Source organism: Mesorhizobium waitakense, from assembly GCF_056431085.1.
The window spans coordinates 1-42,370 of the sequence record NZ_JBWKME010000170.1 but is presented as its reverse complement, the minus strand read 5'-3'; the positions used below and the strand labels follow the sequence as shown (position 1 = coordinate 42,370).

Annotated in this window: 35 protein-coding genes; 23 read left to right on the top strand and 12 right to left on the bottom strand. The window is 63.9% G+C overall.

What is annotated here, in order from left to right:
• Window positions 1-545 precede the first annotated feature (545 nt).
• The 4 genes from AC07FD_RS31655 to secA form a co-directional block, all read right to left on the bottom strand.
• Window positions 546-824, bottom strand: coding sequence for a hypothetical protein (locus tag AC07FD_RS31655; RefSeq protein WP_478353037.1), 279 nt, complete (start codon window positions 822-824; stop codon window positions 546-548).
• A 787-nt stretch (window positions 825-1,611) separates the two neighbouring features.
• Window positions 1,612-2,892: a GNAT family N-acetyltransferase gene (locus tag AC07FD_RS31650; protein ID WP_478353036.1), complete on the bottom strand. Its 1,281-nt coding sequence runs from the start codon at window positions 2,890-2,892 to the stop codon at window positions 1,612-1,614.
• Window positions 2,892-4,292, bottom strand: a complete 1,401-nt coding sequence (locus AC07FD_RS31645) for an oligosaccharide flippase family protein (protein ID WP_478353035.1) — start codon at window positions 4,290-4,292, stop codon at window positions 2,892-2,894. Before AC07FD_RS31645 ends, AC07FD_RS31650 begins: the two co-directional genes overlap by 1 nt.
• Window positions 4,293-4,658: 366 nt before the next feature.
• Entirely contained in the window at window positions 4,659-7,391 is a 2,733-nt protein-coding gene (gene secA / locus AC07FD_RS31640; protein ID WP_457150494.1) for a preprotein translocase subunit SecA, read from the bottom strand.
• Window positions 7,392-7,652: 261 nt separating this feature from the next.
• Between secA and AC07FD_RS31635 the strand changes: the two genes are divergently transcribed.
• Complete coding sequence (locus tag AC07FD_RS31635) at window positions 7,653-8,591, top strand: peptidylprolyl isomerase (protein ID WP_095084836.1); 939 nt, start codon at window positions 7,653-7,655, stop codon at window positions 8,589-8,591.
• 74 nt (window positions 8,592-8,665) lie between these two features.
• On the opposite strand, the gene AC07FD_RS31630 is transcribed toward AC07FD_RS31635, so the two are convergent.
• Both AC07FD_RS31630 and AC07FD_RS31625 read right to left on the bottom strand, forming a co-directional pair.
• A complete protein-coding gene (locus AC07FD_RS31630) occupies window positions 8,666-9,265 on the bottom strand; it encodes a TetR/AcrR family transcriptional regulator (RefSeq protein ID WP_478353034.1) in 600 nt (199 codons plus the stop codon).
• Between the two features lie 332 nt (window positions 9,266-9,597).
• Window positions 9,598-10,827, bottom strand: a complete 1,230-nt coding sequence (locus AC07FD_RS31625; RefSeq protein WP_478353033.1) for a caspase family protein — start codon at window positions 10,825-10,827, stop codon at window positions 9,598-9,600.
• 166 nt (window positions 10,828-10,993) lie between these two features.
• On the opposite strand from AC07FD_RS31625, the gene argJ reads away from it, so the two are divergent.
• From argJ to AC07FD_RS31600, 5 genes are all read left to right on the top strand, one after another.
• A complete protein-coding gene (argJ, locus tag AC07FD_RS31620) occupies window positions 10,994-12,235 on the top strand; it encodes a bifunctional glutamate N-acetyltransferase/amino-acid acetyltransferase ArgJ (RefSeq protein ID WP_478353032.1) in 1,242 nt (413 codons plus the stop codon).
• 29 nt (window positions 12,236-12,264) lie between these two features.
• Window positions 12,265-13,017: a GNAT family N-acetyltransferase gene (locus tag AC07FD_RS31615; RefSeq protein ID WP_477228434.1), complete on the top strand. Its 753-nt coding sequence runs from the start codon at window positions 12,265-12,267 to the stop codon at window positions 13,015-13,017.
• Between the two features lie 8 nt (window positions 13,018-13,025).
• Window positions 13,026-13,448, top strand: a complete 423-nt coding sequence (mutT, locus tag AC07FD_RS31610) for an 8-oxo-dGTP diphosphatase MutT (protein ID WP_095084832.1) — start codon at window positions 13,026-13,028, stop codon at window positions 13,446-13,448.
• 128 nt (window positions 13,449-13,576) lie between these two features.
• A complete protein-coding gene (locus AC07FD_RS31605; RefSeq protein WP_477299743.1) occupies window positions 13,577-13,894 on the top strand; it encodes a hypothetical protein in 318 nt (105 codons plus the stop codon).
• A 109-nt stretch (window positions 13,895-14,003) separates the two neighbouring features.
• Window positions 14,004-14,183, top strand: a complete 180-nt coding sequence (locus AC07FD_RS31600) for a Flp family type IVb pilin (RefSeq protein WP_478353031.1) — start codon at window positions 14,004-14,006, stop codon at window positions 14,181-14,183.
• Window positions 14,184-14,210: 27 nt separating this feature from the next.
• Here AC07FD_RS31600 and AC07FD_RS31595 read toward each other — a convergent pair whose 3' ends face one another.
• Window positions 14,211-15,083 (bottom strand): methyltransferase domain-containing protein, encoded by an 873-nt coding sequence (locus tag AC07FD_RS31595; RefSeq protein ID WP_478353030.1) that lies wholly within the window; start codon window positions 15,081-15,083, stop codon window positions 14,211-14,213.
• 64 nt (window positions 15,084-15,147) lie between these two features.
• On the opposite strand from AC07FD_RS31595, the gene AC07FD_RS31590 reads away from it, so the two are divergent.
• Genes AC07FD_RS31590 through AC07FD_RS31575 form a run of 4 tightly spaced genes read left to right on the top strand, consistent with a single transcriptional unit; the run spans window position 15,148 to window position 17,546 of the window.
• On the top strand, window positions 15,148-15,948 hold the full coding sequence (locus AC07FD_RS31590) for a ComF family protein (protein ID WP_478353029.1): 801 nt from the start codon (window positions 15,148-15,150) through the stop codon (window positions 15,946-15,948).
• Window positions 15,949-15,975: 27 nt separating this feature from the next.
• A complete protein-coding gene (gene grxC, locus AC07FD_RS31585; protein WP_457150483.1) occupies window positions 15,976-16,245 on the top strand; it encodes a glutaredoxin 3 in 270 nt (89 codons plus the stop codon).
• A 12-nt stretch (window positions 16,246-16,257) separates the two neighbouring features.
• A complete protein-coding gene (locus tag AC07FD_RS31580; RefSeq protein ID WP_478353028.1) occupies window positions 16,258-17,124 on the top strand; it encodes a carbon-nitrogen hydrolase family protein in 867 nt (288 codons plus the stop codon).
• A complete protein-coding gene (locus AC07FD_RS31575; RefSeq protein WP_478353027.1) occupies window positions 17,121-17,546 on the top strand; it encodes a DUF1178 family protein in 426 nt (141 codons plus the stop codon). Before AC07FD_RS31580 ends, AC07FD_RS31575 begins: the two co-directional genes overlap by 4 nt.
• Before the next feature lie 4 nt (window positions 17,547-17,550).
• Here the strand turns inward: AC07FD_RS31575 and AC07FD_RS31570 are convergent, their stop codons facing one another.
• Entirely contained in the window at window positions 17,551-18,036 is a 486-nt protein-coding gene (locus tag AC07FD_RS31570) for a MarR family winged helix-turn-helix transcriptional regulator (RefSeq protein WP_478353026.1), read from the bottom strand.
• A gap of 98 nt (window positions 18,037-18,134) precedes the next feature.
• On the opposite strand from AC07FD_RS31570, the gene AC07FD_RS31565 reads away from it, so the two are divergent.
• Together AC07FD_RS31565 and AC07FD_RS31560 are read left to right on the top strand one after the other, a co-directional pair.
• Window positions 18,135-19,034 (top strand): DMT family transporter, encoded by a 900-nt coding sequence (locus tag AC07FD_RS31565; RefSeq protein ID WP_478353040.1) that lies wholly within the window; start codon window positions 18,135-18,137, stop codon window positions 19,032-19,034.
• A 139-nt stretch (window positions 19,035-19,173) separates the two neighbouring features.
• On the top strand, window positions 19,174-19,644 hold the full coding sequence (locus tag AC07FD_RS31560; protein WP_478353025.1) for a flavin reductase family protein: 471 nt from the start codon (window positions 19,174-19,176) through the stop codon (window positions 19,642-19,644).
• Window positions 19,645-19,842: 198 nt separating this feature from the next.
• Here the strand turns inward: AC07FD_RS31560 and ubiG are convergent, their stop codons facing one another.
• On the bottom strand, window positions 19,843-20,592 hold the full coding sequence (gene ubiG, locus AC07FD_RS31555; RefSeq protein ID WP_184876309.1) for a bifunctional 2-polyprenyl-6-hydroxyphenol methylase/3-demethylubiquinol 3-O-methyltransferase UbiG: 750 nt from the start codon (window positions 20,590-20,592) through the stop codon (window positions 19,843-19,845).
• A 193-nt stretch (window positions 20,593-20,785) separates the two neighbouring features.
• Between ubiG and AC07FD_RS31550 the strand changes: the two genes are divergently transcribed.
• On the top strand, window positions 20,786-21,346 hold the full coding sequence (locus tag AC07FD_RS31550; RefSeq protein ID WP_478353024.1) for a putative glycolipid-binding domain-containing protein: 561 nt from the start codon (window positions 20,786-20,788) through the stop codon (window positions 21,344-21,346).
• A 143-nt stretch (window positions 21,347-21,489) separates the two neighbouring features.
• A complete protein-coding gene (locus AC07FD_RS31545; protein WP_478353023.1) occupies window positions 21,490-23,721 on the top strand; it encodes a sensor domain-containing diguanylate cyclase in 2,232 nt (743 codons plus the stop codon).
• A 78-nt stretch (window positions 23,722-23,799) separates the two neighbouring features.
• On the opposite strand, the gene AC07FD_RS31540 is transcribed toward AC07FD_RS31545, so the two are convergent.
• The gene (locus tag AC07FD_RS31540) at window positions 23,800-25,680 is read right to left on the bottom strand and encodes a CHASE3 domain-containing protein (RefSeq protein ID WP_478353022.1); all 1,881 of its coding nucleotides are present in this window, start codon (window positions 25,678-25,680) and stop codon (window positions 23,800-23,802) included.
• Between the two features lie 235 nt (window positions 25,681-25,915).
• Between AC07FD_RS31540 and AC07FD_RS31535 the strand changes: the two genes are divergently transcribed.
• The 8 genes from AC07FD_RS31535 to AC07FD_RS31500 all read left to right on the top strand — a co-directional run bounded on the left by AC07FD_RS31535 (window position 25,916) and on the right by AC07FD_RS31500 (window position 37,626).
• Window positions 25,916-27,169, top strand: a complete 1,254-nt coding sequence (locus AC07FD_RS31535; protein WP_478353021.1) for an aspartate kinase — start codon at window positions 25,916-25,918, stop codon at window positions 27,167-27,169.
• A gap of 83 nt (window positions 27,170-27,252) precedes the next feature.
• Window positions 27,253-29,523, top strand: a complete 2,271-nt coding sequence (gene ptsP / locus AC07FD_RS31530; protein WP_478353039.1) for a phosphoenolpyruvate--protein phosphotransferase — start codon at window positions 27,253-27,255, stop codon at window positions 29,521-29,523.
• A gap of 10 nt (window positions 29,524-29,533) precedes the next feature.
• A complete protein-coding gene (prfA, locus tag AC07FD_RS31525) occupies window positions 29,534-30,613 on the top strand; it encodes a peptide chain release factor 1 (RefSeq protein WP_478353020.1) in 1,080 nt (359 codons plus the stop codon).
• Entirely contained in the window at window positions 30,606-31,484 is an 879-nt protein-coding gene (prmC, locus tag AC07FD_RS31520; RefSeq protein WP_478353019.1) for a peptide chain release factor N(5)-glutamine methyltransferase, read from the top strand. The genes prfA and prmC overlap by 8 nt, the downstream gene beginning before the upstream one ends.
• A gap of 303 nt (window positions 31,485-31,787) precedes the next feature.
• A complete protein-coding gene (locus tag AC07FD_RS31515; RefSeq protein ID WP_478353018.1) occupies window positions 31,788-32,747 on the top strand; it encodes a DUF4167 domain-containing protein in 960 nt (319 codons plus the stop codon).
• Window positions 32,748-32,968: 221 nt separating this feature from the next.
• Entirely contained in the window at window positions 32,969-35,575 is a 2,607-nt protein-coding gene (gene clpB / locus AC07FD_RS31510) for an ATP-dependent chaperone ClpB (RefSeq protein ID WP_478353017.1), read from the top strand.
• A gap of 58 nt (window positions 35,576-35,633) precedes the next feature.
• Window positions 35,634-35,999, top strand: a complete 366-nt coding sequence (locus tag AC07FD_RS31505; RefSeq protein WP_478353016.1) for an MmcQ/YjbR family DNA-binding protein — start codon at window positions 35,634-35,636, stop codon at window positions 35,997-35,999.
• A 151-nt stretch (window positions 36,000-36,150) separates the two neighbouring features.
• The gene (locus AC07FD_RS31500; protein ID WP_478353038.1) at window positions 36,151-37,626 is read left to right on the top strand and encodes a L,D-transpeptidase family protein; all 1,476 of its coding nucleotides are present in this window, start codon (window positions 36,151-36,153) and stop codon (window positions 37,624-37,626) included.
• 25 nt (window positions 37,627-37,651) lie between these two features.
• Here AC07FD_RS31500 and AC07FD_RS31495 read toward each other — a convergent pair whose 3' ends face one another.
• Entirely contained in the window at window positions 37,652-38,284 is a 633-nt protein-coding gene (locus AC07FD_RS31495) for a TMEM175 family protein (RefSeq protein WP_478353015.1), read from the bottom strand.
• 163 nt (window positions 38,285-38,447) lie between these two features.
• Here AC07FD_RS31495 and AC07FD_RS31490 point away from each other — a divergent pair, with 163 nt between their 5' ends.
• Window positions 38,448-40,007, top strand: a complete 1,560-nt coding sequence (locus tag AC07FD_RS31490; RefSeq protein ID WP_478353014.1) for an MFS transporter — start codon at window positions 38,448-38,450, stop codon at window positions 40,005-40,007.
• Window positions 40,008-40,019: 12 nt separating this feature from the next.
• Here the strand turns inward: AC07FD_RS31490 and AC07FD_RS31485 are convergent, their stop codons facing one another.
• A complete protein-coding gene (locus tag AC07FD_RS31485) occupies window positions 40,020-41,990 on the bottom strand; it encodes a M23 family metallopeptidase (protein WP_478353013.1) in 1,971 nt (656 codons plus the stop codon).
• Between the last annotated feature and the right edge of the window lie 380 nt (window positions 41,991-42,370).

The following is a 42,370-nucleotide window of genomic DNA, read 5'->3' as shown; positions in this document are numbered from 1 at the left end:
CCACCCCGCAGATGTCCTCACTGTCAGAAGCTGCTCGCACACGCCCTCAAACCTAAACTGCCAAAGTAGTGCTAGCCATGAGGATCAAAGTTGCACCAGAGCTCTGTAACCTTGCGGCTGCGGCCGACGAAATTGTGAGCGTGGCGAAGGGGAAGGTTCCCCTTTCTGTCACACTGGCGGTTTCCCGACTCCGACAGAAAACCGGATCGATGCGATCGGATGCCGATCTAGAGGCTCTTGTCGCAAAGATAGCTGCGGCTCGCGGTGTAGCCCTGGTGATGGACAGGAAGGCTGATCAATTCGCACCTGGGTGAACAGCAGTGGCAGGGTTGGCGTTTGAGACGGTCTATCTTTTCGGCCTGACAGGGGACGACCTGTTAGGCGGGCTAGTATCGCTGGTGGCGTGCACGTTGCTTTTCAACGCTTTGGCGAAGGATCGCTCAAACCCATAACCTTGCGTACGAGATCGAAGCAGGATCGGGTCCATCGTGCATCACGATGCTGGCGTTGCGGATCGATTGAGGAATTCGTAGAAAGAAAGGGCCTCAGAGTGGCGTCCTGCGCTGCTTTGGCCGGTATCTCTCGATGAGCCTGACCATATCGATTTCGACCGTCACCAGCGGCCCCAGGTCGATTGTCACCGTCTCGTCATCGATCCGGGTGACCTCGCCAACAAGCTCGACCCGATCGCCCCGCTGCACCTCGGTGCGGATCGAATGCGCAAAATCATAGCTTCGGATCGATTGCGGGCAATCATAGTTCGGGACCGACACGCTGACGCGCTCATCGTCAATCCGCCTGCGCACAGTGGCCGTGACCCCCACCAGATCTCCAATGCCAATTGCCAAAGTCATGCAGCGTACCGGCCACTCCGGTGGGTTTGTTACTGCCGCACTGATTAATTTATGGGTATATTAGCAACTGCGCAATTACGCCTATTGGCGGTAGAAAGCCGTTGGCGACCACACGTTGCCTTACCTCCGAAGCGGGACGTGGCGCGGAATATGCGACGGCATCATCATATCGGGGAGAGGAGTGAAAGATGATGCGTCAAGATGGAACAACAGCGCGAAAAGCAGGAAAACGGCGTGTGCCAGAATGGCGCCTCAACAAGCGAACGTTTGAGGTTCCGTACCTCATGAAGCTTGGCAACATTGGCCGCCAGGAAGCGCTGGCTTTGATCGCCAGGCATAATGGGGACAGAGACGAAATCACTGCCGAGCTGTTTTCGAGGAGAGGTCGATCACATTAGCTTTCAAAACAGGGTTGGCCTCCTGGGCACTTGACGCTCAGACTAGGCGGCACGGCACCCCTGCAAATGCGGCGACGCTTTAAGAGCCACAGACCGGCCTGAAACGCGCGCTGGCAGGGCTCTGTCTACTTGTATGCTTTTAGCGCAATCAGACCACAAAGAACGGTTATCGCCGTCAGAATCAGCGCCCACGACACGACGTCACGCGAAAGGCGCCTACGCCGACCGCGTAGGGCTTGGTCTCGCCAGCGTTTTGCCTGGTCGGCCCCTATGTTTAGCTTATCCATTGCCCGGTCTCTCCGCTGAGAGAATGCGACTCCTGCGGGTTGGTGTCCAGATGCACTTGGCGGCGCTGGGCCCTACCGCCGTCCCAGCAGGCTCTTCATGCGGATACGCAGCAGGCGGGCCATGTTGCGGGTCTCGCGGTAGAGGTGCAGCTGCGAGGCGGCCTGGCGGGTGAGGCGGTCGGCGTCCGGCGTCAGGCCGATCACCAGCGTGCCCATCGGCTTGCGCTCGGTCCATAGCCGGCTCATCACCGGATGGTCGGGCATGGCGCAGGAATCGGTCATCATGATGTTGGGATCGTCGAGATGCTGCCTGGTCACCTCGATCATCAGCAATGTGCCCGGCGAATAGGCGGCCAGCGTCTCGTCATAAGCCGTCTTCCAGGTGTAGGCGACGCCGGCTTCGACATACACGATCAGGCAGGCAATGGTGCGGCCGTCCAGCGTCAGCGAATGGATGCGGCACATGTCCTGTTCGGCCAGCCGGTGCACGGCCTCGCGGGCGAAGGCGGCGCGGTAGCGGTCGATCGCCATGGCGGTGCGTTCGCGGCCTTTCCAGCCGGCCGCTTCCAGCGTCAGGAAGCTTTCGATGGCGTGGCGGATCTCTTCAGGGCCGCGCGCCACGACATGCTCCAGTTTGCCGAGGTCGCCGAGGCGCCGCTTCAGCCGGCGGAACTCGCGAAAATGATGCGCGCGCAGCGAGGCCTTCAGATACTCGTCTCCGTCGGCTTGGCTCTCCAGCGCGGGGCGCTGGGTCTGGCCGGTGGTGACCAGCATCAGGCCGCGCGTCTCGGCCACGGTGGCAAACAGGCTCGCCACCGGGCCGTCGAGCCGGATATCGGGCAGGACGAAGACTTTAGGCAGCTTCAAGTGCGGGCGCGACAGCATCGAGAAAAAATCCTCGACGACGCCGACCGGGTCGTCACGGTCGACCAGCGGCGTGCCGAGCGGACCGAACGGGCTCGACCATGTGCGCATGACCGGAACGCCGAGCGGCAGCCCCGGCCGTTCCACCGAGAACGGCACCAGAAGGCGCAGCCGGTTGCGGTATTCGTCGCCGTCGCGGATCACCGCCAGCCGCACCTCGCGATCCTCCAGCCGCGGCATGGCCGGCGCCAGGAAGCGTGGGTTGAAGAAGACGTTCGGCTCGACCGTGCGGGTGCAGAGGTAATCCAGTTCCTCGACTAGGTCGAAGCCGGCCGATGCCGGGTAGATGGCGAGCTTGCGCTCCGGCCGGTTGTTGGCGAGGATCTCGATATGGGCGGGGTCGGGGTCGCGGGTCAGCCCGGCAAGGCCGGACACCATGGCGCCGGCCGTGCCGCCGCTGGTTTCCTCAAGCAACGGGATGGCGGCCATCACGCGGCTCCTTTCGCAGGCACGAAGATAAGCATGACGATGCCGAGCTTGCGCCATACGGTGAAGGACAGCGCACAGGCTTCGAAGATCATGGCAAAGGCGGTGGCCATCGCCGCGCCCCACAGGCCGAAATGCGGGATCAGCATCACGTTGAGGCCGATGTTGAAGGCCAGCGTCATGGCATAGACGGCGGCGCAGATGGTCTGGTTGCCGCTCATCGTCAGCAGGCTTTCGCACGGACCGACGGCGGCCCGCGCCACGACGCCGAAAACGAGCAGGAACAGCAGCGGATAGCCACTGCTGAATTCAGGGCCGAACAGCACCAGCATCGGCTCACCCAGCGCCAGCACCAGCATCGCCATCAGCAGCGAGGGCCAGAACGTCCACGATACGGTCTCGCGGGCGAAGGCGGCGAGCTTTTGCGGCTCGCCATGGGTGAATTGCGCGTAGCGCTGGGCAACGCCGGCCTTGACGGCGAAATAGACGAAATGCACCAGCGCCAGTGTCTTGACGGTGGCGAAATAGACGGCGACGTCGTTGGGATCCATATAGGCGCCGACCATCAGCACGTCGGCGTTGGTGATCAGGAAAAAGAAGCTCTCGACCAGGAAGATCGGCAGCGACACGAGGAACCATTGCGCGAAATGGACCTTCATCGGTCCGGCCGGGATCCGCCTTTCCATGCGTTGGGTAACGCCGATGAGTTGACCGAGCGTGGTGACGTAGGTGGCGGCGATCGAAGCGAAGATGGCGGTCCTGGCGTCGGGCGCATAGCCGGCGACCAGCATCAGCGCCATGAACAGCAGGATCAGCACCGGGCGCACCAGATAGGTCGGCGACAGCGCGAACAGCGCCCATGAATTGGCGCGCGCCAGCCCTTGCAGCAAATCGGACATGGCGATCATCGGCAGGCAGATGACGCCGAGGATGAACGGCACCACGTAGTAGTTCTCGATCCATGGCGCGGCCAGCCAGACTCCGAGCGCGCCGAGCCCGGCGATGAGCGTGGAGGCGATCAGCACGAACAGCCGGCTGGCCAGCACGATGCCGCGCAGTTCGGCCAGCATGCCGCGCTCGCGGTATTCGGGAATGAAGCGGATGACCGAGGTGTGGAAGCCGAGGCAGGCGAGGTTGCCGACGATGACCATCGTCACCCAGACGAGGACGAAGATGCCGTATTCGAACGAGCCCATCCAGCGTGCCATCAGCACCTGGCTGACAAAGGCGATGACGGCGCTGATGATGCGGATGGAGAAAGCGATGACCGACATGCGGCCGGCCTCGCCGCGCTCGTCGGCGGTGAACAGCACGGCATCGATGCGGCCAAGCAACGGCCCGATGCGCAGCGCCAAACGCTGCGGCAAGAACCGCCCGGCTGTCGTGGCCGCGGAAAAGCGCACCCCGATTACTCTCCGTTTTCCGCCTCTTTTTCAGGCTGTGGTGTAGCAAAGACACCTTAAGAAACGGTTGGGTGAGGAGCGGTCCGCGCAGCGGACGAAAAGCCAACGATTTGGCTTTTCGAGCGACGAACGCCCGAAGCCATAGCGAAGGGCCGGGAGGCGCAGGCGGATGAGGGGCGGCACAGGCTTTGGGGGATTCGCGCGGATTGGCGGATGTCGAAGAAACTATCCGCGGACGGAGCGACGTCCGGCGTGCCATCTCTCGCAGCGAGTGACATGTGACAATCGCGAAGATCCGCGCTGCCTCTCATTCGGCCCTGCGGGCCACCTTCTCCCCGTGAACGGGGAGAAGGGAAGAAGCGCCGCTTACGCGAACGCGCCGTGGCAGTGCTTGTACTTCTTGCCGGAGCCGCACGGGCAGGCTTCGTTGCGACCGACCTTGCCCCAGGTCGCCTGGTTGTTCGGGTCGCGGTTCTCGGGAGCGACAATGGCGGTCGTCTCAGGACGGACCAGGAGGGCGGTCTCGCCGCCGTCGAAATCATTCTCCCCGGTGGTACCGTCGATATGCATGCCGAACATGTCGGGCGCCTCGGGCGGCGGTGCTTCGGCGGCCTGGCGCACCAGTTCGACGCGCATCAGTTGCGCGGTGACGGCCTGGCGCAGATTGCCCAGCATCGCCTGGAACAGCTCGAATGCCTCGCCCTTGTACTCCTGCAGCGGATCGCGCTGGGCGTAGCCGCGGAAGCCGACGACCGAACGCAGATGGTCGAGATTGACGATGTGCTCGCGCCACAGATGGTCGAGCGTCTGCAGCACCACCGAGCGCTCGACATAGTTCATCACCTCGGGGCCGAAGCGCTCGGAGCGCTCCTTGGCGGCGGCGTCGGCGGCCTGCGTGATGCGCTCACGGATGTCGTCCTCGGCGATGCCCTCTTCCTTGGCCCAGTCCTCGACCGGCAGGTCGAGATTGAGGAATTCGGCGACCTCGGCCTTCAGCCCGGCAACATCCCACTGCTCGGCATAGGCGTTTTCGGGAATGGCCTTGGCGACGATCTCGTCGATGACGCCCTCGCGCATCTCGCCGATCGTTTCCGAGAGGCCTTCGCCGTCCATCAGTTCGATGCGCTGCTCGAACACCACCTTGCGCTGGTCGTTGGAGACGTCGTCGTATTTCAGCAGGTTCTTGCGGATGTCGAAGTTGCGCGCCTCGACCTTCTTCTGCGCCTTTTCCAGCGCCTTGTTGATCCACGGATGGATGATCGCCTCGTCTTCCTTGAGGCCGAGCTTCTGCAGCATGCCGTCCATGCGCTCGGAACCGAAGATGCGCATCAGATCATCCTGCAGCGACAGGAAGAATTTCGAGCGGCCGGGGTCGCCCTGGCGGCCGGAGCGGCCTCTGAGCTGGTTGTCGATGCGGCGCGATTCGTGGCGTTCGGTGGCGAGCACATAGAGGCCGCCGGCGGCCAGCGCCTTTTCCTTCAGGCGCTCGACGTCGTCATTGATTTCCTTTTCCCGTGCCTCGCGCTCGGGTCCGGCCGGCATGTCGCCCAGCTCGTCGGCGATGCGCATCTCGGCATTGCCGCCGAGCTTGATGTCGGTGCCGCGGCCGGCCATGTTGGTGGCGATGGTGATGGCGCCCGGCTTGCCGGCCTGGGCGACGATCGCCGCCTCGCGCTCGTGGTGGCGGGCGTTCAGCACCTCGAAATCCTTGAAGCCTTCCTTGCGCAGGCGCTCGGCCAGCTGCTCGGATTTTTCAATGGAGGTGGTGCCGACCAGCGTCGGCTGGCCCTTGGCGCTGGCTTCGCGGATCTCCTTGACGATCGCCTTGTACTTCTCCTCGACCGTCCGGTAGACCTCGTCGTCCTCGTCCTTGCGGACGACCGGCAGGTTGGTCGGGATCTCGGTGACGTCGAGATTGTAGATGTTGCCGAACTCCTCGGCCTCGGTCAGCGCCGTGCCGGTCATGCCGGAAAGCTTCTTGTAGAGGCGGAAGTAGTTCTGGAAGGTGACGGAGGCCAGCGTCTGGTTCTCCGGCTGGATCGTCACATGCTCCTTGGCTTCGAGCGCCTGGTGCAGGCCTTCCGAATAGCGCCGGCCCGGCATCATGCGGCCGGTGAACTCGTCGATGATGACAATCTCGTCGTTGCGGACGATATAGTCCTTGTCCTTCTGGAACAGCCGGTGCGCCTTCAGCGCATTGTTGACATGGTGGACGATGGCGACGTTTTCGACGTCGTAGAGCGACTCGCCCTTGAGCAGGCCGGCATCGCGCAGCAGGTTTTCCAGCTTCTCGGTGCCTTCCTCGGTGAAGATCGAGGTCTTCTGCTTCTCGTCGATCTCATAATCCTGCGGCTGCAGCTGGATGATGAAGGTGTCGATGGTGTTGTACATTTCCGAGCGGTCCTCGAGCGGACCGGAAATGATCAGCGGCGTGCGCGCCTCGTCGACCAGGATCGAGTCGACTTCGTCGACGATCGCGTAATTGTGACCGCGCTGCACCATCTGGGCGCGCTCGTATTTCATGTTGTCGCGCAGATAGTCGAAGCCGAGTTCGTTGTTGGTGGCGTAGGTGACGTCGGCGGCATAGGCGACGCGGCGCTCCTCGTCGGACAGGCCATGGACGATGACGCCGACCGAAAGGCCGAGGAACTTGTAGACGCGACCCATCCATTCGGAGTCGCGGCTGGCGAGATAGTCGTTGACGGTGACGACGTGGACGCCGTTGCCGGCGAGCGCGTTGAGGTAGACCGGCAGCGTCGCGACCAGGGTCTTGCCCTCGCCGGTGCGCATCTCGGCAATGCCGCCATTGTGCAGCACCATGCCGCCGATCAGCTGGACGTCGAAGGGGCGCATGCCAAGCACGCGGCGCGCCGCCTCGCGGGCGGTGGCAAAGGCGGGAACCAAAAGGTCATCGAGCGTGGCGCCGTTGGCGATGTCCTGGCGGAATTTCGCGGTGCGGCCAACCAACTCCTCGTCGGAGAGTGCCCGCATCTCGTTTTCCATGGCGTTGATCGCCTCGACACGGGGCCGGGTCGATTTGACCCGACGGTCGTTGGAGGAACCGAAAACCTTACGGGCGAGACCGCCGAGACTGACCATCCAATGGTCCTTTCGATAGAATTCTCAATCTTGAGACGGACGCCGGCTGGCCCCATCAAATCCACGTGAACGCACCGCTTGAATACGGGCAAACACAAAAAGCGCCCGGAAAACGGTTCTGGACGCAAAGTCGTTGGACAGATAAGAGGGGGCTCAACTGATGTCAACGCCGCGCTGGCCCTGCCGGTCGCGCCAAATTCCGCCACAATCCGGCTGATCTGGAAACCTTCCGCCCTCATAATCCCTTACCGGAGTCATCTTATGTCCTTGTTGTTCCGCCGCGCGTCGCTTGCCAGTCTTGGCCTGGCCTTCGGCTTGTCGGCCCTTTCGTTGTCGCCGCTGATGGCGCAGACCGCTCCCGCTCCGGCGGATGCAGCAGCACCTGCCCCGGCGGATGCGGCAGCACCTGCCGCGGCACCGGTCGATCCGAACACCGTGATCGCCACGATCAACGGCCAGCCCTTGACCGAAGCCGACCTGGTGCTTGCCGAAGGCGAGCTGTCGCAGCAGTTCGCCCAGCTGCCGCCCGAGCAGCGCCGCGCCGCGGCCCTCTCGGCGGCCATCGAAATCCGCGTCATGGCCGCCCAGGCGGTCACCACCGGCCTCGACAAGGATCCCGACTTCCAGCGCCGCATGGCCTTCCTGCAGCAGCGCGCGCTGCATGGCGAGATGGTCGAGAAGGGCGTCGTCGACAAGGTCACCGACGCCGAGGTTCGCGCCCGCTACGACCAGGAGATCGCCAACACACCGCCCACAAACGAGGTGCATGCCCGTCACATCCTCGTGAAGACGAAGGAAGAGGCCGAGGCCATCATCAAGCAGCTCGACGGCGGCGCCGACTTCCAGAAGCTCGCCAACGAGCACACCAGCGATCCGTCGGGCAAGACCAGTGGTGGCGATCTCGGCTGGTTCGGACCTGGCCAGATGGTGCCGGAGTTCGACAAGGCGGCTTTCGCGCTCCAGGTCGGCAAATACACCGAACAGCCGGTGCAGTCGCAGTTCGGCTGGCATGTCATCAAGCTCGAGGACAAGCGCACCAAGCAGCCGCCGGCATTCGACGACGTCAAGGACCAGGCCAGGCAGGCGGTCATCCGCGACAAGTATTTTGCGCTGGTCAAGTCGCTGCGCGGCGGCGCCAAGGTCGAGATCCCCGACGAGAAGCTGAAGAAGGCGGTCGATACGCTGGAAAGCGCCAAGTAAGCCTGAATTTTTGAAAGGGCCGCGGCAGCCAAGGGTTGCCGCGGCCCTCTTTTGTCGACTGCGCCGGCCGATTTTCACTTTCCAGGCGCTGCTATGCCTCGCATCACGTAGCTGACCGTCTTGCGTATCGTGGCTTCGTCCTCGTCGAGCCGGTTGGTCAACAGGTGCTTCCAGGCGTAAGAGGCGATCAGGTCGGCGACCAACGCTGAATCGATGTCGACGCCGATTTCGCCCCTCGTCTTGGCGCGTTCGATTATCTGGCCGGTATGCGACGTTCGGCCCAGTGCGTAGCCGGCAAGTGCCGCGGACGCCGCGTCATCCGACTGCGCCTCGGCGATCAGCGACCGGAACACGCTGCCAGACGATGTCTCGCGCCAGTGGGCGAACAGGTTTTTCAGGAAACCGACGAGATCCTCCTCCAACCGCCCGGTATCGGGAACATCGACGCGTTTCTGGCGCTGGTAGACTTCGAGCAGCAATGCGGCCTTGCTCGGCCACCAGCGGTAGATGGTGGGCTTACCGGCGCGGGCCCGCCGCGCCACCGCCTCGATCGAGAAACCGGCATAACCGGCCTCGACCAGCACGGCCTCGGCGGCTTCGAGAATGGCATCGGCGCTGTCTGGGTTGCGCCGCGCGCCGATCGATTTGCGCGCCGGATCGACGTCTACGCCCATTTCTGTCGTCCTCGCCAACAATTTCGCCGGCAATATACGCGACCCGGTGATCAAACGAAACGCCCCGTTTTCAAGCTGCCAGAGGCAGTGGCGGCGGCAGCGGCAACGATCCCGAGTTAACGGGTTCCATAGAAGCCTTCGCCGGCGTGTTGGTTGACGGAGCATCAAAAAGCAAAAAACCCGCCTGGGCGGCGGGTCGCTGGCGCAAATCAGCACCATCGACAAATACGTAGCATAGTTGCCCTCACCGGGTCAAGAAAAAATTCCTATCGATATGAAACGCGAGCGCCACAAGAGCTGCCGACACCGCTGGATTGGCCGCAAGCAGATGCCTACTGCATCGCTTGCGATGTCTCGGACTCGATGCGCCAGCCGCCGTCTGCCTTCACAAGGCCAAGCGTGACACGCGCCTTGCCGGTCAGCCGCGCCGCCGACTTGTCCTTCGACAGATAGTCGTAGCGCATCGCAAAGACGGCCTCGGCGCGATCCTCGCCATGCGGAGTGGCCTCCAGGCTGCCGGGCTCCAGGCCGAGCGACCAGGAGGCCCACTGCGCGAACCAGTCGGCCTTGACCCTGGCGATGGCGTCGGCGTCGTAGCGCGTGCCGAAAATGGTCGCGGAGGGGCCGTAGAGCCGCTTGACGGTCTCGTTCATCGCCTTGGTGTCGGGCGCCAGATAATCGCGGCGCAGGAATTTCTCGATCGAGCCCTTGTCGTCACCGACGGATCGTTCAAGTGCTGCAACTTCCGTCGAGGGGGCCGGAGCCGCGGCCGGCTTCTGCGGTTGGGAGGGTTGTCCGTCCGGGACGAATTCGAAGCGCTCGAGCAGCGATCCCTGTTCCCAGGGGCGCTGTGCCTCGCGCGTCTGCGAAACCACGTCGCGGCGCACCGCGATCATCATGTCGTTGATGCTCTGGCCGGGCTCGGCGATGTGCCGCAGCAAGGCTTCGGCGAAGGGCGAGTTGCGGCCGCTTCCGTCCATGGCGACCGCACCAGGTGCTGTCGAGAAGGCGATGAACGAGCCGCGCGTCGAATCGAACTGCGCCAGTCCGGCCAGCGCCGTCGCCGAGCGCGTTGTGGCGGTGCGGCTCAGGCTGCGGGCAAACGGGTTGTTGCGGCAGGCATCGAGAAACACCAGGCTGACCTTGGTCTGCTGTTCCATGATGTCGAGGACTTCGTCGATCGGCACGGCCTCCAACTGCAGCCTGACCGGCATGTCGAGCCTGGCGTCGACCGGCACGATGTAATTGCGCCCCTCAACCTGCAAGCCGTGGCCGGCATAGTAGAAAAGCCCGGCGCCGGCGCCTTCGAGCGCATCGGAGAACGCGCCGATGCTGCGTTCCAGTTCGCGCTTGCCGAGATCATTGCCTTCGATGACCTCGAAGCCGATGGAGCGCAGCTTGTCGGCGATGTCGAGCGCGTCGTTGACCGGATTGGCCAGCGTGCCGGCTTCGGCATATGTGCCGTTGCCTATGACCAGCGCCACGCGCCGCTGCGGCTGTGCATCGGCGCTCAGCAGCAAAAGTCCCAGAAACGCCCATGCGAGGATCGCAAGCCTGCCCATGGGAAAGATCATAACGTCATCGGCCCCGGCGATGCCAACGGATTTGAAATGCAGGCTTAATCCCGATTGGGTTTCCGCCCCTGGCGACAAGCGAAAACGCCCTTGCGCCAACGCGTCGTATCGGGCAAACCGGCCTTCCCTTGCGATTTTCCCGCCCGAGGTCCCCATGTCCACGACGATTTCGCCGCTTGCGCCGAAGAGATACCCCAAGATGCCGGCCATCGAGGGGGTGCGCATCGCCACCGCCGAGGCCGGGATAAAATACAAGAACCGCACCGACCTGCTGACCATGGTCTTCGATGAAGGCACCGCGGTCGCCGGCGTGTTCACGAAATCGAAGTGCCCCTCGGCGCCGGTCGATTTCTGCCGGCAGAATCTCGGTGCCGGCAAGGCGCGGGTGCTGGTCGTCAATTCCGGCAACGCCAACGCCTTCACCGGCAAGAAGGGCCGCGAGTCCACCGCGCTGACGGGCGAAGCCGCGGCCAAGGCGGCCGGCTGCAAGGCGAGCGAGGTTTTCCTGGCTTCGACCGGCGTCATCGGCGAGCCGCTCGACACCGGCAAGTTCAGCCATCTGCTGGCCGGGCTGGTCAGCAACGGCAAACCTGATTTGTGGACCGAAGCGGCAAAGGCGATCATGACCACGGATACCTATCCGAAAGTCGCGACCGCAACCGTCAAGCTCGGCGACACCGACGTCACCATCAACGGCATCTCCAAGGGCGCCGGCATGATCGCGCCCGACATGGCAACGATGCTGTCCTTCATCGCCACCGACGCGCCGATCGCCGCACCCGTCCTGCAGGACCTGTTGTCGCGCGGCACGGCCAAGACCTTCAACGCGGTCACCGTCGACAGCGACACCTCGACCAGCGACACGCTGCTGATCTTCGCCACCGGCAAGGCCGCAAAGCGCGGCGCGCCAGAGATAACCGACGCCAAGGATGCGCGCCTTGGCGCGTTTCGTCGGGCGCTCGGCAAGGTGCTGAAATCGCTGGCGCTGCAAGTCGTGCGCGACGGCGAGGGCGCCCGCAAGCAGGTCGAAGTCACGGTCACCGGCGCAAAATCGGCACGGTCGGCCAAGCGCATCGCGCTGTCGATCGCCAATTCGCCGCTGGTCAAGACGGCGGTCGCCGGCGAGGACGCCAATTGGGGCCGTGTCGTCATGGCGGTCGGCAAGGCCGGCGAGCCCGCCGACCGCGACCGGCTGTCGATCTGGTTCGGTGACAACCGGCTGGCGCATGAGGGCGAGCGCGACCCCGGCTATTCGGAGGAAGCGACGTCGGCCTATATGAGGCGCGACGACATCCGCATCCGCGCCGACATCGGCATCGGCCGCGGCAAGGCGACGGTGTGGACCTGCGATCTCACCAAGGAATATGTCGCCATCAATGGCGACTATCGGAGCTGATGGCTTTGGCTTCCAGGCATCCGGCAAGCATGCTCGCGATCGTCCGCCGCTACGAGGCGGCCGGCTTTCGCGCCTGGCCAGCAGCGGCCGTCCACTATGACGGCACCTGGGTGGTGCGGCTGACCGCCGGCCATCCGGCCAAGCGGCTGAATTCCGTCAATCCTCTCGATCCCGGTGACACCCAGCATATCGCCGACCGCATCGGCCGTGCCAGCCGCCGTTTCGATGCCTATGGCAGGCCGCTGACATTCCGCATGTCGCCGCTGTCGGGTCCCAGTCTCGCCAGTCATCTCGACCGCGAGGGCTGGAGCCGATTCGACGAGTCGCTGGTGATGCGGCTGCCGCTGGCCGACGCGCAACTCGATGCCGCCATGGACCAGATCCCGCTGAAGGACATCAGCCGCTTCATCGGCGCGTCGCTCAAGGTCAGCGGTTCGGACGTATCGCTGCGACCCGGCCTGTCGGAGATCATCGGCGCCATCCAGCCCGAGGCCGGGCTGTTCGCGCTCGAAGACGGAGCCGAGCCGCTGGCGACGCTGATCTGCGTGCACGATGGCGATCTTGCCGGCCTGTTCGAGATCGCCACCGACAAGTCGGCGCGCAACAAGGGCCACGGCCGCAACCTGATCCTGTCGGCGCTGAAATGGGCGCGGCTGCGTGGCGCTCGCGAAGCCTGGCTGCAGGTCGAGGCCGGCAATGTGCCCGCGCTGGCACTCTATCGATCGCTCGGCTTCGACGAGGTCTATCGCTACCACTATCGCCGGCCGCCTGTTCAGGAGTGAAATTGGGCATGAGTGATGTGACGATCGCCGGCAAGCGCCTGCTGCTGGTCGCCGCCTGTGCGCTGGTCGATGCCGATGGCCGGGTGCTGCTGGCACGGCGCCCCGAGGGCAAGCAACTTGCCGGCCTGTGGGAATTTCCCGGTGGCAAGGTCGAGCCCGGCGAGACGCCGGAACAATGCATCATCCGCGAACTGCATGAGGAAATCGGCATCGAGACCGACATTCCCTGCCTGGCGCCGCTCACCTTCGCCAGTCATTCCTACGATGATTTCCACCTGTTGATGCCGCTGTTCATCTGCCGCCGCTTCCGCGGCATCGCCCAGCCCAGGGAGGGGCAGGCGCTGAAATGGGTGCGGCCAAAGCAGATGCGCGACTATCCCATGCCGCCGGCGGATGCGCCGCTGATCCCGTTCCTCATCGATCTCCTCTAGGGACGCCTTCCGCCTGCCGTGTTGAAAGCGCTGTATCAGTCAGCGTTAATGGAAGATTTATCTCGCCGTGAAAAAGTGAAGCATGGTCGTTTCGTGGCCGTGCCACCGATTCGCTGGGGAGCGATAGAATGAACCTGGACAGGGATTGGGACTCGATCCGGCCCGATCGCGCCTTTCGCGCCGCCGACGCGGGCATGGGCATCTTGCGCATCACGCTTCTGTTCGGTTCGGCCGCGGTGGCGCTGGCGCTGATCGCCGCGCCTTTCCTCGACAGCCAGACACGCTCGCTGTCGGCCCGCGACGATTTTGCCAGCGGGCTCGACATGACGGCCACCGGCTCGGTCAGCCATCGCGAAACCTATACGGTGCGCCGCAGCGTGCTGCAGCCGGAGCCCAGTTCGGTCTGCATCATCAGGTCCAATGGCAGAAGCAGCGGCGACTGCTGACATGGTTAAGAGATTCGACAAGGGCGGCGGTTTCACCGCCTGTTAAGCCTTTGCCGTTAACCTTTCTTAACAGATCGGCGGTAAGGTTCTGGCCAGAGGGGTTTAGGTCATGAATGCAGTGCTGCTTCGTTTTCTGAAGGACGAGACCGGCGCCACGGCTGTCGAATATGCCCTGATCATCGGTGTGCTGTCGTTGACCATCATTGGCGGCATCAGCCAGGTTTTCAACGCAATCACCTGGCTGTTCAGCGACAATGCCAGCAGGCTTGTCAACGCCCTCGGGCCCTGAGGTAGCCGTCCGCGCCTGCGGGCCGGTTCACTGCCCGTCGGGAGCCTCCAGTATTGTCTTCAGCGAGACCTTGGCCGACCCGGGCTTCAGCGGTTTTTGCTGCGATGCGTCGGGCGCCCAGCCGGACATCCAGACGATCGAGAAACTTGCCCTCACGCGGCCATCGGGGTCGGAAAAGCGTTCGGCGTAGATTTCCGCCGCGCGGGCAAACAGCTTGCGCGAGCCCGGCCGCCGGCTGCGCTCGGTGAGCGCACTGGTTTCGCCCATGGCCCGCAGATCCGCAATCAGGCTGAACAGGCTGGCATAGCGCACCGTCACCGTCTCGACATCGGCGACCGGCAGGGCGAGACCGGCGCGCTGCAGAAGCGCACCGGCATCGCGCACGTCGGTGAACGGGATGACACGCGGGCTGGCGCCGCCATAGAGCTCGGTCTCGGCCGCAAGCAGGCTTTCGCGCAACTCGAAAAGCGTGCCGGCGCCGGCAAAGGCGCCGAGGAAAAGCCCGTCTGGCCGCAGCGCGCGGCGGATCTGGATCAGCATGCCGGGGATGTCGTTCATTGCCTGCAGCGACAGCAGGGAGACCGCCAGATCGAGGCTTTCCGGTTCGAACGGCACGGTTTCGAGTGGTGCAATCAAGCCGGCGCCGCCATTCAGGAAAGCCGCGTCCGTCTCGACGCGGACAATGTCGGCGACCTTGCCGCTCTCGGCGAGCATTTCGGCTGCCGCCGCCGTCTGGCAAAACAGCACCGCGGCCTCGCCGAACCGGCGCTCGACGGCAGCCAGCCGATCGGCAAGGTCCTCGGCCGTGCGGCGCATGAGGAAATCGGCACCGTCAACGGGATGGACGAGCGCGCGCCGCTTGTGCGCCAGCCAAAGCGAAATATCCATTATCGGCCGCAACGGGCAAATCCTTGTTTGTCCACGCTCTGAGATTGTTCATATAGTGGCGCGCAGGACCAACCACGTGGCCGATCCGATGCCCAAGATCAAGCCCATCGAGATCAAGAGCCTGGCCCGATCGGCCCTCGGCTGGCCGGCGCGCATCCTGTTTCCGCCGGTCTGCGCCGGCTGCCGCCGGCATGTCTCGCAGCCCGGCGTCCTGTGTGGCGCCTGCTGGCCGAAGCTGCGGCTCCTGGAACGGCCATGGTGCCCGGTGATGGGCACGCCGTTCACGCACCATATGGGCGAGGGCTTTCTATCCGCCGAGGCGATCGCCGATCCGCCGCCCTTCGAGCGGGCGCGGGCCGCCGTCGCCTATTCCGGCGTCGCCCGCCAGATGGTGCAAGGACTGAAATACCAGGATCGCACGGATCTCGCGCCATGGATGGCGCGATGGATGGTGCGCGCCGGCGCCGACCTCATCGCCGAGGCGGATGTGGTGGTGCCGGTGCCGCTGCACTGGCGGCGCTTTTTCAGGCGACGCTTCAACCAGTCGGCGGAGCTGGCGAGGGCGGTCTCCGTGCTCAGCCAATTGCCCTTCGCGCCTTCGGCGGTGCGGCGCGTCAAACTCACCCGCCAGCAGGTAGGGCTGGAGAGGCAGGAACGTGAGGAAAATGTGCGGGCCGCCTTTCGGGTGCCCGCCGAGGCGGAAATCGAGATTGCCGGCCGCAGGGTGCTGTTGATCGACGACGTCTACACCACGGGCGCCACCGTTCGTGCGGCAACCAAGGCGCTGAAGAGAGGTGGCGCCGGTGCCGTCGACGTGCTGACCTTTGCGCGTGTGTTGCCGGGGGACTTTCGGGCGGACGAGTCCGCGACTATATAAGTCGGCAACGAACAGCGGAAATTCGTCATGGCCGATGTCACCATCTATACCCGCATGATGTGCGGCTATTGCACGGCAGCCAAGCGGCTGCTCGAGCGCAAGGGCGTCGCCTTTACCGAGCATGACGCCTCCTTCTCGCCCGAACTGCGCCAGGAAATGATTTCCCGCGCTCACGGCCGCGCGACCTTTCCGCAGATTTTCATCGGCGATACGCATGTCGGCGGCTGCGACGACCTGCACGAGCTGGAGGCCGAAGGCCGGCTCGACAAAATGCTCGCCAACGGCGCAACGATTTGAGGGGATATGACGATGGGTGTTTTCAAGGCCGCTGCGATCCAGATGCGTTCAGGCGAGAGCCCCGAGCGCAACGCCGTCGATCTCGAACGGCTGGTGCGTGAAGCCGCCGGCCAAGGTGCGACCTACATCCAGACGCCGGAAATGACCGGGGCGCTGATCCGCGACAAGGAGGCGCGTGCCGCCTCCTTCACCTCGGAGGACAAGGACATCGTGGTGGCGACCGCGCGCAAACTGGCGAGCGAGCTTGGCGTCTTCCTGCATATCGGCTCGACCGCCATCCTGCGCGCCGACGGCAAGCTCGCCAACCGGGCGCTGCTGTTCGGTCCGGACGGCGCCGCGCTCGCCACCTATGACAAGATCCACATGTTCGACGTCGATCTCGACAATGGCGAGAGCTGGCGCGAATCCACCGCCTACGAGCCGGGCACCGAGGCTGTCGTGACCGAGATCGCAGGCGCGAAACTGGGGTTCGCCGTTTGCTACGATCTGCGCTTTCCGCAATTGTTCCGCGCCGAGGCGCTGGCCGGCGCCGACCTGCTTTCCGTGCCCGCCGCCTTCACCCGCCAGACGGGCGAGGCGCACTGGCATGTGCTGCTCAGGGCACGCGCCATCGAGAACGGCGCCTATGTCGTTGCCGCGGCGCAAGGCGGCCTGCACGAGGACGGCCGCGAGACCTATGGCCATTCGCTGATCGTCGACCCGTGGGGCCGCATCATCGCCGAAGCCGCGCATGACGAGCCGGCGGTGATCGTTGCCGAGATCGATCCGGCGCAGTCGGCCGCGGCGCGCAAGAAGATCCCCAATCTCAAGAATGCGCGGGATTTCGCCGTCAATGCCGGCGCGGGCGAGGCGCCGCGTCTCAGGGGTGCGGCCTCTTGATCCGGTTTGCCCTTATTTGCGAGCACGACCACGAATTCGAGGGCTGGTTTCGTAGCAACGAGGATTTCGACACCCAGAAGAAGCGCGGCTTCGTCGATTGCCCGAGCTGCGGTTCGCACAAGGTGCAGAAAGCCCTGATGGCGCCGGCCGTCTCCACGGCGCGCAAGCAGGAAACGATAACGCTCGCCATGGGCGAGGCGCAGAAGCAGGCCCTGGCGCAGCTCAAGGCGATGGCCGAGAAGGTGCGCGAGAATGCCGACTATGTCGGCGACAAGTTTGCCGAGGAAGCACGCAAGATCCATTTCGGCGAAAGCGACGCACGCGGCATCTATGGCGAGGCGACACTGGACGAGGCCAAGAGCCTGGCCGAGGACGGCGTCGAGTTTATGCCGATTCCGGTTTTTCCGGACGACCGCCACTGAGCTGCTAACTCACGCTGCCGATCAATTTCTCAAGCAGCCGAGACAGCGTTTCCCGTTCCGCAGGCGTCAAGCCCGCGAGAATCTCGTGCTCGTTGGCAACGTGGGCGCTGACAGCCTCGTCGATCAGCGCTAGACCCTTTTCGGTCAGCCGCACGACAATGCCGCGCCGATCGTTGGGGTGCGGCCCACGCAGGATCAATCCGGACGTTTCGAGCCGGTCGAGCCGGTTGGTCATGGCGCCCGACGTCACCATCGTCGCTTCATAGAGAGCGGTCGGCGTCAGCGCGTAGGGTGATCCCGAGCGGCGCAGCGTCGCCAGCACGTCGAACTCCCCGGACTGCAGCCCGTACCGGGCAAAGAGCGGAGCGAGGCGCTCGCGGGCGATCAGCGAGGAGGCCTCGTTCAGCCGCCCGAGCACCGCCATCGGCGAGACATCCAGATCCGGCCGCTCTCGCATCCATTGCTCGATCGCTCTTGCTGCCCTGTCCAATTGTCTCACCATCATATATCTTGACGTTAAGAATCTTTCCATTATCTTACCTCAAGATGCAATGCCGGCCAAGGGGCCGCGCACGACAGGGCTCGATGATGAAATTTCTTTGGGATTCGGCGCTCGGCCTGCTGGTGATCACCGGTGGCCTGCTTGGCCTGACGTTGCCGTTCGGCAAGCTCGCCACGGCTGCCGGTGTGCCGGCCATGGTCTGGGCCTTCGTCATCTCGCTCGGCGCCGGCGGCGTGCTGCTGTTCGCCCTGCTGCTGCGCGGCCAGCGCATCCGGCTCACCGCTCGCAAATTGCGCTATTTCTTCGTCACCGCGGCGGTGTCCTATGCCGTCCCGAACCTCATGATGTTCTCGGCCATTCCGCATCTCGGCGCCGGCTACACCGGCATCATGTTCACGCTGTCGCCCGTCATCACGCTGGTGTTCTCGATCCTGCTGCATGTCCGGCGTCCCAACATGCTGGGCATCGTCGGCATCGCTGTCGGCTTCGTCGGCGCGGTCATGGTGGCGGTCACACGCGGCGAGGCCGGCCAGCCGGCCGATTTGTTCTGGGTGGTGATGGGCCTGCTCATCCCGGTCAGCCTTGCCGCCGGCAACATCTACCGCACGGTGGACTGGCCGGAAGGCACCGGTCCGATCGAGCTTGCGGTTGGCAGCCACCTGGCGTCGGCGGCGATGCTGTTTGTTGGCATTCTCGCTCTGTTCGGCGCCGGGGCCTTCGCACCGCTCGGCGGCGTGCCGCTGGTCGTCGTCGCCCAGGCCGCGTCGGCGTCGGCGATGTTCGCCTTCTTCTTCCGCCTGCAGTCGGTCGGCGGCCCCGTCTATCTCAGCCAGATCGGCTATGTGGCGGCGGCGGTCGGGCTGTTTGCCGGCACGGTCTTCCTCGGGGAACATTATCAGCTGCTGACCTGGGCCGGCGCGGTCATCATCACAGCCGGCGTCTTCATCACCACCAAGGCACAAAGCCAGAAAGCGCAAGCGGCCTAGGCCGAAAGGCATCTGCATCACGCCGGCAGCCATGGCCGCCGGGAGCGGGCTCACCTGAATCTGGATTCGCTTTATCTTCTTGTTCGAGCGTGATCTTTTCCGAATCCGTTTCCGCGTCCGGGACATCGAGGAGCCAGCCATGACTGAACCGAAGGTTCCGGAGCGAACTCCTGTCGGCGTCGCGGATTTTCGAGCCGCGATGCGGCTGATCGTCGGCAATGTCAGCGTCATCACTGCCGGCGTCGGTGAGGATCGCTCCGGCCTGGTGGTCTGCGTCAACCGGTCGTCGTCGACCTGGCCGCTGATCGAACGCTACCGCCATTTCGGCGTCAATTCGCTCGGGCCCCAGCATCAGCGCGTCGCCGAGCGGTTCTCCGGCTTTGGTGGCATCAAGGGCAAGGACCGCTACGAGGGCGCCGAATGGATGACGCTGAAGACCGGAGCTTCATTGCTTTCGGACGCGGTGGCCGCCTTCGACTGCAGCCTCGACGAGATGATCGATCGCGGCACACATTCCATCGTCATCGGCACGGTCGAGGCCGTGCGCACCCGCGATGCCGGGCAGGCGCTGATCTACTGGCGGGGCGGTTACAGGCCGCTCGACGCCTAGGATGTGTTGATATTCAGGTGATGCCGGCCTGCAAACGGCAGCTTCCTGCGCTTCCGGTGCTCACGTACCCAAAAGTACGCTCCGCTCCGGTTCTCGGACGCCCCCTTGTTTGGTCGCTTCGCGCCCGTCTTCGACTCCGACTCGGCCTGACTTGAATCTCAACACACCTGGAGCAACTTCCAGGAAAAGTGTGGCGGATCAGACCGAGCCTTTTTCCGCCAGCACCATGTAGTTGACGTCCATGTCCTTGGAGCGCGCCCAGCGGTCGGCAAGCGGATTGTAGGTGACGCCGGTGCGGTCGATGATGCTCAGCCCGGCGCCGCCAAGCGCCTTTTCGAGTTCTTCCGGGCGCACCAGCTTGCCGAACTGGTGGGTGCCGCGCGGCAGCCAGCGCAGCACATATTCGGCGCCGATGATGGCCAGTCCGAGCGCCTTCAGCGTGCGGTTGATGGTGGCCACGAACATGATGCCGCCGGGCCGAACCATTTCGCCGCATTTACCGACGAACAGGTCGATGTCGGCGACGTGCTCGACCACTTCCATGTTGAGGATGACGTCGAATTTCTCACCGGCATCGGCCAGATCCTCGGCCGTCGTGGCGCGATAGTCGACGCTCACATTGCCCTCGGCCGCGTGCAGCTTCGCCACTTCGATGTTCGTTTCGGAGGCATCCGCTCCGACCACCTCGGCACCAAGCCGCGCCATCGGCTCGCACAAAAGGCCACCGCCGCAGCCAATGTCTAGGATGCGCAGGCCCTCGAAAGGCCGTGCCGCGCGCGGGTCGCGGCCGAAGCGTGTCGCTATCTGGTCGCGGATATAGGAGAGCCGGACCGGATTGAACTTGTGCAGCGGGCGAAACTTGCCGTTCGGATTCCACCATTCGGCGGCAAGAGCGGAAAAGCGCTCCACTTCTCCGGCATCGATCGTCGATCGTCGGGGCTCTGGCATCGGTTGTCTCCTCAAGTGCTAGGAAATCGGGCGTGGGGCGGCGAATGTCAAGGCAACAATTTTCCCCGGCCGCCAGGGCGATGCATTCTGTCAGGGCATGTCAGTTGCCGGGTGCGGCGGGTGAAACACCATTGGCCAGGCAGGCGAAGCAGAGGCATCGTTTTGACGTCGAGGGAGTGGACGATTGACACCGATGACGGCTTCCATCCTTTGGCGTCGGCTGGACGTGGAAGGCCACGACGCCTGCCTGCTTTCGCCGACCGACGGCGGGCAGAGCCTCAGGGGACGGGCCATCTTCGTCCAGGACGGCCAGCCATGCTGCCTTGCCTATGAGGTGATTTGCGATGCCGGCTGGCGCACACGATCAGCGCGGGTCGACGGCTTTTCCGGCACGGGTGAGCTGCACTACGCGATCGAACGAGGGTCCAGCGGCCAGTGGATACTGAACGGCGAGGTCCAAGATGGCGTCGCCGGGCTTGTCGACGTCGATCTTGGTTTCACGCCGGCATCAAATCTGCTGGCTATCCGTCGGTTCAACCTCGGCATCGGGGTGGAGACGCCCGCCCCAGCCGCCTACCTGACGTTCCCCGAGCTCAAGCTGGTCCGCCTCGATCAGACCTACCGGCGTCTCGACACGGTACGCTATGCCTATGCCGCGCCCATGTTCGGCTATGACGAGATCCTCGACGTGTCGCCGCACGGCTTCGTTGTCGATTATCCCGGCCTGTGGAGAGCCGTCGCACAGCCAGGCTGACCCCACTATCTTCGGTGCCGCGATCTTGCTGGAGATGGCGGTTGATCGGGCTTCCTTAACATGAAATTTACGAGGTTGGCGGTCTCCTGAAACACGACCGGGATTCGGCATATACATTGCCTTTCCTAGAATCGGATGCCTTGGTGCGGATCAAGACCCAGATTATCGCTACTTTGCTGAGCGCAGCGGCCTTGATCGGCCTGGTGGGCGGCATTGCAATAGTCTCCCAGATGTCGCTGACCAGATCCTCCGCACTGGCTGAGGCGACAAGCGTTGCACGGCAACTGGCGGCGGCGATCGCCTTCAAGGCCGCCGATACGCCACGTCCGTTGTTCGAGAGACCCGAGGCGCTGCGTGAATTCGTCACTTCGCAGCACAGCGGCTCGAAACGCGACCTCGTGGTGGTCGATCGCGGCAAGATCATCCTGGCCGACGTTCCGGGTGAAGAACAGAATGTCGGCACAAAGTACGGCCACGATCCCGACAACGAAGTCGGCCATACGCTCGATGACGGCTCGCCGCGCGACTTCGTCGAAAGCAGCGCCGACGTGTCGGAAGCAATCAACCTTGTCGCGGTGCCGATCAAGGATGCCCCGGGCAAGAACGTCGGCGCGGTTCTGTTCGAGTACACGCCACTGCTGCGCGCCGCCCAACAGCGCACCAACAACATGCTCTGGCTTGTCGGTCTGAGCACCGCGGCCGCCGTGTTGATATCGGCGCTCTCGGCTTTCCTTTTGCTACGCGGCTTTGGCGCCGGTCTTTCCGGCCTCAACCGCGGCATCGAATCGCTGGCGCGCGGCGACGCCGGGGCGCGGATCGGCCGTACCTCCAACGACGAGTTCGGTCTATTGGCGCAAGGGTTCGACCGCATGGCATCCGAGCTCGAAGCCTCGCGTGGGCAGCTCGTCGAGCAGAAGGCATATATCGAGGATATCGTCCGGACCGTCGCCGAGGGCATTGCCGTTATCGACGGCAACGGCCAGATCGTCTCCGTCAATCCGGCAGCCGCCGAGATCATCGGCTTGCGCAACGACAAGATCGAGGGCCAGGACTGGCCGTCAGTCCTCCATATGCGGGGATTGTCGGGAGACAGGCTGGCGCAGGGCACATCCCCGATCGAACTGGCGCTGACCACGGGTCGCCAGCATCAGGCCGAGGTGCGGCTGGCAAAGCCTGATGGATCGTACCTGCCGGTGATTGCGAGCTGCAATCCGCTCAATCGCTCCGATGGCGGCATCGTGCTGACGTTGAGCGACATCGGCGAGTTGCGCAGCGCCGAGCGCGCGGTCAGCGATCGCGCCGAGGAACTGTCGACACTGAACCGCGAACTGAAGGAGACGTCGCAGGCAACGACCCGCCTGGTCAAACTCGGCGAGTTGCTTCAGGCTTGCGTGACGTTCCAGGAGGCGTTTTCCGTCGTCGGCTCGGCCATGCCCGACTTCTTCGGCGGATTGAGCGGAACCGTTCATCTGACCAGCGCCTCGCGCAATCTGGTCGAGGAGATGGCGCACTGGGGCGCAATCCGTTCGAGCGTTGGCCAATTTGCGCCGGAAGATTGCTGGGCGCTGCGGCGCGGCCAGGAGCATGTTGCCGGCCCCGGCATGCTGACGCCGCGCTGCAACCACATCACCGAGAATGGCGGCCGCGGCTATGTCTGCATGCCTCTGGCGGCACAGGGAGAGACGCTTGGCATCGTGCATCTGTGCGAACCAGACGCCGCCGACAAGCCGGATTGGCTGGCCGAGCGGCAGCAGATCCTGCGCGGCGTCGTCGATACGCTGGCGTTGGCGCTGGCCAATCTGCGCCTGCGCGAAACGCTGCGGCAACAATCGATCCGTGATCCCAACACCGGGCTCTACAACCGGCGCTATCTCGAGGAAACAAGCAGTCGCGAACTGAGGCGCATGGAGCGTGCAGAACAGCCCCTGGCGATGATCATGCTCGATGTCGATCATTTCAAGCAGTTCAACGACACGTTCGGCCATGAAGCCGGCGATCTCGTCCTCAAGCAGGTCGCCGGCACGCTGCTCGACCACGCCCGGGAAAGTGACGTGGTGTCACGCTATGGCGGCGAGGAATTCGCCCTGATGATGCCGGCAACTTCGCTGGCGCACGGTGCCGAACGCGCCGAGGCGCTGCGAAAAGCGATCAAGCAGCTTCACCTCGCTCATCGCGGCCGCACGCTTGGCACCATCACCGCGTCATTCGGGGTGGCTGCCTTTCCGGAGCTTGGCGCCTCCTGGGCGGAGATCGTCAACGCCGCTGACCGCGCGCTCTATCAGGCAAAGGCAGACGGGCGTGACCGCGTCGTCGTCGGGCTGGGCAAGGCCCCTGCCGACCTGCACCAGGCCAAGGCCAGCAAAACCCTGGCTTGAGGTCCGGTGTCCCGCTGTCGCACCCACCCAGAAACGCAGTTGCGTCAGGGCAGGTCGCCGTTGTCGATCACGAGAGGATCATTCCGGGCCGGGCTGCTTGGTGTCCAGCACGTCGCGAAGTTTCGCCGCCAGTTGCTCGATGGTGAACGGCTTGGCCAGGAAGTGCACGTCGTGGTCGAGCACGCCGTTGTGGACCACGGCGTTCCTGGTGAAGCCGGTGGTAAAGATCACCTTCAGCTGCGGCATGCGGGCGACCGCTTCCTCCGCAAGCTTGCGGCCGTTCATCACCGGCATGACGATATCGGTGAACAGAAGGGCGATGCCGGGGCTTTCGGCCAGCGCCTGCAGCGCTTCCTGGCCGCTACCGACATGGATGACGGTGTAGCCGAGTTCGCGCAGGGCATCCGTGGTTGAAGCACGCACGCGTGCATCGTCCTCGACGACAAGGATGGTTTCGGTGACCGGAGCCGTGGGGGTGTCGCCCCGCCCCGTTGGGGTGGCAACCTCCTCCTGTCCGAAGAATCGCGGCAAATAGATCTTGATGGTCGTGCCTTCGCCGGGCTCGGAATAGATCTTGACGTGACCGCCGGACTGTTTGACGAAGCCGTATACTTGGCTCAGCCCCAGGCCCGTGCCCTTGTTGACCGGCTTGGTGGTGAAAAAGGGCTCGAAGGCCTTGGCCAAGGTGTCGGGCGCCATGCCCGAACCGGTGTCGCTGACGGCGATCATCACATACTGGCCGGCTTTGACCTCGGCATGGGTGGCGGCGTAGCTGTCGTCGAGATGGCTGTTGGCGGTCTCGATGGTCAGCTTGCCGTCGTCGCCCATGGCGTCGCGCGCGTTGACGGCAAGGTTGAGAATGGCGTTCTCGATCTGGCTCGGGTCGGCATGGGTCTTCCACAAGCCTCCTGCAAGAACGGTTTCGATGCGGATGGTTTCGCCGAGCGCCCGCCGAAGCAGGTCGGACATTCCAGTCAGCAGGCGGTTGGTATCGACGATCTGCGGCGCCAGCGGCTGCTGGCGCGAGAAGGCGAGCAGCCTGGCTGTCAGATTTGCCGCCCGGTTTGCCGCGTCGATCGCCGCTTCGATGAATTTTGCTATGTCGTGCTCGCCGCGCTCCAGCTTGCGCTGGGCGAGGTTCATGGCGCTGATGATCACCGCCAGCATATTGTTGAAGTCGTGGGCGATACCGCCTGTCAGCTGGCCGACCGCCTCCATCTTCTGCATCTGGCGGATCTGGGATTCAGCCTTTTCGCGTGTCTGGATCTCATTGCCGAGCGCGATGTTCTTGCGCGTCAGCTCATCCTGGGCGACGGCCACCTCGCGGTAGCGGCGTCGGAATTCGCGGATGGTGAAGGTGCCGAGCAGAAAGATCGCCAGCAGCGCCGCCAGCGAGCCGATGCGCAGCCAGGTCTCGACCTGGTCCGTGTGCTCGTCACGCTCGGCGACGGCGGCGGCGCCGATGCGTCGGATTGTATCCATGCTGGCCCGGATCTCGTCCATGGCGGCCTTGCCCTGGCCGCTGCGGACCATCTCCAGCGCCTTCGCGGCGTCACCCTTGTCGTAGAGTGCGATCGTTTCGGACAGCTCCGCCTGCTTTTGCGCAAGCGCGTCCTTGATGTGACTGACCTGCGGGGCGAGCTGGTCGTCCGAGGCTGTCATGGTGTCAATGCGGGCGAGTTGCCCTGGGATTGCCTCGACCGCCTTCCGATAAGGTTCGAGGTAGGACTTCTCGCCGGTCAGCAGATAGCCGCGCTGGCCGCTCTCGGCATCCTGTGCCAGTGAGAGCAGCCCGGAAAGCAGTTCCTGATATTCGATTGTCTCACGGGTGGCGGCGCGATTGGCCTGCTGGCTCTCGACCAGCACGGCGCGCGTGCCGACGATCAGCGCCAACATCGCGAAGCCGATGAAAAGCGGGAGGGATTGCCATCGGGTGGCGCGTCGAAGACGAGCAATCATCTGTTATGCCGAACCAAATGGGAATTCCCCGCGGGCAGCATTTCGTAGGCGGCGGCGGGCCGGAACGCAATATGCCGTGTTCTTGAAGTCGGCAATCGGCCGCCAGTCTTGCGAAAGCTTCATCATTTGGCTAAGGAGGCCGCGCATTCAGCGGCCGGCATCAGCCGGCCTTCCGCTTTTCGGGATTCCCGCTTTTGGGCTGGCGTCCGGCTTCAGTCAAAGGCATTTCGCTTCCATGGCGCGCATCGTGATGAAATTCGGCGGAACCTCCGTCGCCGACATCGCCCGCATCCGCAATGTGGCGCGTCACGTCAAACGCGAGGTCGACGCCGGCCATGAGGTGGCGGTGGTCGTCTCGGCGATGGCCGGCCAGACCAATGAACTGGTCCAATGGACGCGCGAAGCCTCGCCGATGCACGACGCACGCGAATATGACGCAGTCGTCGCTTCCGGCGAACAGGTCACCGCCGGCCTTCTCGCAATCACCTTGCAGAACATGGGCGTGCACGCCCGTTCCTGGCAGGGCTGGCAGATCCCGATCAAGACCGACAATGCGCACGGCGCGGCGCGCATCCTCGACATCGACGGCGCCTTCCTGATCAAGCGTTTCGGCGAGGGCCAGGTGGCGGTGGTCGCCGGCTTCCAGGGCATCGGCCCGGACAATCGCATCGCCACGCTTGGCCGCGGCGGTTCCGACACCAGCGCGGTGGCGATCGCTGCAGCGGTCAAGGCCGATCGTTGCGACATCTACACCGACGTCGACGGGGTCTACACCACCGATCCGCGCATCGAGCCGAAGGCGCGGCGGCTGGCCAAGATTTCGTTCGAGGAAATGCTTGAAATGGCCTCGCTTGGCGCCAAGGTTTTGCAGGTGCGTTCGGTCGAGCTTGCCATGGTGCACAGGGTGCGTACCTTCGTGCGGTCGTCCTTCGACGATCCCGATGCGCCCGGAATGGGGGATTTGCTCAATCCGCCCGGAACGCTCATTTGCGACGAGGAAGAGATCGTGGAACAGCAGGTCGTCACCGGAATTGCCTATGCCAAGGACGAAGCGCAGATTTCGCTGCGCCGTGTCGGCGACCGGCCAGGCGTCGCCGCCGGCATCTTCGGGCCGCTGGCCGAGGCCAACATCAATGTCGACATGATCGTCCAGAACATTTCCGAGGACGGCAAGTTCACCGACATGACCTTCACCGTGCCGTCGGGCGATGTCGACAAGGCGCTGGCCGTGCTCGAGCGCCTGAAAGCTTCGATCGGTTACGATGTCGTGCAATCGGAAGCCGGCATGTCGAAGGTTTCGGTCATCGGCATCGGCATGAGAAGCCATGCCGGCGTCGCCGCGACCGCTTTCAAGGCGCTGGCCGACCGTTCGATCAATATTCGCGCCATCACGACCTCCGAAATCAAGATTTCGATACTGATCGACGGTCCGTACACTGAACTTGCGGTTCGTACTTTGCATTCCGTCTACGGTCTGGATAAGCAGTAGCGAGAACGATTTGAGTTGTTGCGTGTGCGCCGGTCGCAGTGGAAACTGCGGCGGGCAAAATGCCCATTGGAGAAGAAGCCGCGATGCGTGATCAGGCCAGTGGCCCGCGCGTTTTGCTGAAACGGCTCCGCGAGCTCATGCAGGAGCCGCTGGAGCCGCAGGAGCGGCTTGACCGGATCGTGCGCGACATCGCCTCCAACATGGTCGCCGAAGTCTGCTCGCTCTACGTGCTGCGCGCCGATTCGGTGCTCGAACTCTACGCCACCGAAGGTTTGAACCCGAACGCCGTCCACCTGGCGCAGCTACGGCTGGGGCAAGGCCTGGTCGGCACGATCGCGGCCAGCGCGCGGCCGCTCAACCTTTCCAACGCCCAGGAACACCCGGCCTTTGCCTACCTGCCGGAGACCGGGGAAGAGATCTACAACTCCTTCCTTGGCGTGCCGGTGCTGCGGGCAGGGCGCACGCTGGGCGTGCTGGTGGTGCAGAACAAGACGATGCGCCATTACCGAGACGACGAGGTCGAGGCGCTGGAAACCACCGCGATGGTGATCGCCGAGATGATCGCCACCGGCGATCTGGCGCGGCTGACCCGGCCGGGCCTCGAACTCGACCTGCGCCGTCCGGTCAGTTTCACCGGTCTGTCCTTCAACGACGGCGTCGGGCTTGGCCATGTCGTGCTGCACGAGCCGCGCATCGTCGTCACCAATTTGTTCAACGAGGACAGCGAGGAAGAGGTCCGCCGGCTCGAGACCTCGCTCGGCTCGCTCCGGCTCTCCATCGACGACATGCTGGAACGCCGCGACGTCGCCTTCGAGGGCGAGCATCGCCAGGTTCTGGAAGCCTATCGCATGTTTGCCAACGACCGCGGCTGGGTGCGCCGACTGGAAGAGGCGATCCGCAACGGACTGACGGCGGAAGCGGCGGTGGAGAAGGTGCAGAGCGACATGCGCGCCCGCATGCTGCACATGACCGATCCCTATCTGCGCGAGCGGATGAGCGATTTCGACGACCTCGCCAACCGGCTGCTGCGCCAGCTGATGGGGCGCGGGCCGGAAGATGTCGCGGCGGCGCTGCCGAAGGACGCCATCATCGTCGCCCGCTCGATGGGCGCCGCCGAGCTGCTCGACTATCCCCGCGACAAGATGCGCGGGCTGGTGCTCGAGGACGGTGCAGCCACCAGCCACGTCGTCATCGTCGCGCGCGCCATGGGCATTCCTGTCGCCGGCCAGATGAAGGGCGCCGTTTCCATGGCGGAAAACGGCGATGCCATCATCGTCGACGGCGAAGAGGGCGTGATCCATTTGCGGCCTCAGTCCGACCTCGAAGCCGCCTATGCCGAAAAGGTGCGTTTCCGGGCGCGCCGGCAAGAGGTCTATCGCGAGCTGCGCAAGAAGCCGTCGACGACGAGGGACGGTGTCCAGGTCGACTTGTTGATGAATGCCGGTCTTGCCGTCGACCTGCCGCAGCTGGCCGAGGCAGGTGCGGCCGGCATCGGCCTGTTCCGTACCGAACTGCAGTTCATGGTCGCCTCGACATTTCCCCGCGCCGAGGCCCAGGAAAAGCTTTACCGCGACGTGCTCGAGGCGGCGCGCGGCAAGCCGGTCACCTTCCGCACCATCGACATCGGCGGCGACAAGGTGCTGCCCTATTTCAAGGGTGCGATCCAGGAGGAGAACCCGGCGCTCGGATGGCGGGCGATCCGCCTGACGCTTGACCGGCCGGGCCTGCTGCGCACCCAGATCCGCGCTCTGCTCAAGGCCAGTGGCGGACGTGAACTCAAGCTGATGCTGCCGATGGTGACCGAGCTTGGCGAGATCGCCCAGGCGCGCGAGATCATCGACCGCGAGGTAAGGCATCTGTCGCGCTTTGCCCATCATTTGCCGACCAGCCTCAAGCTGGGCGCGATGCTGGAAGTGCCGTCGCTTCTGTTCCAGCTCGACGAATTGATGAAAGCGGTCGACTTCGTCTCGGTCGGTTCGAACGACCTGTTCCAGTTCGTCATGGCGGTCGACCGCGGCAACACGCAATTGGCCAACCGGTTCGATACGCTGTCGGCGCCGTTTCTGCGCGTCCTGAAGCAGATCGCCGATGCCGGCGCCCGCAACCACACACCGGTAACACTGTGCGGCGAACTTGCCGGCAAGCCGATCTCGGCGATGGCGCTGATCGGTCTCGGCTTCCGCTCGATCTCGATGTCGCCGGCCTCGATCGGCCCCGTCAAGGCGATGCTGACGGAACTGCCGCTGGATGAGTTGGAGGCGTTCTTCAACGACAATCTGATGGCGCCGGCGCAGGGGCTGCCGATGCGGGCGCTGCTGCAGGCCTTTGCCGACGACCGTTCGATCCCATTGTAGCACCCACATCATGGTCAACCTGCCCCGCGATCGTATGGATCAAGTCGTCAAGCGTTTCGAGATGCTCGAAGCGCAGATGTCGGCTGGCCCGGCGCCGGATGCCTATGTGCGGATGGCGTCGGAATACGCCGAGATCCAGGACATGGTGGCCAAGGTCAGGGCGCTGCGCTCGGCCGAGCATGAGCAGGCCGATCTTGAAGCCATGCTTGCCGATAAGGGTACCGACGCCGAAATGCGGGCGCTGGCGGAGGCCGACCTGCCGGAGGTCGAGGAGCGCATCGAGGCGCTGCAGAAGGATATCCAGATCCTGTTGCTGCCCAAGGATGCCGCCGACGACAAGAACGCTATTCTCGAAATCCGCGCCGGCACCGGCGGCGACGAGGCCGCCCTTTTCGCCGGCGACCTGTTTCGCATGTATGAGCGCTACGCCGCCGAACGCGGCTGGCGTTTCGAGACGGTGTCGGCCAGCGACGGCGATGCCGGCGGCTACAAGGAAATCATCGCCACGATCTCCGGCAAGGGCGTCTTTGCGCATCTGAAATTCGAATCCGGCGTGCACCGCGTGCAGCGCGTGCCGGCGACCGAGGCGAGCGGGCGCATCCACACTTCAGCCGCCACGGTGGCCGTGCTGCCGGAAGCCGAAGAGGTCGACATCGACGTCAGGGCCGAAGACATCCGCATCGACACCATGCGCGCCTCGGGCTCGGGCGGCCAGCACGTCAACACCACCGATTCGGCTGTCCGCATCACCCATCTGCCGACCGGCATCATGGTGGTGCAGGCGGAAAAGTCGCAGCACCAGAATCGCGCCAAGGCGATGCAGATCCTGCGCGCCCGCCTCTATGACCTGGAGCGCAGCAAGGCGGACGAGGAGCGCTCCGAATCGCGCAAGTCGCAAGTCGGCTCCGGCGACCGGTCCGAGCGCATCCGTACCTACAATTTCCCGCAAGGCCGCGTCACCGACCACCGCATCAACCTGACGCTGTACAAGCTCGACCGGGTGATGATGGGCGAACTCGATGAAGTGATCGACGCGCTGATCGCCGATCACCAGTCGAAGCTGCTCGCCGACATCGGCATCGATGGCTGATCGACTGTCCGAGGCGCTTGGGCCGCTGCTGCGGCAGGCGCAAGCTTGGCTTGCCGCGGCCGCCGTCGATGATCCGGCGCTCGATGCAAGGCTGATCGTCGAACATTTTTCCGACACGACGCGCACGCAGGCGATTGCCGATCCCAACCGCAAGATCGACGGAAGCGCCATTGCGGCAATTGGTGATGCCTTGAGACGGCGGGCCGGCGGCGAGCCGGTGCATCGCATCCTCGGCTATCGTGAATTCTTTGGTTTGCGCCTGTCGCTGTCGCCGGAAACGCTGGAGCCGCGGCCGGATACCGAAACGCTGGTCGAGGCGATGCTGCCTTTTGTCAGGGCAGTGGCCGTGCGGGAAGGCGAATGCCGCATCCTCGATCTTGGCACCGGCACCGGCGCCATTGCGCTGGCGCTGCTCAGCGCCGTGCCGGCAGCGATCGCCACCGGGGTCGATATGTCCGCGGGCGCGCTGGCGACGGCGACCCGCAATTCAAGGCAATTGGACCTTGCAGGTCGGTTCACGGCGCTCCAGTCGGACTGGTTCGAAAAAGTTTCCGGCCGGTACCATGTAATTGCCGCAAACCCTCCCTATATACCGTCTGAAGACATTGGAAATCTGCAGGACGAAGTCCGCAATTTCGATCCGCGCCTGGCCTTGGATGGTGGCGAGGACGGTCTGAACCCCTACAGGATCATCGCCGCGGAGGCGGCAAGGTTTTTGGAAGCTGAAGGCAGGATTGCGGTCGAGATCGGCCACACGCAGCACAGCGAGGTCTTGGAAATATTCGCCGTAGCCGGCTACCTGCCGGGCGGTGCATTTCAGGACCTTGGCGGAAACGACAGGGTTCTTGTCTTTAAAAGGACAAAGCCTTGACGCAGTGCAAAAAAAGCGCTTGGCAATGCCGGGGAATGCGGCTAGGGTCGCCTTAACCGGATGAGACGAAGCAGGCAGTGCTCTTAGCGATTCGGTCTTCCTTGGAAATAGCTGCCTTCTTGCGCAAACGATGCCCAAGCTTCGTGCGGGAATCGTCCGGCAAGTGATGTAACCGGAACAGGATGGCACGTGGCGCCAACGCAATTGATGCGGGCGAACGCCGGTGAAGAAACGAAGCGGCTGGCTGCATGAGCGCCTCCGTTCGTGAAGAGTTTTCGAAAATTTCAAAATGAAGAGAGTTTGATGAGGCCACAACAGCAGAACAGGCGCATGCGCGGTCGCAATAACAATGGCGGCGGCGGTGGCAATAACAACAATAACAACAACAACAACCGCAAGGGACCAAATCCCCTGACGCGCAACTACGAGAGCAATGGCCCGGACGTGAAGATCCGCGGTTCGGCTCAGCAGATCGCCGAAAAATACGCCACCTTGGCCCGTGATGCGCAAAGCTCCGGCGACCGGGTCATGGCGGAGAACTATCTCCAGCACGCCGAACACTACAATCGCATCATCGCGGCCGCACAAGCGCAGATGCCGATCCAGAACGCGCAACAGAATCGCGATGATTTCGACGATGACGGCGACGAGGATCGCGACGAGTTCGACAATGCCGGCAACAGCGGCAACACTGTTTCCGATGCCCAGGTACCGGTGATCAACCATGGCGCCGGGCCGCAGCCGGTCATTGAAGGCATGCCGGCCGAGGTCGCGCTCAACCGGGAAAACGGCCGCGACAATCGTGATGGCAATAGCGGGCGTGACAATGGCGGGCGCAACAATGGCGGCCGCGACAACAATGGGCGCCATCGCGATCGTCGCCCCAATGCCGGCTACGGCCAGAATGGCCAGCGCGACTATGGCTCGTCCGCCGAGCAAGGCGGCCCGCCGCAACGCAACGAGGCCCCGACCCAGGTCGAAGCCGCTTCGCCGGCCGAATCGACCGAATCCGTTGTGACAGCCGAGCCGGCTCCGCTGTTTGAAAACCTGTCGCCGGCAGGTCTTGCCGCCCAGGCCGAGCTCAATGAGGCGGCCGCCGAAAGCGGTGCTGCCCGTCGCCCGAGGCGCCCGCGCCGTCCGCGCGTCAGTGCCGATCAGGTCGGCAGCGATAATGTCAATTCCGGCGCCGATGCCGGCGAGGTGGCTGTGGCCCCGGCCGACGGCGGCAATGCCGAACCGGTCAAAGTCGACATCGACAACTGATCGAACGACATTTCAGGATATCGGACGGCGGAGAGAAATCTCCGCCGTTTTCGTTTTGTACCGCGATGGAATATTGTGCGTTGACCGACATCAAGGCGTCTTGAGACAGCATGGCCTATGCACCATATCTCGGCTGAACTGGACCCGGCTCGAATGGGCGGGTCAGTCACCGCAATCGGATCCGGTGCCGCAAAGCGGGCCGGTGATGGAAGGAGACAGATATGAACCTTGAGAAATACTCGGAGCGCGTGCGCGGCTTCATCCAGTCCGCGCAGACCATGGCGCTCTCCCGCAACCACCAGCAGTTCACACCCGAACACATCCTTAAAGTGCTCGTCGACGACGACGAGGGGCTGGCCGCGTCGCTGATCGAACGCGCCGGCGGCAACGTCCGCGACGTCAAGCTTGGCGTCGAAACGGCGCTCGAAGCGATGCCCAAGGTCGAAGGCGGCAACGGCCAGCTCTATCTGGCGCAGCCGCTGGCCAAGGTGTTTTCGACCGCCGAAGAGCTGGCCAAGAAGGCCGGCGACAGCTTTGTCACCGTCGAACGGCTCTTGCAGGCGCTCGCCATGGAGAAATCGGCCAAGACCGCCGACATCCTGGCCAAGGCCGGGGTCACCGCACAGGCGCTCAACCAGGTCATCAACGATGTTCGCAAAGGCCGCACCGCCGATTCGGCGAGCGCCGAACAGAGCTACGACGCGTTGAAGAAATACGCGCGTGACCTGACCGCGGATGCCCGCGCCGGCAAGCTCGATCCGGTCATCGGCCGTGACGACGAGATCCGCCGCACCATCCAGGTGCTGTCGCGCCGCACCAAGAACAATCCGGTGCTGATCGGCGAGCCGGGCGTCGGCAAGACGGCGATCGCCGAAGGCCTGGCGCTGCGCATCGTCAATGGCGACGTGCCTGAATCGTTGAAGGACAAGCAATTGATGGCGCTCGACATGGGCGCGCTGATTGCCGGCGCCAAATACCGCGGCGAGTTCGAGGAGCGGCTGAAGGCCGTGCTCTCCGAAGTCACCTCGGCCGACGGCAACATCATCCTGTTCATCGACGAGATGCACACGCTGGTCGGTGCCGGCAAGGCGGATGGCGCCATGGATGCGTCGAACCTGTTGAAGCCGGCATTGGCGCGCGGTGAATTGCACTGCGTTGGCGCAACAACGCTTGACGAGTATCGCAAGCATGTCGAGAAGGATGCGGCCCTTGCCCGCCGCTTCCAGCCGGTGTTCGTCGATGAGCCGACTGTGGAAGACACAGTCTCGATCCTGCGCGGCCTGAAGGAAAAATACGAACAGCACCACAAGGTGCGCATCTCGGATTCGGCGCTGGTTGCGGCGGCGACACTGTCGAACCGCTACATCGCCGACCGCTTCCTGCCGGACAAGGCGATCGACCTCGTCGACGAAGCCGCCTCGCGGCTGCGCATGCAGGTCGATTCCAAGCCCGAGGCCCTCGACGAGATCGATCGCCGCATCATGCAGCTCAAGATCGAGCGCGAGGCGCTGAAGGTCGAGACCGACGATGCGTCAAAGGATCGGCTCGCCCGCCTGGAAAAGGAACTCGCCGGGCTCGAGGAGGAATCGACCGAGATCACCACAAAGTGGCAGGCCGAGAAGCAGAAGCTCGGGCTTGCCGCCGATCTGAAGAAGCAGCTCGACGAGGCGCGCAATGAGCTTGCCATTGCCCAGCGCAAGGGTGAATTCCAGCGCGCCGGGGAGCTTGCCTATGGCAAGATCCCGGAACTGGAAAAGAAGCTGAAGGAAGCCGAAGCCCAGGACGGCAAGGTCGGCATGGTCGAAGAGGTGGTCACTCCCGACCACGTCGCCCATATCGTCTCGCGCTGGACCGGCATTCCGGTCGACAAGATGCTGCAGGGCGAGCGCGACAAGCTGTTGCGCATGGAAGACGAGATCGGCAAGCGCGTCGTCGGCCAGGGCGAGGCGGTGCAAGCTGTCTCGAAGGCTGTGCGGCGCGCCCGCGCGGGGCTGCAGGATCCGAACCGGCCGATCGGCTCGTTCATGTTCCTCGGACCGACGGGCGTCGGCAAGACCGAACTGACCAAGGCGCTTGCCAGTTTCCTGTTCGACGACGAGAGCGCCATGGTGCGCATCGACATGTCGGAGTTCATGGAGAAGCACTCGGTCGCCCGGCTGATCGGTGCACCTCCCGGCTATGTCGGTTATGAGGAGGGCGGCGCTCTGACCGAAGCGGTGCGGCGCAGGCCCTATCAGGTCGTGCTGTTCGACGAGATCGAGAAGGCGCATCCGGACGTGTTCAACGTGCTGCTGCAGGTGCTCGATGACGGCCGCCTGACCGACGGCCAGGGCCGCACCGTCGACTTCCGCAACACGCTGATCATCATGACGTCGAACCTTGGCGCGGAGTATCTCGTCAATCTCGGCGAGGACCAGGATGTCGATCAGGTCCGCGACGAGGTGATGAATGTCGTCAAGGCTTCGTTCCGGCCGGAGTTCCTCAATCGCGTCGACGAGGTGATCCTGTTCCACCGGCTGCGCCGGCAGGATATGGGCCGCATCGTCGAGATCCAGCTCAAGCGGCTGGAAAGCCTGCTGACCGATCGCAAGATCACGCTGTCGCTGGACCAGGAGGCGATCGATTGGCTGGCGGCCAAGGGTTACGACCCGGCCTACGGCGCGCGGCCGCTGAAGCGGGTGATGCAGAAGGAACTGCAGGACCCGCTGGCGGAGAAGATCCTGCTCGGCGACATCCTGGACGGCTCGACCGTCAAGGTGACCGCTGGTTCCGACCGGCTGAACTTCCGCTCGAAGCCGACGATTGTGGCGGCCGAGGCGGCAGCCTGATCCAACGCCGCGCGTCCAGCCTGGACGCGCGGCGTTTTCATACAATGCGGGGGCGCGGATGACGCTGGACGACTACAACAGCTTCTGCGCTTCGCTGCCTTCGACAAACCACGTCGTCCAATGGGGCGGCGCTCATGTCTGGAAGGTCGGGGCCAAGGTCTTTGCGATCGGCGGCTGGGACCAGGACCAGCAGCTCTTCGTCACCTTCAAGTGTTCCGACATCGCCTATGACGTGCTCAAGGAGCAGCCGGGCTTGCGGCCGGCACCCTATCTAGCTTCGCGCGGCATGAAATGGATCCAGCGTCAGACAAGCCAGAGCATGGATGATGACGCGCTGAAGGACTATCTGCGCGAGAGCCATCGCCTTGTTGCCCTGAAGCTGACGAAGCAGGCGCGCAAGGAGCTGGGACTTGCCGCAAGCTAGCTGATATTCATCGAGGCGCCGGGAAACCGCCATCTTCATGCCCGGTTCATATTGGAACCATATGGTGGTGAACTGGTTTGCTGGCGAAGGGGTTCGCCGTACAGGGACACTGCCGGGCGGCGGCAATTTCGGACCGGAGAGTTTGGCCACCATGCTGCGCACGATCTTCACCCTTTCGGTATTCGCCGGCGGGCTTTTGTCTTCTGGCGCGCTCGGCGCGCCGACGCAGGACAGCGCACCACGGATTGCCCGCGCTGCCGACGATGGCGGCATCCTCGTCGCCCAGGACGGCAATCTCGACATCTATTACGACGCCAGGGGCAACCGCGTCATCGTCGATGCCGATACCGGCAAGGTCATCGCCATCCAGCCGCCGCAGACGCGGCTCGACCGGCGCGCGCTGCGCCGCGAGACACGGCTGCGCGAACTGGGCCGCGTCCCCGATGACAATGACCGCTACTATCTCGACGATCCGCAAGACATGGCGCGGTTCCGTCGCAAGCAGTTGGAAGAAGAAGGCCGGGTCATCCCGCCGCCGGCGGACGAATACGATCCTGATAGCGACAATTCCGTGGAAGCCTATCCGCCGCCACCGCAGGACGACGGCAGCTACGACAACAATTATCCCGATGCGCCGCAGTCGACAGAGCCGGGCACCATCAAACGCCAGCCGCTGAACGAGGCCTCGATAGACCCTGCCCAGCCGGCGTCTCCCTCCGACCAGGCGGGACTGCCGCCAACCGCTGGAGGCAAGACGACGGTCGAACCGGCGCTTTCGCTGGGAGCACGTCAGGATGTCGCGGCGCTGCAGGTGCTGCTCGACCGGGGTGGCGCTTCGCCTGGCGTCATCGATGGGCGTTTCGGTTCGAATGTCGACAAGGCGCTCGCCGCCTACAACCAGATCACCGGCAGCAATCTGCGATCGACCGATGCGGTCGGCATCCAGGCAGCTCTTGCGCAGTCCGGCGGCGATGCCTTCGCCAATTACACCATTACACCGGAGGATGCGGCCGGTCCCTATGTGGCCTCGATCCCGGAAGACTACAGCCAGAAGGCGCAGCTCGACCGCATGGGCTATACGTCGGTGACCGAAGCGCTTGCGGAGCGCTTCCACATGGACGAGAACTACCTCAAGGCGCTCAACCCGGACGCCAACTTCAATCGTCCCGGCACGACCATCAAGGTCGCCAATTTCGGCAAGCTGGTCTCAACGCCGGTTGCCCGTATCGTCGCCGACAAGGGCAGGAAAGAGGTCTTCGCCTATGACGCGGGCGACAAGCTGGTGGCAGCCTATCCCGCAACCATCGGCTCGGCGGATACACCGTCACCGTCCGGCATACATGCCGTATCGCGCGTCGCGCTCGATCCGAACTACACCTACAACCCCAGCATCAATTTCAAGCAGGGCCAAAACGACAAGGTTCTGACCATTCCGCCAGGTCCAAACGGCCCGGTCGGCTCGGTGTGGATCGCTCTGGACAAGCCGACCTACGGCATCCACGGCACGCCGGATCCGTCGAAGATCGGCAAGACAGAAAGCCATGGCTGCGTGCGCCTGACCAACTGGGATGCGCGGGAACTGGCCAAGCTGGTCTCGCCGGGCGTGACGGTGGAGTTCGTCGACTGAAGCTGAAGCAGCGCTTCTGAAACGCTCAGCCGATGATCCTGCGCACCCACTTCGCGCCCGGGGTTATCGCATAGACCAGTTGCACCGCCAGGATAAATCCGACGCTGAGCAACGGCGTGATCAGGCACAGTGCCGCGCCGATCGCCCACAGGATCTGCGCCTTGACGATGCGCAGATAGACCGTGCGTTTGGCCTCCGCATCGACACCTTCCGCCAGGAAGCTGTTTTTCTCCGCATAGCGCCAGCTGGCGAATAGCGTGACGCCGAGCATCAGCAGGTTGAGCCAGTAGACAAGCATCGCAGTTCTGAACTCGAGGAAGTCGGCCAAAAGATCGGTCGAGAACGGCAGCAGGGCAATGAAGGCGAGAAAGCAGAGGTTCAGCGTGGCAAGCCGCCGGTCGGATTTGGCGATCAGCCCATGCTGCGCCTGCTGGCCGAACCAGAAGATAGTCAGCGTCAGGAAGCTCAAGGCATAGGTCAGGAAGCGTGGCGCCAGTGCCGCGATCGCGGCAAGCAGATCGCGCTCCGAATGGATCGCCTCGTGCGCCGGCACCCTGATTTCGAGGACGATCAGGGTGAGTGCGATGGCGAACACGCCGTCGGTGATGCCGACGATACGGCCGCGTCCCTCCGCCGATGCTTCAAGTGGCCGCTTCATCGACTTCTCCCCGTCTGCAATTTTCCGGAAACCTAGCTAGAACCTAGCATGGCTGCCGCCGTGTGCACCCGGACAGGCGCAGTCCTGGCCATATGGCTGGTTTCAAGGACAGCAAGCCACTGGCCGGTTGTTGCCAACACGCCTGCGGTCTAAGCAAGGTTCCATGCATTCACCAAGCGAAGCCGCCGCCGTTCCGCTGACCAGTCCGGTCACGAACGGCACGTTCTGTCCACCGTCGCAACGGCGATTTGTGCTGATTGCGGCGATCCTGGCCTCGGCGCTCGGTTTCATCGACGGTTCGATCCTGGCCATCGCCATGCCGGCGATTCGCGTCAACCTTGGTGCCAGCCTGGCGCAAGCGCAGTGGATTTCCAATGCCTATGCGTTGACGCTCTCGGCACTGATCCTTGCCGGGGGCGCCGCCGGCGATCGATTCGGTCTGCGCCGCGCCTTCGTGGCAGGCATTGCGCTGTTCATTGTCGCCTCGCTTGCCTGTGCGCTGGCGCCGAATGCGGTGGTGCTGATCGCATTTCGCGCGCTGCAAGGCATTGGTGCGGCGATCATGGTGCCGGGCAGCCTCGCCATCATCGCCAAGGCCTATCCGAAAAAAGAGCGCGGCCGCGCCATCGGGATCTGGGCCGCGGCTTCGGCGCTGACCACGGCACTTGGCCCGGTGCTCGGTGGTTTCGTGCTGTCGGCATTCGGTGACGGCATCTGGCGGGCGATCTTCGCGGTCAACCTGCCGCTCGGCCTGATCTCGATCTATCTGCTGCTGGCCAAGATCCCGGCCGACGCGCCGACGGAAAAACGCAGCCTGGATCTCGGCGGTGCCGCGCTCGCGACATTAGCCTTCGGCGCGCTCGCCTACGGGCTGACCTCGTTGAGCGCCAGCGGCGAGGGCCATTTGTCGGGGCCGAGCATTGCCGCCGGTGCCGTGCTGCTGGCTGTCTTCATCGCCTTCGAACTTTGGCAGCGCGAGCCGATGATCGATCTGTCGCTGTTTCGCGTCGGCGCTTTCGCCGGCGCCAATGCCGCGACATTCTTCCTCTATTTCGCGCTGTCGGCCAATCTTTTCTATCTGCCGATGCTGTTGATCGCCGGCTGGGGACTGAGCACGGCCGAGGTCGGCTTCATCTTCCTGCCGCTGTCGGCATCAATGGCACTTTTGTCGAGGCCCGTCGGCCAGTTGTCCGACCGGATCGGGCCGCGCTTTCCGATCGCCTTCGGCAGCCTTGTCGTGGCTTTCGCGTTTGCCGGACTTGCCTTGCTCGCCCATGCCGGCATCCACAATTTCTGGACGGGAACATTTCCGCTGATGGGGCTGATGGGGCTCGGCATGGCGCTGGTCGTGTCACCACTGTCGACCGCGATCATGACGGCCGTGGAAGACAAGGATACCGGTGCTGCCTCCGGCATAAACAATGCCGTCTCGCGCATCGGCGGCCTGATCGCGGTGGCAGCGATGGGCTCGCTTGCGGCTTCGGTCTACGCGAAAGCACTCGATGGGAATGCGACGCCCGGCGTGTCAGGCTTTGGCGAACCGGCGAGGGTTGGGCTGGCGCCGGCAGTCGACGCGGCAAGGCTCGCCGCCGGCGACGCGGCGTTTTCCGCCGTCTCTTCGGTGACGGCACTGCTCTGCCTGCTTTCAGCAGTGATCGCGTGGACAACCATTTCTGGTCAGCGGCTGCCATGGCCGCGCCGTGCGGAAAATCCGCCAGGCTGAAAAGTCAGCGAATCAGCCGTCGATCTTGGCGCTCGCCACCTTCAGCGAATCACTGTCTTCCTGCTTCAGTAGATCGTCGATGCGCTCGCGTTCGCGCTTGAAGGCGACGAGGTCATCGCCCTTCAGCACCTTGCCGACCGGCAGGCGGACACGCATCGGATCAACCTTGGTGCCGTTGACGATCAGCTCGTAGTGAAGGTGCGGGCCGGTGGCGAGGCCGGTCTGGCCGAGATAGCCGATCGTCTGGCCCTGGCGTACGCGCACGCCTTCCTCGATGCCTCTGGCAAAGGCGCTCTGGTGATTGTAGGACGTCTCGTAGCCATTGGCATGACGAATGATGATCTGTTTGCCATAGCCGCCAGCCCAGCCGACCTTCTCGACGACGCCATTGCCGGCGGCAATGATCGGCGTGCCGATGGGGGCGGCCCAGTCGACGCCGGTGTGCATGCGGACATAGCCGAGGATCGGATGCCTGCGGGCGCCGAAACCGGAGCGGAATTTTCCGGCGGGAAGGGGGTTGCGCAACAGGAACTGCTGGGCGCTCGAGCCGTCCTCGTCGAAATAGTCGGTGCTGCCGTCCTGCAGCTGGAAGCGATAGAAGTTGCGCGTCGTACCGCTGAAGGTCGCCGAGACATAGAGAAGTTCGGAACTGTCCGAGGTCTGGTCGTCGCCATCGGGCTGCGAGAACAGCACTTCGATGCGATCGGCGGGATTGAGTCGGGACTGGAAGTCGACGTCGGATGCAAGCAGCTTGATCAGCCGCTGGGTCATTGCCTTGGACATGCCGTACGAATACGCGGCGCGGTAGATGCCGTCATAGACGTTGGGCAGGTTGCCGCGCACCACCACCGGCGCCGACGAATCATCGAACGCAGTCAGCAATTCGGGATTGGGATCGGGCTCCTGCGCCGGCACATACTGGCCGCGATCGTCGAGCGCGATGGTGACGATGTGCTGTGTCCGGTCATAGACGCTGGTGCGCACGACCTTGGCGGCATCGCCGTGAACCTCGAGCCCGACACGCAGCACGGTTCCAGCCTTGAGCGCCGTCGCGTTCAACAGCTTGGTGATCGCTTCGGCCATGCCGGTGGCGTCTTCGCCCGTATAGCCCGAATCAGCAAAAGCTTCGGTGACGTCGAGATCCTTGGTGAAGGGGATGATTTCCTCGGCGAAAGCGGGCGCCTGGTCGTCGGCGGCGGCGCGCGGCGCCACCGAGACGTTTTCCGGCACGATCTTGACGTCATAGGATCCGGCCATGCTCTCGGCAAAGGCTTCGCCGAATCGCTGCGGGTCGACATAGTGGAGTGAAGCGACCTGGACGGCGCCATCGCTGAGGTCGGTGCCGGCTTCGCGCACTACCTTTTCCACCTCGTCGGCGGAGAGGTCGCTCTTTTCGTCGAAAGCCGCCGTATCGACCGGGAAATCGACGGTCTTCAGGCTCATCTCGCTTTCGACCTTGGCGCCGTAGATCTGGCCGGAAGCGGCCGAGGCCGCCGCCGGCTGCGCCGCACTGTCGTCGCCGTCGTCGCCGAACACCTGCATCGGGTCGAAAGGCGGGTAGGGGCGGCTGGTGGTGTGGCCGGCGGCAAGCGCCATCTTGATCTGCACGAAAGGCATGGTGTGGATGACGTCACGGTCGCCGACCTTGGTCACCATCGACACTTCCATCCGACGGCGGTCCTTGGCCTTGGCGATCTGACGCGGCGCCACCAGCCTTGTCGTCTTGGCCACCTCGCCGGAATCGCCATTGCCGGCAAGATTGATCAGTTCCGCAATCTCGGGTGGCGTCGCCAACTGCTGACGTCCGTCAAGGGCAGCGAACAGTGCCACGCCCATCAGCACGCTCGAAGTCACGCCGGTGAGGAAGGTGCCTGACAGCCAGCGTGCGGAAACCTCGCGCCGGTCGGGCGGGCCGCTGCGGCCGTCCGCAATAAGCGGCGGCTCGTTGCCGAGTTCGGCTATGACATCTTCCGTGTCTGGCATCCAGAAAGGCTGCTTCTTCCCCGGGCGGAACGGCTTGTCGCTTTTGTTATGGCCGTGACATTTGCCTGTCATGGTCGGTGAAGTCAACGAAGCCTACGCCCCGGCCGAATTCCCCTCGCGCACTTCTCTTGTATAGAGCGCTCTATAAAGAGGGGCGGTTCACCTTCTCTGCAAGGCTCATCGCGCACCCCTGTATGAGGCTCTTGAAAGAGGCGCTGCGCCGTCGGCACGGTGCCTCTTTCGTTGGCCTTGGTGTCGAACGGCAATGCGGCGGCAATAGGGCTCCTTCGTGGTCGCCCACCCGGCGTTGTCGCGTTCCCCTAGTTGTGAGCTTTCAGGAGGTTGTCCATTCGGACCGGACCGGGGAGACTGGAGTTACC

Excerpts from the sequence above, each read along its gene's own strand:
- AC07FD_RS31635 (WP_095084836.1), top strand. The coding sequence starts at position 7,653 with ATGTCCTTGTTGTTCCGCCGCGCGTCGCTTGCCAGTCTTGGCCTGGCC.
- AC07FD_RS31495 (WP_478353015.1), bottom strand. The coding sequence starts at position 38,284 with ATGAAGCGGCCACTTGAAGCATCGGCGGAGGGACGCGGCCGTATCGTC.
- ubiG (WP_184876309.1), bottom strand. The coding sequence starts at position 20,592 with ATGCCAGAGCCCCGACGATCGACGATCGATGCCGGAGAAGTGGAGCGC.
- AC07FD_RS31650 (WP_478353036.1), bottom strand. The coding sequence starts at position 2,892 with ATGGCCGCCATCCCGTTGCTTGAGGAAACCAGCGGCGGCACGGCCGGC.
- AC07FD_RS31605 (WP_477299743.1), top strand. The coding sequence starts at position 13,577 with ATGAACCTGGACAGGGATTGGGACTCGATCCGGCCCGATCGCGCCTTT.
- AC07FD_RS31500 (WP_478353038.1), top strand. The coding sequence starts at position 36,151 with ATGCTGCGCACGATCTTCACCCTTTCGGTATTCGCCGGCGGGCTTTTG.
- AC07FD_RS31580 (WP_478353028.1), top strand. The coding sequence starts at position 16,258 with ATGGGTGTTTTCAAGGCCGCTGCGATCCAGATGCGTTCAGGCGAGAGC.
- clpB (WP_478353017.1), top strand. The coding sequence starts at position 32,969 with ATGAACCTTGAGAAATACTCGGAGCGCGTGCGCGGCTTCATCCAGTCC.
- mutT (WP_095084832.1), top strand. The coding sequence starts at position 13,026 with ATGAGTGATGTGACGATCGCCGGCAAGCGCCTGCTGCTGGTCGCCGCC.
- prfA (WP_478353020.1), top strand. The coding sequence starts at position 29,534 with ATGGTCAACCTGCCCCGCGATCGTATGGATCAAGTCGTCAAGCGTTTC.
- AC07FD_RS31615 (WP_477228434.1), top strand. The coding sequence starts at position 12,265 with ATGCTCGCGATCGTCCGCCGCTACGAGGCGGCCGGCTTTCGCGCCTGG.
- AC07FD_RS31630 (WP_478353034.1), bottom strand. The coding sequence starts at position 9,265 with ATGGGCGTAGACGTCGATCCGGCGCGCAAATCGATCGGCGCGCGGCGC.
- AC07FD_RS31490 (WP_478353014.1), top strand. The coding sequence starts at position 38,448 with ATGCATTCACCAAGCGAAGCCGCCGCCGTTCCGCTGACCAGTCCGGTC.
- AC07FD_RS31560 (WP_478353025.1), top strand. The coding sequence starts at position 19,174 with ATGACTGAACCGAAGGTTCCGGAGCGAACTCCTGTCGGCGTCGCGGAT.
- secA (WP_457150494.1), bottom strand. The coding sequence starts at position 7,391 with ATGGTCAGTCTCGGCGGTCTCGCCCGTAAGGTTTTCGGTTCCTCCAAC.
- AC07FD_RS31505 (WP_478353016.1), top strand. The coding sequence starts at position 35,634 with ATGACGCTGGACGACTACAACAGCTTCTGCGCTTCGCTGCCTTCGACA.
- AC07FD_RS31565 (WP_478353040.1), top strand. The coding sequence starts at position 18,135 with ATGAAATTTCTTTGGGATTCGGCGCTCGGCCTGCTGGTGATCACCGGT.
- ptsP (WP_478353039.1), top strand. The coding sequence starts at position 27,253 with ATGCGTGATCAGGCCAGTGGCCCGCGCGTTTTGCTGAAACGGCTCCGC.
- AC07FD_RS31625 (WP_478353033.1), bottom strand. The coding sequence starts at position 10,827 with ATGGGCAGGCTTGCGATCCTCGCATGGGCGTTTCTGGGACTTTTGCTG.
- AC07FD_RS31515 (WP_478353018.1), top strand. The coding sequence starts at position 31,788 with ATGAGGCCACAACAGCAGAACAGGCGCATGCGCGGTCGCAATAACAAT.
- AC07FD_RS31535 (WP_478353021.1), top strand. The coding sequence starts at position 25,916 with ATGGCGCGCATCGTGATGAAATTCGGCGGAACCTCCGTCGCCGACATC.
- grxC (WP_457150483.1), top strand. The coding sequence starts at position 15,976 with ATGGCCGATGTCACCATCTATACCCGCATGATGTGCGGCTATTGCACG.
- AC07FD_RS31540 (WP_478353022.1), bottom strand. The coding sequence starts at position 25,680 with ATGATTGCTCGTCTTCGACGCGCCACCCGATGGCAATCCCTCCCGCTT.
- AC07FD_RS31485 (WP_478353013.1), bottom strand. The coding sequence starts at position 41,990 with ATGCCAGACACGGAAGATGTCATAGCCGAACTCGGCAACGAGCCGCCG.
- argJ (WP_478353032.1), top strand. The coding sequence starts at position 10,994 with ATGTCCACGACGATTTCGCCGCTTGCGCCGAAGAGATACCCCAAGATG.
- prmC (WP_478353019.1), top strand. The coding sequence starts at position 30,606 with ATGGCTGATCGACTGTCCGAGGCGCTTGGGCCGCTGCTGCGGCAGGCG.
- AC07FD_RS31600 (WP_478353031.1), top strand. The coding sequence starts at position 14,004 with ATGAATGCAGTGCTGCTTCGTTTTCTGAAGGACGAGACCGGCGCCACG.
- AC07FD_RS31550 (WP_478353024.1), top strand. The coding sequence starts at position 20,786 with ATGACGGCTTCCATCCTTTGGCGTCGGCTGGACGTGGAAGGCCACGAC.